This is a genomic window from Lysinibacillus sphaericus (assembly GCF_015844675.1).
GTDB classification, from domain to species: domain Bacteria; phylum Bacillota; class Bacilli; order Bacillales_A; family Planococcaceae; genus Lysinibacillus; species Lysinibacillus sphaericus_E.
This window is the reverse complement of the sequence record NZ_LDGC01000013.1, coordinates 57,672-115,342: the sequence shown is the minus strand read 5'-3', so window position 1 is coordinate 115,342 and position 57,671 is coordinate 57,672. Positions and strand designations below refer to the sequence as shown.

At 34.5% G+C, this 57,671-nt stretch carries 56 protein-coding genes, 2 pseudogenes, 1 riboswitch and 1 other annotated feature (1 of these 60 only partly in view); of the genes and pseudogenes, 11 read left to right on the top strand and 47 right to left on the bottom strand.

Annotated features, from left to right (window positions below):
• Positions 1-500 precede the first annotated feature (500 nt).
• The 3 genes and pseudogenes from ABE34_RS04865 to ABE34_RS04860 form a co-directional block, all read right to left on the bottom strand.
• The gene (locus ABE34_RS04865; RefSeq protein ID WP_197140858.1) at positions 501-1,142 is read right to left on the bottom strand and encodes a DJ-1/PfpI family protein; all 642 of its coding nucleotides are present in this window, start codon (positions 1,140-1,142) and stop codon (positions 501-503) included.
• A gap of 515 nt (positions 1,143-1,657) precedes the next feature.
• Positions 1,658-1,953 (bottom strand): annotated as a pseudogene (locus ABE34_RS24970) (DJ-1/PfpI family protein); the annotation flags it as partial.
• Between the two features lie 266 nt (positions 1,954-2,219).
• Complete coding sequence (locus tag ABE34_RS04860) at positions 2,220-2,819, bottom strand: nitroreductase family protein (protein ID WP_197140857.1); 600 nt, start codon at positions 2,817-2,819, stop codon at positions 2,220-2,222.
• 461 nt (positions 2,820-3,280) lie between these two features.
• On the opposite strand from ABE34_RS04860, the gene ABE34_RS04855 reads away from it, so the two are divergent.
• Positions 3,281-4,024: an SDR family NAD(P)-dependent oxidoreductase gene (locus ABE34_RS04855; RefSeq protein WP_197140856.1), complete on the top strand. Its 744-nt coding sequence runs from the start codon at positions 3,281-3,283 to the stop codon at positions 4,022-4,024.
• A gap of 172 nt (positions 4,025-4,196) precedes the next feature.
• Here ABE34_RS04855 and ABE34_RS04850 read toward each other — a convergent pair whose 3' ends face one another.
• The 3 genes and pseudogenes from ABE34_RS04850 to ABE34_RS25370 all read right to left on the bottom strand — a co-directional run bounded on the left by ABE34_RS04850 (position 4,197) and on the right by ABE34_RS25370 (position 7,389).
• The gene (locus ABE34_RS04850) at positions 4,197-4,952 is read right to left on the bottom strand and encodes a methyltransferase domain-containing protein (protein ID WP_197140855.1); all 756 of its coding nucleotides are present in this window, start codon (positions 4,950-4,952) and stop codon (positions 4,197-4,199) included.
• A 356-nt stretch (positions 4,953-5,308) separates the two neighbouring features.
• Positions 5,309-5,614, bottom strand: a pseudogene (locus ABE34_RS25605) (oxidoreductase); the annotation flags it as partial.
• A gap of 1,643 nt (positions 5,615-7,257) precedes the next feature.
• On the bottom strand, positions 7,258-7,389 hold the full coding sequence (locus tag ABE34_RS25370) for a hypothetical protein (RefSeq protein ID WP_276569478.1): 132 nt from the start codon (positions 7,387-7,389) through the stop codon (positions 7,258-7,260).
• Between the two features lie 238 nt (positions 7,390-7,627).
• On the opposite strand from ABE34_RS25370, the gene ABE34_RS04845 reads away from it, so the two are divergent.
• The 3 genes from ABE34_RS04845 (at position 7,628) to ABE34_RS04835 (ending at position 9,328) form a co-directional block, all read left to right on the top strand.
• The gene (locus tag ABE34_RS04845) at positions 7,628-8,137 is read left to right on the top strand and encodes a DUF3231 family protein (RefSeq protein WP_197140853.1); all 510 of its coding nucleotides are present in this window, start codon (positions 7,628-7,630) and stop codon (positions 8,135-8,137) included.
• 148 nt (positions 8,138-8,285) lie between these two features.
• Positions 8,286-8,423, top strand: coding sequence for a hypothetical protein (locus ABE34_RS04840; RefSeq protein ID WP_197140852.1), 138 nt, complete (start codon positions 8,286-8,288; stop codon positions 8,421-8,423).
• Positions 8,424-8,941: 518 nt separating this feature from the next.
• Positions 8,942-9,328, top strand: a complete 387-nt coding sequence (locus ABE34_RS04835) for a hypothetical protein (RefSeq protein ID WP_197140850.1) — start codon at positions 8,942-8,944, stop codon at positions 9,326-9,328.
• A 410-nt stretch (positions 9,329-9,738) separates the two neighbouring features.
• Here ABE34_RS04835 and ABE34_RS04830 read toward each other — a convergent pair whose 3' ends face one another.
• The 4 genes from ABE34_RS04830 to ABE34_RS04815 are packed head-to-tail and all read right to left on the bottom strand — an operon-like array spanning position 9,739 to position 13,925.
• Positions 9,739-11,190 carry a sodium:solute symporter family protein gene (locus tag ABE34_RS04830; protein ID WP_197140849.1) on the bottom strand — a complete coding sequence of 484 codons (1,452 nt, stop codon included), beginning with the start codon at positions 11,188-11,190 and terminating at the stop codon, positions 9,739-9,741.
• 1 nt (position 11,191) lies between these two features.
• The gene (locus tag ABE34_RS04825) at positions 11,192-11,398 is read right to left on the bottom strand and encodes a DUF3311 domain-containing protein (protein WP_197140848.1); all 207 of its coding nucleotides are present in this window, start codon (positions 11,396-11,398) and stop codon (positions 11,192-11,194) included.
• A gap of 17 nt (positions 11,399-11,415) precedes the next feature.
• On the bottom strand, positions 11,416-12,705 hold the full coding sequence (locus ABE34_RS04820) for an amidohydrolase (protein ID WP_197140846.1): 1,290 nt from the start codon (positions 12,703-12,705) through the stop codon (positions 11,416-11,418).
• Positions 12,705-13,925, bottom strand: coding sequence for a MalY/PatB family protein (locus ABE34_RS04815; RefSeq protein WP_197140845.1), 1,221 nt, complete (start codon positions 13,923-13,925; stop codon positions 12,705-12,707). The genes ABE34_RS04820 and ABE34_RS04815 overlap by 1 nt, the downstream gene beginning before the upstream one ends.
• Positions 13,926-14,128: 203 nt before the next feature.
• Here ABE34_RS04815 and ABE34_RS04810 point away from each other — a divergent pair, with 203 nt between their 5' ends.
• Entirely contained in the window at positions 14,129-14,605 is a 477-nt protein-coding gene (locus tag ABE34_RS04810) for a MarR family transcriptional regulator (RefSeq protein WP_197140843.1), read from the top strand.
• A 176-nt stretch (positions 14,606-14,781) separates the two neighbouring features.
• On the opposite strand, the gene ABE34_RS04805 is transcribed toward ABE34_RS04810, so the two are convergent.
• Positions 14,782-15,687 (bottom strand): cation diffusion facilitator family transporter, encoded by a 906-nt coding sequence (locus ABE34_RS04805; protein ID WP_197140842.1) that lies wholly within the window; start codon positions 15,685-15,687, stop codon positions 14,782-14,784.
• Positions 15,688-16,260: 573 nt separating this feature from the next.
• On the opposite strand from ABE34_RS04805, the gene ABE34_RS04800 reads away from it, so the two are divergent.
• Positions 16,261-16,728, top strand: coding sequence for a GNAT family N-acetyltransferase (locus tag ABE34_RS04800; RefSeq protein WP_197140841.1), 468 nt, complete (start codon positions 16,261-16,263; stop codon positions 16,726-16,728).
• Between the two features lie 134 nt (positions 16,729-16,862).
• Here the strand turns inward: ABE34_RS04800 and ABE34_RS04795 are convergent, their stop codons facing one another.
• The 7 genes from ABE34_RS04795 to ABE34_RS04765 form a co-directional block, all read right to left on the bottom strand.
• Positions 16,863-17,423, bottom strand: a complete 561-nt coding sequence (locus tag ABE34_RS04795; RefSeq protein WP_197140840.1) for a histidine phosphatase family protein — start codon at positions 17,421-17,423, stop codon at positions 16,863-16,865.
• Positions 17,424-17,649: 226 nt separating this feature from the next.
• The gene (locus tag ABE34_RS04790; protein ID WP_197140838.1) at positions 17,650-18,093 is read right to left on the bottom strand and encodes a hypothetical protein; all 444 of its coding nucleotides are present in this window, start codon (positions 18,091-18,093) and stop codon (positions 17,650-17,652) included.
• Positions 18,094-18,375: 282 nt separating this feature from the next.
• Positions 18,376-19,842 carry a thiol-activated cytolysin family protein gene (locus ABE34_RS04785; protein ID WP_197141010.1) on the bottom strand — a complete coding sequence of 489 codons (1,467 nt, stop codon included), beginning with the start codon at positions 19,840-19,842 and terminating at the stop codon, positions 18,376-18,378.
• 236 nt (positions 19,843-20,078) lie between these two features.
• Positions 20,079-21,602 (bottom strand): multicopper oxidase family protein, encoded by a 1,524-nt coding sequence (locus tag ABE34_RS04780; RefSeq protein ID WP_197140836.1) that lies wholly within the window; start codon positions 21,600-21,602, stop codon positions 20,079-20,081.
• A 185-nt stretch (positions 21,603-21,787) separates the two neighbouring features.
• Entirely contained in the window at positions 21,788-22,459 is a 672-nt protein-coding gene (locus ABE34_RS04775; protein ID WP_197140835.1) for a response regulator transcription factor, read from the bottom strand.
• An 18-nt stretch (positions 22,460-22,477) separates the two neighbouring features.
• The gene (locus ABE34_RS04770; RefSeq protein ID WP_197140833.1) at positions 22,478-23,839 is read right to left on the bottom strand and encodes an ATP-binding protein; all 1,362 of its coding nucleotides are present in this window, start codon (positions 23,837-23,839) and stop codon (positions 22,478-22,480) included.
• A gap of 39 nt (positions 23,840-23,878) precedes the next feature.
• Positions 23,879-24,595 (bottom strand): cytochrome c biogenesis CcdA family protein, encoded by a 717-nt coding sequence (locus ABE34_RS04765; protein ID WP_197140832.1) that lies wholly within the window; start codon positions 24,593-24,595, stop codon positions 23,879-23,881.
• 509 nt (positions 24,596-25,104) lie between these two features.
• On the opposite strand from ABE34_RS04765, the gene ABE34_RS04760 reads away from it, so the two are divergent.
• Positions 25,105-26,010 carry a C40 family peptidase gene (locus tag ABE34_RS04760; protein ID WP_197140831.1) on the top strand — a complete coding sequence of 302 codons (906 nt, stop codon included), beginning with the start codon at positions 25,105-25,107 and terminating at the stop codon, positions 26,008-26,010.
• A 295-nt stretch (positions 26,011-26,305) separates the two neighbouring features.
• Here the strand turns inward: ABE34_RS04760 and ABE34_RS04755 are convergent, their stop codons facing one another.
• Entirely contained in the window at positions 26,306-27,028 is a 723-nt protein-coding gene (locus ABE34_RS04755) for a copper amine oxidase N-terminal domain-containing protein (RefSeq protein WP_197140829.1), read from the bottom strand.
• 410 nt (positions 27,029-27,438) lie between these two features.
• Between ABE34_RS04755 and ABE34_RS04750 the strand changes: the two genes are divergently transcribed.
• A complete protein-coding gene (locus tag ABE34_RS04750) occupies positions 27,439-27,555 on the top strand; it encodes a YjcZ family sporulation protein (RefSeq protein ID WP_197140828.1) in 117 nt (38 codons plus the stop codon).
• A gap of 439 nt (positions 27,556-27,994) precedes the next feature.
• On the opposite strand, the gene ABE34_RS04745 is transcribed toward ABE34_RS04750, so the two are convergent.
• The 18 genes from ABE34_RS04745 to ABE34_RS04660 form a co-directional block, all read right to left on the bottom strand.
• A complete protein-coding gene (locus tag ABE34_RS04745; protein ID WP_197140826.1) occupies positions 27,995-28,681 on the bottom strand; it encodes a diphthine--ammonia ligase in 687 nt (228 codons plus the stop codon).
• A 127-nt stretch (positions 28,682-28,808) separates the two neighbouring features.
• Complete coding sequence (locus ABE34_RS04740) at positions 28,809-31,979, bottom strand: ATP-binding cassette domain-containing protein (protein ID WP_197140825.1); 3,171 nt, start codon at positions 31,977-31,979, stop codon at positions 28,809-28,811.
• 208 nt (positions 31,980-32,187) lie between these two features.
• Positions 32,188-32,604, bottom strand: a complete 417-nt coding sequence (locus tag ABE34_RS04735) for an SRPBCC family protein (protein WP_197140824.1) — start codon at positions 32,602-32,604, stop codon at positions 32,188-32,190.
• Positions 32,601-32,927 carry an ArsR/SmtB family transcription factor gene (locus ABE34_RS04730; protein WP_197140822.1) on the bottom strand — a complete coding sequence of 109 codons (327 nt, stop codon included), beginning with the start codon at positions 32,925-32,927 and terminating at the stop codon, positions 32,601-32,603. The genes ABE34_RS04735 and ABE34_RS04730 overlap by 4 nt, the downstream gene beginning before the upstream one ends.
• Before the next feature lie 204 nt (positions 32,928-33,131).
• Positions 33,132-34,583, bottom strand: a complete 1,452-nt coding sequence (locus ABE34_RS04725) for a sensor histidine kinase (protein WP_197140821.1) — start codon at positions 34,581-34,583, stop codon at positions 33,132-33,134.
• Complete coding sequence (locus ABE34_RS04720; protein ID WP_197140820.1) at positions 34,576-35,262, bottom strand: response regulator transcription factor; 687 nt, start codon at positions 35,260-35,262, stop codon at positions 34,576-34,578. The genes ABE34_RS04725 and ABE34_RS04720 overlap by 8 nt, the downstream gene beginning before the upstream one ends.
• A 755-nt stretch (positions 35,263-36,017) precedes the next feature.
• Entirely contained in the window at positions 36,018-36,287 is a 270-nt protein-coding gene (locus tag ABE34_RS04715; protein WP_197140818.1) for a hypothetical protein, read from the bottom strand.
• Positions 36,288-36,299: 12 nt separating this feature from the next.
• Positions 36,300-36,992 (bottom strand): ABC transporter ATP-binding protein, encoded by a 693-nt coding sequence (locus ABE34_RS04710; protein WP_197140817.1) that lies wholly within the window; start codon positions 36,990-36,992, stop codon positions 36,300-36,302.
• Between the two features lie 10 nt (positions 36,993-37,002).
• A complete protein-coding gene (locus ABE34_RS04705) occupies positions 37,003-38,430 on the bottom strand; it encodes an ABC transporter permease (protein WP_197140816.1) in 1,428 nt (475 codons plus the stop codon).
• Between the two features lie 178 nt (positions 38,431-38,608).
• Complete coding sequence (gene proS / locus ABE34_RS04700; RefSeq protein ID WP_197140814.1) at positions 38,609-40,045, bottom strand: proline--tRNA ligase; 1,437 nt, start codon at positions 40,043-40,045, stop codon at positions 38,609-38,611.
• A 63-nt stretch (positions 40,046-40,108) separates the two neighbouring features.
• Positions 40,109-40,327, bottom strand: a binding site (T-box leader).
• Between the two features lie 161 nt (positions 40,328-40,488).
• Positions 40,489-42,189, bottom strand: a complete 1,701-nt coding sequence (locus ABE34_RS04695) for a putative bifunctional diguanylate cyclase/phosphodiesterase (protein WP_197140813.1) — start codon at positions 42,187-42,189, stop codon at positions 40,489-40,491.
• Between the two features lie 384 nt (positions 42,190-42,573).
• The gene (locus tag ABE34_RS04690) at positions 42,574-42,744 is read right to left on the bottom strand and encodes a transcriptional regulator (protein WP_197140811.1); all 171 of its coding nucleotides are present in this window, start codon (positions 42,742-42,744) and stop codon (positions 42,574-42,576) included.
• A gap of 1 nt (position 42,745) precedes the next feature.
• Positions 42,746-42,904, bottom strand: a complete 159-nt coding sequence (locus ABE34_RS04685; protein ID WP_241747006.1) for a transcriptional regulator — start codon at positions 42,902-42,904, stop codon at positions 42,746-42,748.
• 194 nt (positions 42,905-43,098) lie between these two features.
• A complete protein-coding gene (locus ABE34_RS04680; RefSeq protein WP_004230023.1) occupies positions 43,099-43,248 on the bottom strand; it encodes a hypothetical protein in 150 nt (49 codons plus the stop codon).
• A gap of 266 nt (positions 43,249-43,514) precedes the next feature.
• Entirely contained in the window at positions 43,515-43,958 is a 444-nt protein-coding gene (locus ABE34_RS04675; protein WP_197140810.1) for a hypothetical protein, read from the bottom strand.
• 371 nt (positions 43,959-44,329) lie between these two features.
• Entirely contained in the window at positions 44,330-44,842 is a 513-nt protein-coding gene (locus ABE34_RS04670) for a DinB family protein (RefSeq protein ID WP_197140809.1), read from the bottom strand.
• Between the two features lie 105 nt (positions 44,843-44,947).
• The gene (locus ABE34_RS04665; RefSeq protein WP_197140807.1) at positions 44,948-45,910 is read right to left on the bottom strand and encodes a tyrosine recombinase XerC; all 963 of its coding nucleotides are present in this window, start codon (positions 45,908-45,910) and stop codon (positions 44,948-44,950) included.
• Between the two features lie 393 nt (positions 45,911-46,303).
• Positions 46,304-46,717 (bottom strand): hypothetical protein, encoded by a 414-nt coding sequence (locus ABE34_RS04660; RefSeq protein ID WP_197140806.1) that lies wholly within the window; start codon positions 46,715-46,717, stop codon positions 46,304-46,306.
• Positions 46,718-46,795: 78 nt separating this feature from the next.
• On the opposite strand from ABE34_RS04660, the gene ABE34_RS04655 reads away from it, so the two are divergent.
• From ABE34_RS04655 to ABE34_RS04645, 3 genes are all read left to right on the top strand, one after another.
• The gene (locus tag ABE34_RS04655) at positions 46,796-48,286 is read left to right on the top strand and encodes a circularly permuted type 2 ATP-grasp protein (protein ID WP_197140804.1); all 1,491 of its coding nucleotides are present in this window, start codon (positions 46,796-46,798) and stop codon (positions 48,284-48,286) included.
• Positions 48,240-49,205 carry an alpha-E domain-containing protein gene (locus ABE34_RS04650; RefSeq protein WP_197140803.1) on the top strand — a complete coding sequence of 322 codons (966 nt, stop codon included), beginning with the start codon at positions 48,240-48,242 and terminating at the stop codon, positions 49,203-49,205. The genes ABE34_RS04655 and ABE34_RS04650 overlap by 47 nt, the downstream gene beginning before the upstream one ends.
• A gap of 61 nt (positions 49,206-49,266) precedes the next feature.
• Positions 49,267-50,121 carry a transglutaminase family protein gene (locus ABE34_RS04645; RefSeq protein ID WP_197140802.1) on the top strand — a complete coding sequence of 285 codons (855 nt, stop codon included), beginning with the start codon at positions 49,267-49,269 and terminating at the stop codon, positions 50,119-50,121.
• 120 nt (positions 50,122-50,241) lie between these two features.
• On the opposite strand, the gene bioF is transcribed toward ABE34_RS04645, so the two are convergent.
• The 10 genes from bioF to ABE34_RS04595 all read right to left on the bottom strand — a co-directional run.
• Complete coding sequence (bioF, locus tag ABE34_RS04640; RefSeq protein WP_197140801.1) at positions 50,242-51,411, bottom strand: 8-amino-7-oxononanoate synthase; 1,170 nt, start codon at positions 51,409-51,411, stop codon at positions 50,242-50,244.
• A gap of 3 nt (positions 51,412-51,414) precedes the next feature.
• The gene (gene bioW / locus ABE34_RS04635) at positions 51,415-52,146 is read right to left on the bottom strand and encodes a 6-carboxyhexanoate--CoA ligase (RefSeq protein WP_197140799.1); all 732 of its coding nucleotides are present in this window, start codon (positions 52,144-52,146) and stop codon (positions 51,415-51,417) included.
• Complete coding sequence (locus ABE34_RS04630; protein WP_197140798.1) at positions 52,127-52,630, bottom strand: hypothetical protein; 504 nt, start codon at positions 52,628-52,630, stop codon at positions 52,127-52,129. Before ABE34_RS04630 ends, bioW begins: the two co-directional genes overlap by 20 nt.
• A 299-nt stretch (positions 52,631-52,929) precedes the next feature.
• Positions 52,930-53,478: a GNAT family N-acetyltransferase gene (locus tag ABE34_RS04625; protein WP_197140796.1), complete on the bottom strand. Its 549-nt coding sequence runs from the start codon at positions 53,476-53,478 to the stop codon at positions 52,930-52,932.
• Between the two features lie 131 nt (positions 53,479-53,609).
• A complete protein-coding gene (gene queE, locus ABE34_RS04620) occupies positions 53,610-54,338 on the bottom strand; it encodes a 7-carboxy-7-deazaguanine synthase QueE (protein WP_197140795.1) in 729 nt (242 codons plus the stop codon).
• Positions 54,331-54,804 carry a 6-carboxytetrahydropterin synthase QueD gene (queD, locus tag ABE34_RS04615; protein ID WP_197140794.1) on the bottom strand — a complete coding sequence of 158 codons (474 nt, stop codon included), beginning with the start codon at positions 54,802-54,804 and terminating at the stop codon, positions 54,331-54,333. Before queD ends, queE begins: the two co-directional genes overlap by 8 nt.
• Before the next feature lie 3 nt (positions 54,805-54,807).
• Complete coding sequence (queC, locus tag ABE34_RS04610; protein ID WP_197140793.1) at positions 54,808-55,467, bottom strand: 7-cyano-7-deazaguanine synthase QueC; 660 nt, start codon at positions 55,465-55,467, stop codon at positions 54,808-54,810.
• A 296-nt stretch (positions 55,468-55,763) separates the two neighbouring features.
• Positions 55,764-55,810, bottom strand: a riboswitch (PreQ1 riboswitch).
• Between the two features lie 345 nt (positions 55,811-56,155).
• Positions 56,156-57,010, bottom strand: coding sequence for a polyamine aminopropyltransferase (gene speE / locus ABE34_RS04605; RefSeq protein ID WP_197140792.1), 855 nt, complete (start codon positions 57,008-57,010; stop codon positions 56,156-56,158).
• Positions 57,010-57,444, bottom strand: a complete 435-nt coding sequence (speD, locus tag ABE34_RS04600; RefSeq protein WP_082172725.1) for an adenosylmethionine decarboxylase — start codon at positions 57,442-57,444, stop codon at positions 57,010-57,012. Before speD ends, speE begins: the two co-directional genes overlap by 1 nt.
• Positions 57,441-57,671, bottom strand: the 3' portion of a protein-coding gene (locus ABE34_RS04595) for an aminotransferase class I/II-fold pyridoxal phosphate-dependent enzyme (protein ID WP_197140791.1). The gene runs 1,266 nt beyond the window's last position; 231 of the gene's 1,497 nt are visible here — the last part of the coding sequence; the start codon falls outside the window, past its right edge; it ends in the stop codon at positions 57,441-57,443. Before ABE34_RS04595 ends, speD begins: the two co-directional genes overlap by 4 nt.

The following is a 57,671-nucleotide window of genomic DNA, read 5'->3' as shown; positions in this document are numbered from 1 at the left end:
TCTAAAGATTATCTTTGTTATAACTATTCTTACTTACGAATCTGCTCTGTTCAAAAAACATCAACAATCTGCTCTTGTTGTGGAATAAGAGGTTTAGTTTAATAAACTTATAAACTACTTTATTTTGAATAACTTTTTTATCACTCCACAGGAAAGAAAATAAAAAAGAGGCTGGGGCACAAGGATTTAGCCAATGAAAAACCCGAACTATATTACGAAACGCTCAGCCTGTGTTTCGTAATTGTTCGGGTTTTCTGTTTATATTCATTGCTAATTTAAAAATTATACGTTTTTCATAAAGTACATATTAGTTATGTCCCAGCCACTTTCAATTTTGTTACAGTGTTAAACGTACATCACCAATTTGACTCGATGCTACTTTTGCACAGGTACGCACCATTCGCAGGTGATTTGTTTATTTAAATATTGAAATCTTTGTAGAGGATTATATAAGTAATATTCAATCTGTTTCTGTCATTTTTAACCTTTGTAACAGAACCCTACTGGTCTTGTTTTTCTATTTCTTTAATCTTAGCGCTTACTTGTTCTAACAATTGAGGTGATGCTTTCTTAGGTGAACCACTATCGAAAGGAGGCTGTGGATCGTATTCTAAAATCAACTGAGCTGCTTTGCCGACATCTTCTCCCCATTCCCATGCAACCAAATTAAGAGCCATATCAATACCTGCCGACACACCAGCTGCTGTAATAATTTTTTCATGTCGAATAACTCTTCCCTCAGTTGGTATTGCACCTAGTGAACGGAGTGAGTCATAAGTTGCCCAATGACTAGTTGCTTCAATCCCATTTAATAAACCTGCGGCAGCTAATATCAAAGATCCTGTACATACTGATGTGGTATATTTAGTAGTTTCATGTATTTTGCGAATCCAATCCAGTGTTTCTTTGTCGTTCATAGGATTTTGTTGATAACCACCAGGAATTACAAGAATATCAGCAGAGGTAACTTCTGAAAAGCTGTAATCAGCATGTACATACCCCATTTTCGAATCTAATTGAATTAATCCTTTATTCTTTGCAACAAATTTAATTTTACTACATTCTCCTATACGAAGTACTTCATATGGTCCAAATGCATCTAGTACTGTGACTCCATCGTAAAGCATGATAACAATTTCCATTACAATCTCTCCTTAATGTTATTGAAGTTGTTGGGGTAAGAAAAATATAAAGAATTAATATTATTAACAATTATACCTTCAAGTTTGTAACGTATATTTTTACTGAGACCTCTTCTATTCGTTAGACCAGAAAGTCTAGTCTGCACCTTTAACGATCCTTCAAGTTAAAATGTTAAACTTCAGTTCCATCAGCGTTTTTACTTAGAGAAAAAGGTGTTATTCCTTCTACAAAGTAGTTTTCCATATTAATAGGACGACAGGCATAACATGTACGAATATGCGTATAATTTCCTAGGTTAATCCCTTATTTCTAAAATGCTTTATCATCATGCACAAATACTTTTTTGCGCTATACTCCATCGAACTATCTCCAATGCATTGGACTTTTTACCCCCTAAATAAATCCAATACTTTTCCATTATCTATGGAAGAATACATAAACACAAGATACATTTATCAACAATAGTATCCATTTGTTCAAAAATGATTTAAATAACAATATCGTACTCCATAATTTAAGCAGTATTTCGAGCAACTTCAGAACCTAATCTTTTCACAATATGAAATGACATATTGATACCTGCTGAAATCCCAACTGATGTAATTATATTGCCTTCATCTACAAATTTAACTTCCCGTTATACTTCGACTTGTGGAAATTCAAGACTTGCCCAATGAGTCGTTGCCTTTATATCTTTAAGTAAACCAGCCTTTGCTAATAGTAAAGCACCCGTATTTACACAGTTTTCATTGGATTTGTAATCCACTTTATTACATTATCATTATGTATTTCTCGTTCCCTAGCATCTAGGTGTGTACGTGATATATAGTAGATTCCCCTTAGCTGTTTGCTTTATTCTTTCAGGAGAATGCCTTTCCCACGAAGTCGGAATCGATTGTCGTCGTCGCACATGTGCCACATGCGGGGAAACTTGGCGTATTTGATAAAAACCAATTTTTCTGCCAACTACAATAGTTTAATGGCACGTTTTCTTCCCTTTTTCTTAGTGTAATTAAAGAAAGGCATTGAAAAAACCAGTTCCGTTAAGGTACTGGTTTGATATATATCGTATTGAATTATTTGTAGAATTTCATTCGCTCTTCAAGTGGTCGGAATTCTTTTTCACCTGGTGATGCCGTCGGATTGCCAAAGGGCATTTGCGCAATAAGCTTCCAATTATCAGGAATATTCCATTCTTTTTTCACTTCATCATCAATTAGTGGATTATAATGTTGTAAAGAAGCTCCTAATCCTTCTGCTTCCAATCCAGCCCAGACAACTAATTGGTGCATACCTGATGCTTGATTTGACCAAATTGGAAAGTTCTCAGCATATGCAGCAAATTGCTCTTGAAGTGATTTAACTACAGCATCATCCTCTAAAAATAATACTGTTCCATAACCTGCCTTAAAGGAATCCATTTTTTGTTGAGTTCCAGAAAAATCACTATCTCCAACTACTTTTCTTAATGTTTCGGTTGTAATGTCCCATAATTTATTATGTGCCTCACCTGATAATACAACAATACGTGCAGTTTGAGAGTTGAATGCTGACGGCGTATACTTCACAGCAAATTCCACAATTTCTTTAATTCTTTCATCTGATATTTTTACCTCTTTATTAATTCCATAGTAAGTGCGTCTTTCTTTAAGTGTAGTGTAGAAATCTTTAGTCATAATTTACTTCCTCCAAATTTTCTGAAATTGTCTTTTACACACATTTAATTTGTCGCATAGAGCTTTTTACTTACCAAATCTTTTTAGAATTTTTAAATTGCTGTTTTATTTACTAAGACTTCGTCGAACTACAATAGACGATTATATTCGCTGCTTGTACTAAAAGATTTGAAGGAATTGTGCTCCAGGTCATAAAAATATGCTATCCAAACAAACGATAAAGTATTCAAATATCTGAGGATTCAAACTAAAATTCAATATTTTTAGTAAAGTATGATAAAAGATCAATTCCGGCTTATGTATAGGTAACCTTTATTTGCACACATTAATATTGAGTGTATCGCACGCACTTATTTTAGTTTGTGGCGCTAGTTGACCGTCACATTCTCCCTCAATTGGTCACTTTCAACAGTGACCCTTTTTATTATTTTGAAGTCAATCAAATAAAGGGGAATATTATTATGTTGAACTTAGATGAAAAAGTAGCGGTTGTAACAGGGGCTTCATCAGGGATTGGATTAGCTACTACGAAGGCATTTGTTGCAAAAGGAGTTATGGTTGTTTTATCAGATATTAACGAAGAGGCTGGCATTGCTCATACAGAATCTTTAAAGGCAGATGGCCATGCCGTTGCATTTTTCAAAGCAAACGTTGCACATGAAGATGAAGTGAAATCACTTGTTCAATTCGCAGTAGAGACATTTGGTAAACTTGATATTATTGTAAACAATGCTGGTATTGGTGCACTTGGTTCTACACATGAATTGTCGTATGAAGATTATCATAAAGTAATTCAAGTCAACCAAGATAGCGTATTCTATGGAAGCAAATATGCCATTCAGCAATTTTTAAAGCAAGGCGGTGGCGTTATCGTAAATATCGCCTCTATTCTAGGTACAGTTGGGGAAGCAGGTGCATTTGCTTATAATGCTTCTAAAGGGGCTGTCAATATTTTAACAAAATCACTTGCTGCTGAATATTCTTCAAGAAATATTCGCACAAACGCAATATGCCCAGGATATGTAGAATCAGGTATGGTCAATAAAGAAGCTCTAGGTGATTTTTATGAAGGCTTAGTAGCACGTCATCCAATTGGTCGCCTAGGTCAGCCTGACGAAATCGCACATGCTTGTGTTTTTGTCTGTGAGAATGAATTTACGACAGGTGCTACATTGTTAGTAGATGGCGGTTACACCGCTATATAATAAGGGATAAAGAATGTAGAAAATGCTGGCGATTATCCCTATTTTCTATATCCTTTAGCATATTGATGAAAACGATTTATCTCAAAACTAGCAATGAGGTATATAAAGTTAAAGGATCAATCAAGCATAACCCCGTTCTAAATTTAGGACGGGGTTAAATAAGTTTGGATGTTTAGACATTACCTAGATAGCTCCGTGTGATGTTTTGGAGAACAATTTTTCCACCTTTACTGTATTTTTCGAATAACTCTGACAGGAGAAAAACAAAACGTTTATACTCTTCGTCCTTTTCTTTCGGAGCATAAGACGCTGACAAGTTCCTCCCCAAAAAACCGTCATAATCAAAAATCAAATCGTTTTGATACTTTTTAAACTCATACTTTCCATCTTTAAAAAAGCTGTTAAATAATTCTGGCGTTTCCTTTATTCCACCGCTAAATCCTTTGAAATTTGAACAGGTCTTTTGGCAAATTTCTTCATTCTCTTTAATAATTGGACTAGTTAAATCTCTACTATTCCAAACAAGAGCAACATTTGCCTTTTGTTTTAAAATCCGTTGACATTCTATTTTAAATGCTTTTTTATCAAACCAATGAAATGCCTGGGCAACAGTTACTAAATCCACACTATTCCCTTTTAAAGTGGTATTTTCAGCAGTTGCTTTTATTGATTTAAAACGAGAATATAGTTTTAACGATTGCTCAGCAATCTTTCTCATGTCATCATTTGGCTCAACTCCAATAACATTTAAATCTCTTTCTAGCAGCTGGTGGCTAAATATCCCCGTACCTGAACCAATATCGGCCACAATCTGATCCCCTTTTAGTTGGTTAACTGAAAACAAATAATCAATATATTTATTAGGGTAACTAGGGCGATATTTCGCATATATATCAGCCTTATCAGTAAAATTTTCTGTTGTTTTCACATTACTACCTTCTTTCCCACGAATTTAGTTTTAATAGTTTCGATTAAATTCATAAGATGCTATATCTCCTTATCTTATATATTTAAGTAGTACGAATCCATCTATATTGTGAATTAATCTAAAAATTTTATTCCTGTTAGATTTTCACTTAGTCTCCAAAGCTTTTCTGCGTTTTCTGTACTAACAGCCCACGGTCTAACACCTGATGGATCAGAACTATCGGCAGAGACAGCATCGGCAATATCCACATTTTCGCAATAAACGCCACATTTGCCATCAAGTTGACTATTTACCGCACACCATACTATGGCAGCTGCCCCTTCTGTTATGCTTTTAAATTCTTCATCATATTTTAACTAATGCTCGATTTCCATGCTCCTCCAATGCACCATTGAACGCATTTCTTCATCCGTTAAACTTCGAGACAAATTTGTGACAATCGTACCTAGATGGGCAGAGAATGTACGTACATTAAATTTCTTACCACGTTTATCTAATTCAGCTGCAAATAAAGCATTAGCCGTCTTGGATTGCCCATATGCCTGCCATTTGTCGTAATCGTGATTTTTAAAATTGGGATTGTTAAAATCGACACCACATATACGATGACCATGTGAAGTTACGGATACTACTCTTGCTCCTTTAGCTTGAACTAATGCTGGCCAAAGTCTTGCTGTTAATTGAAAATGTCCTAAATGATTTGTTGCAAATTGAGATTCATACCCTCGTACATCGCGTTACAACGGATTTTAGCCATAATCCCTGCACAGTTAACAAGAATATGCAATGGACAATTGGTTTTAAGAAATTCGTCTGCAAAAGCATCTATAGAATTAGGATCAATGAGGTCCATTTTTTATTTCTATACGTGGAATAGTTGAAAAGGCTTCTTGGGCTTGTTCAACTCTTCTTGCAGGTACTATTACTCCAGCTTCCGCAAGTTCCCGTGTAATTTCAAGCCCTAACCCTAAATATCCTCCTATTACAATGGCTATCTTTCCACTTGGATTTTTTCCTCCTAGCTGTAGTTCTTAGACCAAAGCCAGAAATTCGTGGAGCGGATTGGGAAGGACGTTGCGGCTTTTTTTATGTATAGAAAACATAAATTTGTACACATTAGTATTGAGTGTATCGCACGCACTTAGGTTGTGGCGCTAGTTGACCGTCACGACCTCCCCATTTGTGGGTCATTCCATCCAGTGGCCCTTTAAACGTTTAAATTTACTTATTACATATCGAGGTGCTTTAAATGACTAAATTCGGCAAATGTTTATACATCGCTTTTTTTGTAACACTTTTTTTATTGACAACAGTTTGGGATTTTTTCGAGAATAATAATTTGGCTTTACTTGAGAATTTTTTCTTTTCCTTTTGGGTAGCAAGTTTTTTATTCATCGCCCTACTACTTAGAAGTAAAAAAGAGGAAATGGAAAAAAGCGAAAAACCAGAGGCAGAATAGATTATTCTATTCTGCTTTTTTCAATGTATTCATAGCAGGATGAAAGAGCTATAGTCCAGTTACTTTTTTTTCATTTCTTAAGGCCATGAACTAACCAACCATAGTTATTAAATCATATAAATAATAGTGTTAAGATAAAGCAGTTCCTTATGAACGCAATAATTAACGTCGCTTTTCCTTCTTCAATTCACTTTATAATAAAAGGAGGAATCCACAGTTATGCATCTAAATTTATTGTCATTCCTACTATCATTATGCTGGCTAATAGTTTTCTTTATCACAATTAACTCTACTCAATTTACACTATTTTTTGTATCTTACTTTCACGTAGATCCCCTAATATTTTTATTAGTAGTAACAATAATAACTTTTTTCCTTGCCAACTATGGATTGAAGAATGTAAACAATTTAACGACAATTGTTAGAGGACTTCTAACAATTGTTATAACATTAATTTTATTGGTTATAATTTGCATCACAATGTTCATTAGAATTTTTTAAAATTGAAAAACTAGATGGCGAGTATTTAATTAAATTGGTCACTTTCTTTTTAGGAAGTGGCCCTTTTTAATTTTAAGAAAAAGCTCGAATTTCTTTTCTTGCATTTTCATAGTTGTAATGTTTTTAAAAACAAGTGCATACACTTGTTTTGGGATAGCAATCTGTTGCATGCATCGCCCCAAGTTGTTAATGCACTGAGCTATCCCGCAATCCTTCATAGCTAATGAATGAACTAAAATCCATACAAAATAAAATATATCGTTATTCGAGCAATACCTAAAGCTATAACGACCGTGTTATAGCTTTAGTGTGATTTATCACAAAGATTATGGTGGTATTTATTTTTTACTGCTTTTCTTTATTTTCATTTTGTTCTTTCTTTTTTTCTTTCTCTTCAGATACTTCTAATTCTTCTGGACTAAACTCCATGCCGAATTCTTCTTGCTCTATTTCTTTCTTTTGCTTTTCTTTTGCCAATGTACTCACCTCCAATAAGTATTAAATTGTCCGTTTTACGGTATTTTATACTTTTTATCGTAGGCTTAATTTCAAAATGGTGTAACTCCCCAGATTTGATAAATAATTGTGAAATGATGAGATGATTTTACTTCGAGTACATATCTTATGAAGACCTTTATAAAAAACGAATTTTATTTCTTTTTTCAGCCATACTACTCTTGTTTGATAATATTCAAATAAGAAAGGAAGTGCGAGTATGGGAATACTTAGTGGAAATCCTAAAGATGAGCCATTACACTACGGAGAAGTATTTAGTATTTGGACACATCTCACTGTAAATTATGGCTTCATAGCGGGTTATCAAACCTTTTACAATCATACAGGCGATGAAGATCTAAGAAAAATAATCGAAGATATCATCGATGTTTTAAGAGAAGAAGGAAAACAGTTAGAAAAAGTATTAAAAACTAACGGTATTGCTCTACCGCCTGCACCACCAGAAAGACCAGTTGCAAGAATTGAGGATATCCCTCCTGGTGCGAAATTTAATGATCCAGAAATAAGTGCTGCTCTAGCCGGTGACCTTTCTGCTGGGTTGGTTACATGTAGTCAAGTTATAGGTATGTCCATTAGAGAAGATATTGGACTAATGTATGGTCAATTCCATACAGCAAAAGCTCAACTTGGAGTTAAACTTTTACGTCTTAGTAAAACTAAAGGTTGGCTAGTTCCACCGCCATTACATGTGGATTATCCTGAGAAGTAAAAATATTTTTTCTGACAAACCGTCTCCCCAGTATTAAACTGGGGTTTTTTGTACCTATGTTTATTGTACGATTGATTTGAAAAGGTTTGAGGACAAGGTAATGCATACAGTAGAATTAGCAAATTTTTATATTGCAGGTTGAGTCCTTATGACACTACTAAGTGAACAAAAAGAGGCTACAAATTTAGTAGCCTCTCCAAACAAGCTTCTAGTATCTGATCAATTAACTTTAAGATCATATCAAGTTCAGATCCATCCGAACAAGTCTAAAGAACAAAAACACTAGATACGCCCTACCCGCTTCATCACTTACAGCATTTATTAATTACGTTAAATAATTTACAAATTTAATATTCGTGTTTTAATATAAGTAGTATCTAGCCGATGGACGAATAGCACTTCTATGGCAAAAACGTGAATGTTAATGAATTTTTAATGCGAAAAAAGTTCGCTTTTATGATCTTTCTTGATTTGTGCAAAAAGTATTCTCTAACTACGTATTTTCATACAGATAAAACATTAAGCAATTAAGCAAACGACTACTGTCCTACATCGTAGACGAAAGCAAAAAATATTGAAAAGATTATTCTGAATGAAGTATTCGATAAAGAAACTAAATAAAATCAAGAAGAACTATTTAATAGCCATTTTAATATAGGTAGTTGCTCCTTAATTTTAGTTAAGTAGAATTTCAAATTGTTGGATAAAGTAGGTATTTTCTTACGATGAGAAGAAGTACTTATAAGGAAATAAATTAATTCAACGATTTTGGCGAAGGAATAGTATATAAGAGGAGAAGATAAAGTGAAAATAAAAACAATATTGTTTCTCATTATTTGTACTATGTGGTTAGCTGCTTGTAACGGTAATGAAGAAGCAACAAAAACGATAGAAATTCAAGAATTAATTAATTTCGAAGAAGAAAAACCCGACACATTACAGTTAATATCCGATGCGAAGGATATTAAGATTATAGAGAAAACGTTTAAAAAAGCTAGAGAATTTGGTGAAGTAGATAACAATGTAGTTCCGCAATATAAGATCAAACTCAACGATGATGAATACTATTTATGGATAGACAATACATATACAGGGACAATAGCAAACGTAAATAGTAGAAATATGTTTTATAATATCTACACAAACGAAGAATTTAAAGAAGCCATTCATTATCATGAACAACAAAAATAACTTACTTCTAAAAAACTTGATCAAGGCTATATGGATATCTTGAAATTATCTTATTTAATAGCAACAATCCATACGAATTAGCATTTCTCAAAGATTGTTGCTATTTTTACAGTGCCTTTTCGAATCATTTTAGCGATAGATATCCGTTAACAAAGAGAGAGCATCAAAATGATTGAACTGTTACAGCCTTATGGTTCGCACCCTTCCTGCGGGGAGATAAAAGTGCCATTTATATTGGCTCCACGCTGTATGAAAGCAGATTTTCAAAAAGGCTACTGAATGCTTCTTACTTACTGAAACATCGCAATAACTTCATACCCTTAATTTTATGTGATGTTGAAATAATCTAGTATTGAAAAGCCCCCGATTTTCATGGTAGACCATTGATTTTGTAGTTTACTTATGTGTAGTTACACATTTTGAACAGTTACTTTCCTTGTAAATGCGCTAACAATTACACTTACTAAAATATTAACACTGAGTGCAAGGAAACCAATGTTGATATCTTGTATATAGGATGGCCAACTTGGAAACAGCGTACTTAGATGAGCACCTGTAGCTGCTTGCCAACCTACAATCGTGACACCTACAATAATCCCAGCAAAGACACCTTGTAAAGTTAATGGATTTTTCTTCAAAAGGCTACATACAACCCCTGGTACAAATTGAGTAACTAGTCCATACCCCATTAAGAATAATAACGTAATTGCTCCTCCTCTACTAAAAGTGAAGTATAGTGCAACAAGTGCAATAACTGGAACGGAATAACGAGCAATGATACCAATTTGTTGATCGGTAGTTTGAGGTCGAATAGGTTTTACGACATTTTTCGCAAGCAATGTAGCTGCAGACATCAAAATCAATGAACCTGGTACAATGGCAGTTAATAACCCTGCTGCTCCAATAAAGCCAACGATGACGGGATTAAATGTTTGCGTGGAAATTTTAAATAAAGCTAAATCCACAGCGCCTCCTTCTAGCCCTGGTACTTGTAAAATTGCTGCTGCTCCAACAAATAAGATAAATAATAAAAATAATGCATAGATAGGAAGCATAATCGCATTATTTCTTAAGGCATTTCCACTTTTCGCTGAAAAAGTAGCAACAAATGTATGCGGCCACATATAAAACCCTAACGATGTTAACATTATCGTTGAAATATACCATGAGGCACTAAAACCTGAGTCTGGAAGTGTTAAAAACCCTGGTTTAACGGCTTCGATTGCTTCCCACATTGGTTGAATCCCACCATAATAATGTATAGGTAAGTAGATACCTAGGAATATCACAACACCAAGAATAAGAAAATCTTTTATTACAGCTGTCCAAGCCGAGCCATGAATTCCTGAAACCATAACATATGCAATCATTGCAATTGTGCCAATCCAAATTGTTATTTTCGGATCAATCGCTCCATAGGAAGCTTCGGAAACAATTATGCCAAGGCCTTTTAATTGAATGATTAAATAAGGAATTAGTGCTACTAACCCTACAATGGCTACGAGCGTGCCGAGAATTCTACTATTATATGCCTTTTCAAAAAAGTCAGATTGAGATAATAAATTATGTTTCTTTCCATAACCCCATATTTTAGGTGTTAACCAGTAAGCAATTACATAATTCAGCATCGCGATATTGTAAAATGCTACGCCACCTTTTCCATACATCCAACCACTTACTCCTAAAAATGCATTTGTTGTATAAATTTCTCCAGCCATTAATAAGAAAATGAAGATAGATCCAAATCCACGGCCTCCAACACTCCATTGTTCAAGGCTCATATCTTTGCCTCTACTTGCCGCAATACCTAAAAATAAAGCAATCACTAAGAAGATTGCAATGATTCCAACTGAAATGATCATATTATTCCACCTCCTCTTTTGCATCAGGATTTATACGATGAACTAAAATCATTAAACCAGTTCCTAAAAAGATCCATAAAACCATCCAAAATAATAAAAATGGGAGACCCAAAATATATGGTTCGGCACTTTTAATAAAGGGAATTCCTAAAGGCATCCCAAAATATGCAATGAACGTGAGCAAATAACAGAGCTTTTTTCGTGTCATTATTCCTATCTCCTTTTTTATTCATTTATTAATTGTTGGAATCCTTTATCAATAAATAGACTCTTTATATCTCTTTTATCAGGAGTAAATTCAAATTGGTTTTCGTAATTTAGAAAATCGATTGTATATTGTACTGTTGCCGCCACACCTAGTTTTAAAGCATCTTCATCTAAGTCAAAGAAACCATTATGGTGTTCAGCCCCAATCCCTTCTTCAAGGTTTTGTATTCCAACGAATGCAAACACACCTGGGAAGTACTTTTCATAAAACGCAAATGATTCTGATGCCATCCAAGCGGGAATTGAATGTAATGCATCTGGACCAATTGCCTTTTTCACTGCATCGATCGCAATCTGTGCACATTCTTTTTGATTGTAGACGACTAAGTCCGATTCTTTAGGCTCTAAAATAAATTCATAGGTGCAATTATGCAGGTCACATACTTTTTCTAGAATTCTCTTAAATTCTTTTGCTGCATGGGCACCTTGATCAACATCTAAATACCTGACTGTTCCTGAAAACTGTAAACTTTCTGGAATAATATTTGCTGTGGAACCTGAAATAATCGTTCCAATTGAATAGGTAATGGTTTTAAAAGGATCTAAAGTATTTAACCGCATCGCTTTTAAATTGTTATAAAAATCGGTAAAGCAATCTAATGGAGCAACTGATAAATCTGGTCTTGAACCATGTCCGCTTTTTCCTTTTATTAAGACATTGAAAACAAAAGAAGCGGCCATTCTTGGGCCTGGGTCAACAGATATTTTCCCAGTCGGAAGGTCAGATTTTAAATGGATACCCCAAATTCCGTCTCCTCCGATTTCGTGTAATCGTTTACAGAGATTATAAATTCCTCCGCCCATTTCTTCGCCTTGTTCAAAAGCGAGAAGTACTCTTCCTTTGATTTTATCTTTGTGTTGCGTTAAGATTTTTGCTGCGCCTAAAAGCATTGCTGTATGTCCATCATGGCCACAAGTATGAGCAGCTTGATCAGTCTCAGAAAATACTACTTTTTTCTTTTTTAAATTATATACCTCTTCCTTCATCGGCAAGGCATCTAGATCTGCTCTAAGAATTAACGATTTTCCCGGTTGATTCCCTTCGATATAACCAATAATCCCTCCATCAGAAACAATTTCGTAATCGATGCCCAATTTAATTAATTCGTCTGTCACCACTTTCATTGTCCGTACTTCATGTAATCCAATTTCTGGGTGTCTATGGAGATCTCTTCTTATCTCGATTACATAACCTTCTATTGCTTTTGCAGCTTTACATGCATCAAGCTCAAATTCGATCGTTTTCATTATTTATACACCTCTTCCACATGATTTTTAGTTTCGAAATCTTGAAATTCTATAGCGATTCTTTCGAGAGCTTCTTGTATAAGTGATCTTGGTGAAGGGATACAAATTCTTTGGAAGTCTTCACCTTCAATTCCAAAGAAGTGGCCATCTTCAAGGATGACATTGGCTTTGTTATAAATACGATCATGAATTTCTTGAGCTGAAAGACCATATCCACTAAAATCTATCCACATAACATATGTACCTTCAGGGATCCTCACTTTGACTGTAGGCATTTTTTTAGCTAAGAAATTTTTCACATATATAATTGTTTCGTCAATATAATCTATTAGTTGCTCTAACCATTCTTCTCCTTCGTTGTAAACAGCTATAAGCGCTGCAATTGTAAACGGTGAGGGTAACTGCGTCCCCATTGTGTCGCTAAATTTTTTTCTAATGTCAGGGTTTGAAATAATAACATTTGTACAGTGCAGACCTGCAACATTAAATGTTTTGTTAATGGCTGTACACGTGATGATATGGTCCGTACTGTTTGCAACTTTTGCGATTGGTATAAATGTTTTGTTTTTTCTAATGAGATCCCCATGAATTTCATCAGCTATAATAATTACATTATTTTCCGCACAAATAGTTGAAAGCCTGTTTAGTTCCTCATATGTTAAAATCCTTCCAGTAGGGTTGTGTGGACTACACAGAATAAACATTGTAGTATTTTCTTCTTTTGCCTTTGCTTCAAAATCTTCAAAATCAATGGTGTAATAACCTTCAGCGTCACATTTTAACGAATTATTTCGAACAACTCTTCCATTTTCTTCGATCGTAGTAGTAAACGGCGGATAAACAGGTCGTTGTATAATAATCCCATCACCAGGCTTAGTTAACGCTTTTACAGCGATATTCAAAGCATGTACGGTTCCGGGACTATATACAATCTCTTCTCTTTTGATAGTCCAATCATGTCTCTTAATAAACCAATGTTGAATTGATTCGTAGTACGCCTCTGGAAAAGTAGAATATCCAAAAATACGATGATCCACTGTTTTATGAAGTGCATCTATCAATGGTTGCGGTACAGGTAAATCCATATCAGCTGTAAATAGTGGAATGGTCTTATAGTCATATCTTTCTGTATACCCCATTGTTTTAATGAAATCTTCGCCATCCCATTTTAAAGAATACGTATTTCGACGATTTACCACTTCATCAAAATTATATTTCAAAGCTTCCCCTCCTCGTGATTGTGTTCGAATTTTCTATTTAATCCCGGTTTTGAAATCGGTTTGATAAAATTTTTCTCAGTTTAACACCTTAACTGTAAAATGGTCAATAATAGATTTCAGAATTTTTTAAAAATTATATAGATTCGAAACAGATGGTAAAATGAAATTATATTTGCCTCTAATTATGGAGAGGAGGATACATTGTGGATAAAGAAGAGATTTTTTATGAGCTAATGGAAACGATTTATGAGACATCTAGGGTAATTAATTCATATGAAAGTATTCCAAGGAAATATGGAACAGAAGATGAATTGTATATGATTGAGGTTCATACACTCAACGTAATTGGGGATCAAGTAAAAACTACTACTTCCGAAATTGCGGAAATTAAAAATTGTACGAAAAGTGCCGTTTCTCAAATGGTTGATAAATTAATTAAAAAGGATCTAGTCGTTAAATATAGAAACCCGGACAATTATCGAGAATTGAATATTGAATTAACACCAAAAGGCAAATTAGTTTATGACTATCATAAGAAGCTAGATCTAGAGGAGTATCGAAATTATCTGAAGAACCTCGAGCAGTTTACATCTGAAGATTTCGAAAAGTATATTACACTCTTAAATGTTATCAATCGTAGGACACAAAGCGTGCTTAATGACAAAAAATCAACGGTGTAATGCTTCCCTTTCCACATTACATTGAATATCGCAAAAAAGAGTGGTTCAAAGTTGAACTTTGAAGACACTCTTTTCTTGTTTTTATCCTATGAACGCAACAATTATTTAAGCTATAAAACAAGCAATAGCTACATAGATAGTAGCGCCACCAGTTCAAGCTGTGCAACTCGGTCGTACTACTCTTGATTAGGTTCTATATAGTAAGGATTTACATGGATAAGGACTTCCCCTACATCAGGGTATTTTTTTAATATCGCATTTTTTATGTCACGAGCAATATCATGACCTTGTTTAATTGTTAAATCATGATTAAGGGATAGACGAATATCGAGAAGCTTATAGTGACCATGTTCTCTTGCACGAATTTTGTCTATTCGTTGCACTTGCTTAAATTCATGAATAGTAGCTTCATAATCGTCTAAAAGTTCCTGTTCCACACTTTTTTCCATTAACACATCAACAGAAGGTTTAACTAATTCCATTGCGATTCTAAAAATAAAATAAGCTACTAATGCACTGGCGATAGCGTCAGCGTATAATAAAAATGTCCATCCAATGGCATTTCCTATTATCGCTAAGAGGACACCAATAGATGCAGCAAGTGATGCAACAATATCACCTTTATGATCTAATGCAATCGCTATAATCGCCTTACTATTCCACTTTTTCCCCTGTTTTATGGAGTATCTATATAGTATTTCTTTCGCTATGTAAGAAATAATAGCTGCAATCAATGCACTGTATTGTGGTACGCTAGGTTTTTCAAAAAATGCTAAAATTGCTTCTACTAAAATATATAGTGCAACTAATATTAAAATAATTCCAACGATCGCTTCACTAATAACCTCCGCCTTACCATGCCCAAAGGGATGATCCTTATCAGGTGGTTTATTAGAAATACCAACTACTGCTAGCACAGCAATCGAAGCTACTACATCTGCTCCAGAGTGAATCCCATCTGCAAAAACGGCCTCACTTCCCCCAAAAAGACCAAAGAAGATTTTACCAACCATAAGAATTACGTTGGATATAAGTGCAATCCATGCAACCTTTTTGCTAATTTGTTCTCTCTCACTAACCATTTATATCTCCTCCGAGTAAGAGTTTTATCCATAAAAAATGCGGAAGAATCTTCTTCCTACAATTAATACTCAACTATGATATCAGACGAATATCGAGTGGGTCTACAGCAATCTTTTTCACCATTACTAAATAAAATTCGAGCGTAAAAATAAGTTGCCTTAGACCAAGATTAATCTTCGAGAAAATAGACATTTCACTCCAGCTAGATGAACCTTATAAAGTCCTTCACTTTTTGCAAGGCTCTTTGCATTCGAAAAAAGTATCCATTCCAATTTAGTGCCCAATATGCTAATTTATTACATATAAATATGTAACATATTTTGTAAAATCATTTTAAGTATTAAGAAAAGGTGGATTGATTATGAATTCAATGTACAAGCCTTTAATTTTTGCGTTGGTGGTAGGGCTATACGTTTATATAGCGAGCAAAAGTGAAAATAGTGTAATTCTTAATTTTGTCATACTTTATTTTGTACTAACGATGATTTCTTGGGTATTTCAAAAAATCGAACAGAAAATAAAAGCGGTTCAAAAGCTATAGTTACTCTGAGAATAAGGAAGCGAAAGTAACAATGAACTACATAATAAGATTAGCGAATGAGAACGACTTATCGGGTTTATGTGATATTAGAAATAATAGAGATTTATTCACGAAGTATTTAGCGCAATTTGCAAAAAGGGAAGTATATTTGGCTATAGCTGAACAAGACTCACTTATATTTGGTTTTGGAGTTCTTAAAATAAATGGCACTTTGATTCCTAAATTAAGTGACTTATATGTAAAAGAGGATTATCGGGGTTATGGTATAGGTTCAGATTTAATTAGGGATAGAGAAAATATTGCAAAGAGTTTAGGTTATTCTGAGATATTTGTGAGTGTCGACCCGATAGAAAATCCCAAAATGATAAAGTTAATTAGCAAACACGGTTACAAACCTATCTCCAACCCATATTTGAAAAAAGCAATATTTTATAATGATGATGGTACGACTTATAATAAAACGTATACAAGAATTGATTTAAAGAAAGTGTTGAACTAGCGGGTGGATTAGTAGAAGATTTGAGAAAACAGTCTATCCCAAAGATCGTTGCTGTTAAAACTAAAAGGCAGATTTACTCTACAAAACGGGTAGAATAAATCTGCTTTTTTGTTTTAAACTTTTAAGAAATATTACTATTTTTCTACTAGTTCTACTTGCCATAAGCGTTTCATATTTACTTCATTGTTTGTGTAATATAATACAAACACATCAGGGTTACTAAGACTCTTCCAGCAATCAAAATCAAAGCTGTTATCATAATGCTTTAGCAGTAGAGACATTAAATTTCCATGAGTAACGATTATTGTGTTTTCAGATTCACTATTAAAAACTTCATCTATAACTGTTACGATTCGGTTCATAGCTTCTTTACTTGACTCCCCGCCTTGAAATTTCAGCTCCAAATCATTAAATGTTGCTTTAAGTTTTTCAAGCCAATCAGGTAAATCCGTAGTACTTAGTGTACGTTCTGATAAACGTTCATCAATCTCTATGTCTACGTTTGTTTCCTCACTAATCGGTTCTACTGACTGAATTGCACGTAAAAAAGGACTTGAAATAATTCGATCAATTTCATTATTGGAGAAAAATCCAGATAAATAGTTTGCTTGTATCAATCCTTTTTCCGTAAGTTGTGACTCTGGAGATTGCCCCTGTGCTTCACAATGTCTTACAATATATATCCTTTTTTTCATACAAAGCCCTCCATTTATGTATAACTACTTTACTTCTATGATACATGTAAAGCAGTGATGACAAATGAATTTGAATCAACGCCTACGCATGTTTAATGCTTTCCTTTAAATGGGGGTGGCTTAATAGTCCTTCAGTAATTTAAGCATCATACCGCTTCGAGATCATCGCTTCCCCCATTCATATTCACAACTTTTTCACCTGTAGTTGATCTATATCATGTAATAGCTATTCTACTTCTAAAACAAAGGCATAGAAAGCGTCGCCATTAGATACATTCGCTTCCTTTTCATCAATCCACCAAACGCCGTAAGAATAATAATAAACGCCACGTTGTGTAGGTGCAGTAAAACGATTGTCTTTGACCACGACTTCAGTTTCCTTGTTACCACTTATTTGTGCAACATGAAATTTATTCGGTTTTGTTTCATAGTCCAATCCAAGCGTTATGTTTTCACCTGATTTAACTTTTATAGGCGTTTGGCCTTCTAAAAGTTCAACTGGTCCAGCAGTATCAACGCATCGATTTTGCCAACAATAAGTACCGAGTGTAGTTTCAAATTTTTTATTTTCAATCTCTATAAATGCTTTAGGCGGCTCTTCAGTATTTGAACACCCCGATATAATCGTAAGTCCTAAAAGAGCTACTACATATAAAAAATATTTCTTCATGCACATCCCCCTTTACCATTCGACGAATACGTTTATACTTAGTTACAAAATGATTTCCATATTATGTAGTGAAAGTAGAATTTCTTCCTCCAACATTTGGTGCAGCCTTTGGGGGTGTTCTTCTTATTCGAAAGAGATGTTTGTGAATTAGAAACGGCTGAGTTCTTGTTTAACAAGAGTCTCAGCCGTTTGTTTGTCCAGGATGGATGATCGTATTTTTAATACTTAGTTAGACGATTCACCCGCTTCAAGCCCTAGTTTAGATTGGATCATGAAAGGTACCTAATTAATAGTACCTGTTGGGTGTAATGTTGTTCCTCCAATTGAAACTTTTATTTCTTTAGATAATGGAACATTGTATTCATCAATAATTGTTCTCCACCAATCCCATGCGAGACCTGTACATTCTCTCGCATAAATTCTTATATTTTTCGAATTAGGCGGAAGTGGTATTACAGTAGAGAAATGTGCCGTTTTGTCTTTCCAGTTTCCATTCCAAGTTTTATGGGATAGCACTTCTTTGCCATTTTCATCATATGAAAATTCATCCCATGCTACTTCAAATTGTGCAACATATGCTCCATAATGATCAAGGATGATGCTGCCTTTAGAGTATTCTGTAGAAGTTGTCTCGATATAGTCTGTATTGTTATGAACAGCAGCAATTGAATTGTCCTTTAGGAAAACACTTGTATATGATATTGGGTATGCTGGATTTTTAAGACTAAATTCTGCATTATCTTTAATTATTTTTCTAATATCATTAAAGTCTTTTGAGACAACCTGATTATGCTGTTGTGAATCTCCGCCTAATACTACAGCAGTAAAAGAACTCTCTTCAAAAATATCTTTATATTGTCCACTAGTTTCTACATTCGTATTCACATTATTCAGTAAAGCTTTAAATGCAGCTTGTACATCTTTGCTCTTAGAGCTTGTTTCTAATTTCACATAAATTGTTCTGCCATAAGCTACATTTGACACCATAACGGGAGGAGCGTCATTACTTACCCCTTTACGCGTTAACTCTTCAAAGGACACACTGTCATCAAAAAGGTCAGATGGATTGTTAGGTAGTTCTGCACTTACCGTATAAAATATTTGTTTATATGCCGCAACCATCACTTTTTTCTCTCCATTAGCAATTGCATTAAAGTCAATTCCTAGTGAATTATCAAGAACTTTGGCGTTCACATTTAGCGTACTTGCTATTTGAGATTTGCTATAAACCATTGACTCTGAATATTGTAGTCTTGCAGGTAAAGTATGAGTTGTTGAATATTTTTCACTCCAAGTAGATACTAGCTCATCTACTGCACCCGAAACATTACCATATGTAGGATTATCCACGGTCGTAGTATTTTCTCTTTTCATGCCAGGTAAATCTATGCTTATATTTAGCGGCTTTCTTTTCGCCACTAATAAACTAGGTTGATTGTCTACAAAAGCTTGATTTGCAAGTTGTAATGCACCTGGATAAGTACGATTCGCCATAGAATCGATAATTGAAATATCCACTGGTGAGGTTGTAAGTGATTTTTTGTTACGTTCCACCACTATAAATTTATCATTTGAGTTAATACCTTCTCTTGGAACGAAACTATCAATCTTCTCTCCTTTCGCTGCTAAAACTTCGTTATTATTGTAGTTCAAGTTTGCTATACCCGAATCAATGTCATTCGATTTGCTTTTTTCACTAGGATGGGTATCAAGTGTTTCAGCAAAGGAAATAACCGGATAACTTATCATGCATAAAATAACAGATAAGCTTACTAGAAATTTTATTACGGTAAAATGATTTCGATTTCCCAAAATTATCACTCCTTTTTAGGGATATTATACCACAAAAGAGTTTTGTTAAAATATAGTAAATTGGTCTTATGTTAGCATTTTTATTATTTTTCAATAAAAAAAGCCCTCTACAAATCATCACTTTGTAAAGGGCTTTAAATCGTAAGACATTTCGTTACATACTTTATTTAGTACTATTCCACTTTAACTTGCCCCATCATACCATTTTCTTCATGCTCAAGAATATGACAGTGGAACATGTAAATGCCTTTGTTATTAAATTTCACAGCTAACCGTACTGTTTCTCCAGCATCTATTGCGACAGTATCTTTCCAACCATATTCGTTTGTCGGTGGTTCTTTCCCATCGATGGAGAGAATTTTAAACTGAGTACCATGTATATGGAATGGATGTGTCATGCCACCCATCATATCTGGTTTATTATAAATTTCCCATATTTCAGTCTCTCCTTGTTTTTGCGTAAAGTCGATTCGATTCATATCGAATTGTTTATTATTAATTGTGACCATCTTTCCCATTCCGAAAAGTTCCAGCTTTTTAGAAACTGGCAATTTTAATTCTTCATCGGTTATTACATAATTATTTAAGTTTTTGAGAGAATCACTAGATGTTTCTGATTTTTTATCGACGATATTAAATGATAATAATTTAGTGTCTTCTTCATTCATTAATGCTATATCCGTTGACACATTGTATGTTGAAAAATCAACTATAATTTCTGCACGTTCGCCCGGCGTTAATGATAGTTCATTCATCGAAATTGGTTTATTTACAAAGCCACCATCAGTAGCTATTTGTTGAAATGAATCTCCGGTATTTAATTTAAATGTATAGTTACGGGCATTTGAACCGTTTAATAAACGTAAACGGACCTTTTCTTTGCCAACTGTTAGCTTAGGATTAACTGTGCCATTTATTAACAAAGTATCACCTATAGTACCATCCTCATTCATTGCAGCTTTAAAATTTAATTGTTTAGTATCGTCAAATTTTCTATCTTGGAATATTAAAGGGAAATCATTCACACCATATTCACTTGGTAAGCCTAGTTTTTTAGAATGTTCATCTTCCACGTATATTAATCCTGCTAACCCTTTATATACTTGTTCCGCTGTCGCTCCTACAGGGTGAGGATGGAACCATAACGTGGATGCTCCTTGTTTTACAGTAAACGTCACATTTTTCGTATCTCCAGGCTGTAATAGATGATGTGGACCTCCGTCTGCTTCTCCTGGTAGATCTAAACCATGCCAATGAAATGTCGTTGGCTCTGATAGTTGATTATTTGTTTTAAATGTTACTTTTTGGCCTTCATTCACTTTAATGACTGGACCTAAATACGAGCTATTATAGCCATACGTTTCGGTATTAATGCCTTTGAAAATTTCACTTGTTCCTTGTTGTGCAGTAATAGAAAAAATGCCATCTTTTGCTTCTAGCAAAGGTGGAAGAGCCAGTTCATTTTCTCCAGTCGAATGATTTAATGCTAATGGATTCGTATGGCTCTCATGTCCATTCATTGTTGCCATATCGTTTCCCGACATATTGGAATGATCCATCCCCTCCATATTCGACATTTCTTCTTTTATCATCTTGGACTGGTCCATCGTGTCATCAGATTTTGAACTACTAGCACTACATCCCCCAATGATTAAACTACTCACTAGTAGAGAAGTAATCAAAAATTTAGGCTTCATAATGTTTCCTCCTTGCATTTCAATACAAACTAACTGTAGCAAATAAATATGAAAAAATTATGGAGTTACAAGATCATACTTGAAAAACATCACGATAGCGCTTTGGACAATAAAAAAAGATATCCATGTCAAAATTGACTAATGGACATCTAAATCACATTATTTTAATGCTACTTTGCGCTTCATTAACCCCATTTATATCCGATTCCCCAAACGGTATTAATAAAATTGTTACTTGGAAAACCAGCATTCACTAATTTTTCTCTTAAATTTCGAATATGAGAGTCTATTGTTCGTGTATCGATTTCTGTATCATATTCCCATGCAGAACGTAATAATTCTTCTCTAGTATACGTTTTAGATGGTCGGGAAATTAATGTTTTTATAATATTAAATTCTTTTAACGTCAGCTGGACAGTTAAATCATGATAGTGTAAGGAGTATGTTTCTTTATCCAGCGTAAAATCATTGTAACGAATCATTTTATTCTCATCACGATAAGTTCGACGTAGTATCGCATTTACTCTTGCAACTAATTCTCGTTCGTCAAAAGGCTTCGAAATATAATCATCCGCTCCTGTATTTAGACCTTTTGCTAAATCTACTTTATCGGATCGTGCTGTTAGCATAATGATTGGAACATTTGAGAATTCGCGGATTGCTTCACAAACTTCCCATCCATTCATTTCGGGCATCATAACATCTAAGATGATAAGAGCTATGTCTTCTTTCTTTACGTGCTCAATTGCGTTTATGCCACTTGTTTCCTTTATGCAATTAAAACCATATGGCAATAGAAATAATTCTACTAAATCCAACATTCTTAGTTCATCATCAACTAATAAAATTGTTTTCATGTATATTCCTATCCCCTTCTATATTGTAATTGTAAATGTACTGCCTTCGCCTAAATTGCTTTTCACGTTAATTGTACCGCCATGGGCCTCGACTAGTTCTTTAACTACAGCAAGTCCTATCCCTGAACCCCCAAAAGTTCGCGAACGTGATTTCTCCACTCTGTATAATTTTTCGAAAATCGATGTCAGTTCGTCTGAAGGAATACCAATCCCTTCATCAATTACGTTTATTACGGTTCTTTCATCTTGCTTAATTGCTTCCACTATAACCTTCGTGTTTTTATCTGAATACTTCAAAGCATTATCTAATAAATTTAGCATAATTTGCTCCAGTCGAATGGAATCTGCGTATATTTCAAAATCCTCTTCACAAACAAACATTATCTTTATGTTATTCATGTCAAAAGAAGGTGCAACTCGTTTACATATATTATTTAGAAATAGACTTGCAGAAAAATATTCCTTTGATACATTAAAAGAGTTTTGATCCATTTTTGCTAATTCTAATAAGTTTTTTACAAGTTCTTTCATTCGATCAGCTTCTTCTGTAATAATTTCAAGATAGTGATTTCGATTATTTTCGTTCAAATTTTCTCTCATGGCTACTTTTGAATATCCGATTAAATATGTTAGGGGTGTGCTTAATTCGTGCGCTATTGAGGCCAGAAATTCATTTCTTTCTTTTTGTAATCTTTCTAAATCATCGGCTAACTTCTGAATCGAACTTGCTAACTCACCAAGTTCGTCTTTTCCTACATCAGCTAGACTTACATTAAAGTCGCCATGACTTAATTTTTCAGTAGCCGCTTTCATACGGATTAAAGGTCTCGTTAAGACTTTCGATAATAATGCGTATATAGCAAGAAGAACGACAATGCTAGTAATACCAGATATGAAAAAGTGCTTATTCAAATTATGAACCATTTCTTTGATAGCACTTGTACTTTGAAACATGACCACATAACCTGATTGATCTTTATTTATTTTATAAGGGTGCGCGCTGACTATATATGGAGAGTTTCGCCAGTCTGCTACTACTATTTGATCCTTTGTTTTACTTAGATTTTTTACTAAAGGCATGTATTCTTCTACTTTTGTGTTATTTAAAGTGGAACGACCTATAATACGCCCATTTTTATCTGTGATTATGACTTCTCGATCTTTATTCTTTTCCATTAACACGATATGCTTTATCGTCATATCTGAATAATTCTCGAGTAATACATCTCTATGATTTTCTCCATTGGCTAATAAACTGGCTAGTTCCTCTTCAACTTTCGACTTAATAATATTTCGATGTAGGTAAAACATGAGAAATAATTCCATTATTAGCACGACAACAAAAAAACTAGCTGCTAATTTAGTAGAGATTTTATTCACCTTATTGCATGCTCCTCCTTACCTGGCGTTTTATATCGTCTAAAATCCTGTAAATCCTCCTAAAAACGGTGTTAAAAATGCGATCATTTTTGTCATCATATCAAAATATAACATAATCCCCATAATAACCATTAACACACCACCTATTTTCATAAAAAGAGCACTTCGTTTTTGAAACATTTTCATTTTCCCAATAAATAAAGACATAACTAAAAATGGAATAGAGAAACCAAGTACATAAAATAGCATATATAGTATTCCTCTACTAGGATCGGATATGCCTAATGCAATAACGCCGGCAAGAATTGGACCGGTACACGGAGTCCATCCAGCAGCAAAGCCCACGCCGATAAGAATAGAACCAAAATAGCCTTTAGGTCTTTTCGTAAACTGTATTCTTTTATCTGAAAGTAAAAAATCGAACTTAAAAACACCTAGAATAATCAAACCAAATATTACGATAATAATAGCGCCAATTTGTCTCAGCAAATCTTTATGCATAATAAAAAGAGAGCCGATAAAAGATGTAGAGAGACCTAAAGCCAAAAATATAATAGAGAAACCAAATAAAAATAAAAGTGTATGTATCAATGCTTTACGATGAAATACTCCTTTGTCATCCTTTAGTTCATTAAAGGACATCCCCGTAACATACGAGAGAAATGCTGGGTAAAGTGGTAATGAACAAGGGGAAATAAACGATAATAACCCTGCTGCAAAGGAAAGAAATAAATTCAATTCTCCTGCCAAAGCCATTCACCAATCCTTCCTTATTTAATTAAACACATCAATTATTTAGTATAAATAAAAAATATGAAAAATTTATGGAGAATGTCCAATTGTGTTTATGAAAATACAATTGGGATGAAAGGTGCTATTTCCCCTTTTGTGAATTACCTCGTAAAGAAAGTTTTCGTTGTTAAGTATAAAAAGCGAGCTAATAATTGAGAAGTTAAGCCGAAGAGGACCAACAGTGCCATAAAGCAATAAATAGGATTAGATGTGGAAAAACAATGCCTCACGTAAATTTTTTACATTGGATGAAACCACTAAATAAACCCTTTAAACCCTCTATAACCATTTATTTAAATTATTTTTAGTAAAATTGCCCATGATTGTTGCAGAAGTTTTACACAGTTAAAATTAAGGTTTCAATTTTGCTGTTTAACGGTAATCGGTAATATGATTGAAAAATAACTCATGGCTGTTTCATGCTATTCTTACTTTATTAAAAACTGAAAGCTTTTTGAAAGGAGTAAGTTTACATGAAGAAAAAATGGTTACTTCCCATTTTTGCATCGTTTATGTTTTTCACAGGCATGGGTATTCATGATGCGAAAGCAGCAACAGTAGCAGATTTAACTAATACAGCAAAATCATATATAGGTGTACCTTATCAATATGGAGGAACGGACATTAAGACAGGTATAGATTGCTCAGCATATACACAAATCGTTTTTTCTAAGTTGGGTATTTCACTACAACGTACATCGAGTTCTCAATATCAGCAAGGTACTTCGATTGCGAAAGCTCAGTTGAAGTCTGGAGATCTTGTATTTTTTAATACTTCGGGAAGCGGCGTTTCCCATGTTGGCATATACATAGGTGACAGCAATTTTATTTCAGCTACTACAAGTTCTGGCGTAAAAATCGACAAACTTAATGATCCTTATTACTGGGGATCTCGTTACGTAGGTGCGAAACGCGTAGCAGACTTCTCTGAAGGAGAAGTAAAAGATGCTGAAATCGACTTTAGCGTTTATGCATCGCGTGGAGAGGTAGCTCTTAAACTAGCTAAGCAGTTAAAGTTAGATACTAGTAACACCAATTCAAGTTTTCCAGATATAACACCATCGTCTAAATATGCGGGTGCTGCAGAAGCACTTAAAAAACTCGGCGTTTTTACGGGTGATCAAAACGGAAAATTCAATCCAGGTTCTCCGATGACACGTGGTCAATTATCAAAAGTTTTAGTGGAAGCATTCCGTTTAAAACAACAAGGAACAGCCGTACAATTCGTTGATGTTCCAAGTTCGCATTGGGCTTACAATTATGTATCTATTCTTGCTTCCAATAAAATTACGGTTGGAAAAGGTGACAATACTTTTGGGGTAAATGACAATGTCACATTAGTACAATTAGACGCCTTTTTACAACGAGCAGCTCAATAACTTCAATAAAAGGTGTTTCATCTATGGATGAGATGCCTTTTTTTGTTTTTTACTTCTAATACCATTCCAATGCTTCCCTCTTATCATTATACGTATTATAAAAGCCAGTACTAATTGTACTGGCTTACAAATGATTCAGTTTGGTACCAAAATAATTCTTTTGCTATATGTGATAAGTAGATTATGTCTTTTCTAAGCATAAAATTATACTCTTTAGCCCACTCTTCATCAGGATAAATATTGCCCATCTTCAGTTTTTTACAGATAAAACCTAGACTCATAACTCAAGATGTTCTTATTTATAGAACTTAGCATTAAATAGTCCTATTTCTGCATCTTTACCAGATTTATCACGAGATAATTTAAAACCTATTTTTACTGCTTTTTTTAAATTGATATTAATTTCAGTAGGCATGTCACCTGCTTTAATCGAATAACTTTCAGCAAGGTTTTCGTCTAAATAAACATCTAAAGTTAAATTAGCATCTGTACTCTTTGATTTTTCAGTTAGCGCCAGAGTGGTTTCAAATTTATTGTATTGCCCATTTAACGGAAATTCTAATAATACATTTGAATCAGAATACCAACCACTAACACCTAATGTGATATAGTTACTATATTTATTTCCAATATTATCAGAAAGACGTTCATCATTAAATGCATATGAGAAAGTATTCCCGCTCACTCCTGACGATTCTTGGTAATTCATATGTTTAAAGTCACGTTGAGGATAATAGGCATTTTCATCTGCTGTTTTACCAATATGTATCGTTTGCTTAGCACCATCCCATTTAACAGGATAGCCTAACTCTTCACTGATAAAGCGTAATGGGACATATGTAGTACCTTGGTATGTGAAAGGTTTGTCCTTAGGCATGCTTGATACTTGATCAATTTTAATATCCTTGACATTAAAAAACACTTCCAATGTTTTGCTATTCGTAGCTGCAAATGCTCCTAGAGTACCACCCAATAAAAGAGCACCAGCAATTGACGAACTAATTAATAATTTCTTCATTTCTTTTCGTTTCTCCTTTGTACCTAATTTATTATACGAAACAATAGATATATTATCCTTGAGTTTTGAATAAAAGTAAATACTTTTTAGGTATTTAAAATCATTCAATTGATTAGAATTGATATAAAAAGATACAATTCACACATCCACTTCCAACACCCTACTATACAAAATTCGTATCCCGACCTCTATCTAAAGCACTATCTTGATGCAAATACTATAGTAATGATCCAGTTAATCTTCGTAACAAGCGTCTTGTATTAATCGAATAACTACCTATCACACCTTTTTATAAATCACTTACCCCTTTTTTAAAATCTCTGGATATTTATTTTTTTATACTAGATAAATATCGCTAATCATTTTAACAACGATTCATATTATAGAGTATTGAAAGGAGGGAAATTACTATGTCTGAATATTGCGGTAGCGGTTCTGGTTCTGGTTACGGTTCATCATTTGCGCTAATCGTTGTTCTATTCATTCTATTGATTATTGTTGGTACTAGCTTCATAGGTTATTACTAATACCTAAAACCACCTTTCAGGCTCATAATGTAAAGGATTATACAAACTAATCCTATATACCTTCCATTCTCAAGGGTCACTTTCCGCCAGTGACCCTTTTAATAGTTTAATTACTCAAAGTGTATTCATTATTTTTAGTACTTAAATATTCAGCTATTTGAAGTTTTTTTTCAGTAGCTATATAAATCAAATCAATCCCAATACTTAGAATAGGACTGGATTAAATCGATCATACTCCCCATTGTTATAAATTAAAAATTAAGATGATTTTTTAAAATAGTTTTTTAACTAATCTGTTGTGTAAATTAATATGGATTAACTACACGAAAGAGCCTTTCTACAATAACATGTAGTAAGGCTCTTATATTTTAGATTTCTCTGCAGTCCATAATCCAACATTATTAGTCTTTTAATTTATTAAATAATTTTTTCTTACATTTTAATTAAGTTCCAAAGGCAAAAAAGCATATTCTCCGCTTCTAATAACATCACATTTACGAACAGGAATAGGCTGTTTGAAAATTGGTCCGTCTAATACTGTAGTATGGAATTCTCCACCTTCTCCGCAAGGGTCAATACCGCGCGCTTCAAGCTCTTTTACGTATTCATGAGTTAATATTCGCCCTAAATCGTCTTCTCGCATGCCTAATGATAAATTCACAGTGACAATGATTGTAATAAATCCTAAGTTTATAAATTCATCGACAGCTTCACGATGATCCATTTCCCATAATGGCATGCCTAGCTTTAAACCAGCATTCTTTGTAACTTTGTCATGCCAGCAACCATGTTCAGGCATATCTAAGTCACCTGTGACTAAAACTTCTGCACCTTCATTTTTAGCTTTTTCTAAAAGGTTCATAAATACTTTTTCATAATCTGTCCAGCTTGCAGCTGCAGTATAAACCGGTAAACCTATAGAATTAGCTTGGGCACGTATGAGTTCCGGAGGCATGCCATGGGATCTGGAACGATTTCCTTCTTCCTCCATCATGACGATTAGTCCAACTGCTTCTCCAACCTTCATTGCTTTATATAAAGCTAGGACACTATCCTTTCCTCCGCTAAATGAGGCTATAAAACGATGCTCTTGAGCATTATTTTTCCAGTTCATCAATTCTGTCATTCCTATCTTTCCCCTTTTATTCTACTAACTTTTTTACAAGCTCTTTCTCAGGATAACATAAAACCCATTTGCATTTATTATTGCAAATGAGTTTTTGAAATAGCTTTCTTTTAAAATATAGCTTGCTTTAATTATTTTGCTCAAGGCATTGATAAACCGCCATCAGCTCTCGTTTATTTAACTCTCGAATACGATTGAAGATAGGGATATTAGCAACAGCCTCCGTTCGTAAGTTTTCAGCAACAACATCACTTACTTTGCCAGTTAGCCATGTTTGCACGTCTACGCCATCGACAATTTCCTTACGCCCTTTGTCATTGATACCACTTTCATAGCAACGAATACATGGTACTGATAATTTATAAACACCATCATGGAGATTATCTTCAGAAATGACCTTCTTCCCATTACAGAATGGACATTTATGACTTGCTTTTATTTTATTAATTTGTGTAACAATTTTTTTGTAGCCAAATGCTTCATAAACATATGTTAATTTTTTGTATTTTCCATTCGTAAAATACTGATCAATAATAGCTTCTCTCGTTTCGTCAATATGGGCGAAATCACAGATTGTAATTTGATTTTTGCTGCTTATTGCTTGGATATTATTTTGTATTTTGTCCCAAAATGGTAAAACATTTTGTAGGACTATTTCATATCCAGCAAAGCTTGCGAGTTCTAATTCTAGCATTTTTAACGACACTTGTGTTTCTCTCGGAAGTAAGGAGACATCTTCAGTAAGTGTCATCTCGCCACCAACAATTGATTTTAGTTTTTCAAGCTCTGGTAAATTACCTATCGTTTTTATAACCTGATCAATCGGTTGATGAATAAGCTCACGAATATCAGTGTCCCCAAATGTTAGTGGTTTCTTATGGTTTAGCACCGATCCTTGACAGATTGGACAGGCAATCATCTCTTTTGATGCTTTCATTTGCTCTTTAATAATTGATTTCGAAATCACCATATAACGTCCAAGGATCAAATTAAAACCTTCCCATTTTTTCGAAGACTTCGTTGCTTTATCATAAAATGATTTTTCCCAATAACCATAAAGGAATGTATGTCTTTCTTCTGCTGTCATGTCATTGTAGCTTTTACTAATATCTTGACCCAGTTCATTTTTAATCTCATCAAACAGGAATTGCAATTTAGGATATTGATAATAGTTTAATACTTCCATCACGTCTTGATGTAATAAGCCATCCCAAAATGACACTGTTTTATCTTGAATGACCAAATCAACATCAAACTTTTCAATTTGCAGGCGGCCAGAACAGCTCGGGCAATAATTTTCCTGACTAAAGAAATCGAAACATCTTGTATCTTTATTGGTCGGATGTGCCGCCACTATATGGTTGATGAGGCAACCAATTTCATATAAAAAACTATACTGACTATATAAGTGTCTTTCTAGATCAATGGCGACGACAGGAGCAATAGTTGCAGATTCGTATTCACCATAAATTAATCGGGCCATCGATGATAAGCTTTTTAAAATACCACCTTTATAAATGTTTTCGGCATTTTTAAAATAGCTAATATGATTCTCTTCTAAGTAATGAATGCCATTTTTAGAATTTAGTGTTGAAGATATATGCAATGGAGCTACACTATTTGGTTTGTTATGTTGATTAAAATAATCATCATGACTGACAACATCAAGATGTCGAACAGGTTCCGGTTGTCTTTTACCAAAATCGACGATGAAATCAGAGCTTTCCATCATATAGGCATTATGTTCAATCATCATAATAGAGACAGATTCATCTCGCAGAATATCCCTAACACTATCAATGAATTGGTTTAAAATATTTTGTGATAAACCTTTTGAAGGCTCATCAAAAATAAATAATGTATGGGGGTTTCTTGCGTTAGAAAACAACTCAGATACTAAATGAACGCATTGAAATTCACCTGTTGATAAGGATTGCGTTTTTCTTTCTAACGTCAAATAACCAAGTCCAAGCTTAATTAATAAACTTAAACGTTTATGAGCGATATCTTCATTTGGAAGCTCCTCGATAATGTCCTCAATGGAACGTTGGAAAATATCATCGATGTCGTCACTATATTTTGTCATTTTCTTTTTAATATCAAGAAACGTTGCAACCGTTGATCGGCTAGTAATCGATTGGTTGCGGTCTTGTCCTACCATAACTAATTTATCTTTCGGATATCGTTTTGGGAAATCCTTTGCGATACACTCATTGACAAGGGTTGATTTCCCACAGCCGGACTCACCAGTAACGGTTACGAGTCTATTTTTAGGAATCTGTATGTTAGCCATTTCAATGTTACGACAGTAAAGATCATGGAATTGATAATAGTCTGTAGGCATTGCCTGATTTCGTTCCCAATAGACTGGTTCTGGGCGTGGTGATACTTCGACAATTTTACCGCCGTATTTCCCGCTGCCTGGTCCAAAGAACAGTTGCATATCTGCTGTATCTAGCACTGTATCAGAATGATCAATAAGCCAAATTTGGTTTTTATAGCCCAATTGTTTAATTTGCTCTAAAATTTTCAACAGTGTTTGATGATCAAGACCAACAGAAATTTCATCTATAATAATGACTGTATTTTCACTAGCTGCCATAAATTCTGCCAAGTACAGTCGTGTTAATTCCCCACCAGATAAAGTCCCCATAATTCGATTTAACGTTAAGTAACCAATATTCATTTGGATTATATTTGTGAGAATACGTTGTCTTTCTTCGCTAATCGCTAATTCCTCTGAAAGGGAATAAATCGCTTCTATACTTAAATTGTTAATATCGGAAATACTATGTGGTTGATTCCATAATTCAAACTTATATTGCTCAACTTCTGGATTATAGCGCTTACCTTCACACTTTTTACATTCGACATTTTTAGTCGTACCACGTCCTTTACAAGCAGGACACCAACCTAATACATTATTAAAAGAAAAAACTTCTGGCGAAAGATCAAACTTATTTGCCAGCTTTTCACGAATCTCTTTAAAAATGCCTGTATGAGTACCAACCGTTGAACGTGGATTTGCTGAAATGGATGATTTACCGAGAAAAAGGACTAAAGGCATTTCTTCCATTTTAATGGCACTAAAATTCGTTTCCATAATATTCGGGAATAAATACTGATATTCAGCCTTTGGTAATAAAGAAACGAGACGCTTCTTGGATTCTTCACCAATTGCTTGGCAAAATGTAGTTTTTCCAGATCCGGACAATCCAGCAATTCCTAATGATTGATCTTCCGGCAAGTCGACATTTAATCGGTTAATATTGTTAGCAATTAATTGATTTATTTTCATCGGATACTCTCCATTCAATCTAGTATTGTCATGTTAGCACAACATCAAATATATGTGTTGGGATTTTGAATAGACATGCCAATCAATTATACTGAGGCATAATTGCGTCTCAACCTCTACTGAAAGAAGTTAAAAATGACGCTTCCCGTGTTCGGAAAAGCGTCGAATTGTTGAAGAATGCTTTAATTATAAAAACGATTCATATCGATTATAGTTCTGCTAACACTTTTTCAAGCTGATTACCATTGTTAATCCATGCATATTTAGCTCCCTCGATTGCTCCTTGACGAGCTTTCGTTGCTTCACTAAATCCGGATTGATCAAGATGTAGGTGAGTAATACCATCTTCACCTTGTGTCAACGTCCACGTAACCGTAGTGATTTCTCCGGCACTTGCCCAAGTGTAAGATAATGTATGAGGTTCATCCACTATAAGCACCTCACAATTGACAATTCCATCCCACCATTCGTTTGGCTCAGCTCGGAATTGAAATTTATGTCCTACGATTGGTTTAAAATCATTTTTCCATATCCATTTTTCAAGAGTGTCTGAATCCGTTAATGCGTTCCAAACTTTCTCGATTGAACTTGTAAATTGGTAATCTAAAGATACATCTGCTTTCATTTTTTTTCCTCCAATATAAGATTTAATTTAGCCATTCTTTCTTTCCAGAATCCTTCGTAATAAGATATCCAATCTTGAATTTCCTTCAACGGATTGGCGTTCAACCGATATCTCGTTTCTCTACCAACCCTTCGAGCAATGACAAGATCAGCATCTTTCAGGATAGCTAAATGCTTAGAAACTGCTGTACGCCCCATTTGAAAATGAGCCGTTAATTCGTGAAGAGGTAATTCTTCTGCATCAGCCAACAAGCGTATTAATTGACGTCTTGTTGGATCAGCAATCGCAGCATAAACATCACGCTCTAGATTTTTCTCGCTCAAAATCTCCTCTCCCTTATGAATAGGACACTAAATGGTGTCTTAATTATATGACACCATTTAGTGTCCAGTCAATTTTTATTTTTGCCAAAATGACATTCGTTTTATTCTTTTTCAATAAAAAAGAGTGTCAAATACCTTTCAATTTGACACTCTTTTGACTGATATTTTTTTAAATAGATGGTGTTGTTTAAGTCCAAATATATATTATGATCTTCCTTTAGGAATAGTAGCTATAAATTGAACACCATTTTCGGTATTATTCATTAAATAGGTAATAGAAAGAGATTCAAATATTTGTTTTACTATATAAAGACCTAGTCCGCTTCCACCAGTATTTCGATTTCTCGATTTTTCAATTCTATAAAATGGCTCAAATAATTGTTGTATTTCCTCTTCTTTAATTTTGACACCTGTATTCATCACTTTTATTTGAATCTGATTTTCTTTTTGGAGATCAGTTTCGTCTATACATACTGTTTCTCCGTGCGGTGAATACGTAATCGCATTATGAATGATGTTTTTGAAAGCTTTTTCTAATAAAACTCGATCTGTGCGTACATTCATGTTAGGAGAAATTTGTTTTATAATTTGAATGTCTTTTTGAGAAGCAAAAAAACCGAGATCTTTCGTTATTGAATCTACTAATTCTAAAAGGTTGACTTCCTCCAATTGCAATTTAAAAGTATCTTGTTCTAATTTAGACATGCTTAAAATCTCTCGAACTAATTGTTCCATTCCTTCGATAATGTTGTGGTTTTTCTCTAAATAGAGGTCACGATTTTGATAAGGGCCGATATTGTAAATCATCCCTTCTATATATCCTTTCATAACAGTGAGCGGAGTTTTTAATTCATGTGCAACTGTTGCGAAAAATTCTCTGCGTTTTGTTTCGATTTTTCGCTCTCTTTCAATATCATCTTTTAATTGCTCATTTGCTTTTTGTAAATCGAGCATAGTTCGTTGCAAGTTACTCGACATCTCATTCAAGCTATTGGAGAGTTCCTCTAATTCATCATTTGAACGAACTACGATGTTTTCGGAAAAGTCCAAGTTGGCCATCTTTTGAGCACCTTCATTCATATAGATAAGCGGTTTTGTAATGAACCTTGAATATAAAAAGGCACTTCCTAACCCGATACATACTACAATGATACTTATATAAGGGAGAAAACGGACTAAGACGTGTGTCGCTTCATCAATAGGTTGGAATGTCGCAAATACAGTAACCATTAAATTATCTTCATCTAGGAATTGAATGGGCAAAGTAATATTAAATGCATTATTAAGGCTTTCTGGATTTTGTAATGGCGCTGCTTTTGCAGTAAGTTTTGGTGGTTGCGTACTCCCCTGAATAAAAAATGAAGGCGAATATATAATAGTTCCTTCATGTTGTAAGTAAACGATAGCATTGTTTTCTTTTGTGTACTCATCCAAAAGTGGTATCGCATTTTGTAATGTTAACTTTTTAGATTCACCAATTATTTCCTCTATTCCAGTTTGGAGTTGATTCGTTTTATATTGTTCATAAAATGTTGGAAGGAAGAAGTATAACGTTAAATAAATCAAGACTGCAAAAGATAACAATATGAGAGAGGTGATCATAAAGAGCTTATACGTTATTCGTTTCATCTTCATGATGTTTACAATCCTATTCATCGATTTTGTATCCAATACCCTTTACTGTTTTTATATAGGGTATATTTAATTTTTTTCTTAAATTTTTTATATGTGTATCAATCATCCTTGTTTCTCCTGCATATTCATATCCCCAAATTTTTTCTACAATAATTTCTCTAGTAAGCACCTTTTTTTCATTATGAAGTAGTAGTTGTAAAATTTCGAACTCTTTAGTTGTTAACGGTATTTCAACTTTATTTACATAAGCCTTATATCCGTCACAATCGACATTCAGTTCATTAAAATTTAAATGATTATCGCTATTTTGATTACAACTTCTTCTTAGAACCGCTTGTACTCGTCTGATCAACACATGAAATGAAAAGGGTTTTGTTATATAATCATCAATCCCTATATCAAAGCCTTTCATTTGATCTTGTTCTTCTTCTAAAGCCGTCAACATAATAATGGGTATGTTTGACTGACTTCGGATCATTTTGGCAACTTCAAATCCATTAAAGTTTGGCATCATGACATCAAGAAGTATTAAATCAAAGGATTGTCCATTAAATCGTTTCATTCCCTCTAGCCCATCTGAAGCAACCTCTATTGTATAATTTTGTGTCATTAAAAACTGTTTAATTAATTCTTGAATTTCTAAATCGTCTTCTACTACAAGAATATGATAGTTCATCGATATATCCCCCTCGAAGCACATTATAACCTTACAATCTGTAGTTTATGTGAAGATACCCCATATTCCCTTTGAAAGCTCTACTATCCTCTCCAATATTCATTCTGACATGGAATCGATATAACTATATGTTCTTTTTTGAAAATGAACAAAATAATAAATGTCTCTGACGCTAATTTTTATCTTCTCTACATAAACTCCTCTATATCTCCATACCAATACCAGATTGGCCATATACACTATTTGTTAGGAAGAAAAGTAATTCTTTTATGTGTACTTTCAATAGAATGAAGCGTCTAGAGATGTAAATGTCTAACTAAGGAGAATGTTTTATGTATAAAATTAATCTACGTCCATTATTGTTATTGGTCGTATTTATGTTGTTATTGTGTTCGTGTTTGACATACGTATCCCTTAAAGCTTTAGGAGCAGAGGAAATCTTCTTTAAGTGTACGAAGTCATTTGTTAATATGATAATGATTAAAATAGCTTAAAAGTTTTTTATATGATAATAATTAAGAATCCATTTAGAAAAAGTTGGATTCTTTTTTTGTCGTTTAAGATTTATTTATCATATTTTCGATTTTAAAAATTTTTACTGATGGATTTTTACATAAAATATTGATAAAGACACAAAGTTCCCCCTAAGATAAACATGTTTAAATTTTCACCTGTTTATCCTAGGGGGAACTTATGCTATTCATAACTGTTCATTTATGCCTGGTTGTAAATCTGTCGAGCTATAGTATCATAGAATTTATTTAATGCATGAAAGAATTTCAATTAGGAGATGTAGAACCTTGTATCATATCTTCTCCTGAATTAGATGAGTAAGGATCCCACTGTTCTGGTGTCATTTCTCCTCTTGGATTTGGAGATTCCCACTGTCGCGGATCGGGAATATTTTCTTCTGAATACGTGTTATGATCTTGGTCCATATTCGTTTCACTTTGATCCAGGTTTCCACCAAAATTAATCAAATTCGCAAATAAACCCATTGCTATTCCGATTGATACTATGCCAATGGATGCTGCTATTTTCGTCCACATTTTTTTCAAATTTTATTCCCGTTTCTTCTCCAAACTTTTACAAACCAAATTTTGTTTTTCAAGATACACTACCTTATCAGATTGTTTAGCTACTTCTTGGGAATGAGTGACAACGATAATACATTTGTTTTCTTTATGAGCTAGTTCTTTAAACAATTTTACAATTTCATCCGAAGTATTCTCATCTAAATTACCGGTCGGCTCATCCGCAATTAATAAATCTACTTCACAAGACAATGCACGAGCAATGGCTACACGCTGTTGTTGACCTCCGCTAAGCTGTAAAACCTTTCTTTTTGCTTCGATTTCCGACAAGCCAACCATTTCTAATAACTCAAGCGCTCTTCTCTTTTTATCATTTATGTTAACTCCTGTAATTTCCATTGCCGTGACGACATTTTGCAGAGCCGTCATATACGTAATGAGATTATATGATTGGAAGATGATCGAAACATATTTATTTCTATATTTATCTAAACCAATTTTCCGTATATCTTTTCCTTTGTAAAGTACATGTCCTTCTTTTGGGTTATCTAATCCACTTGCTAAACTAAGTGCGGTTGTTTTTCCTGAACCTGATGGACCTAAAATGCTATAGAAACATCCTGTTTCAAAGGTGAAATTTACGTTCTCTAATAAAGTATTCTTCTTATTATTACTTTGATAATAGTAATATAGATTTTTAAATTGTAATATAGTGTCCATGTGACTCCTCCTACTCATCTTTTAATAGTATTTCTTTTGGATTTAAACGAAGAATTGACAACGCTGGAAGAAGTGTTGATAAAATCGCAATTAATAACCCTAACCCACCTAAATTCAACACATCTTGTGATGATATACTGACATCAATATTGTCGATCGGTTCAGCATCTTTTTCTTGTTTATTCATCATGCCAAACGAGAATCCTAAAGTATTTGATTCTTGTTGTTGATCTTCAGCAGCAATTACTTCTTGCTGTAATAAACTATCGCCCATTTTTTGAGACACTGTTTTACCTGTAATGATAGAAATGCCAAATGCTAGTACAGCTATACATAGTACTTCTACTAACAGTTGTCCTATTAATTTCCTCTTTTTTTCACCGATTGCCAATAGAATACCTAATTCCTTACGTCGCTCTTTTATGGTCAACATAATAATAAGACCTAATATAATGGATCCTGCTATGGATACTAAATAAACAATCATTTTAGACGTAGCGGCAATATTCTCGATTGGGCCTACCATTTTTTGATATAATGCATCGTGCGCATCTAGCTTAAATAAATCGAAATCAATAGTTGATTTCTTTGCCTCTGCTTTAAAATCCTCAATATTTTCTGGATCATTTAAGTAGTAAATTGCTTCGTTAATCGATACACCCTTTTTATCACTTTCTTCATACATTTCTTTCGTCGCGTCATAATTAGTGTATATTTTGTTAGATGGATGCATCATAGCAGGTAAATTTTCCTCAAAGTCAGTTATCCCGGAATTTTTATATATCCCTATAATTTCTAACTCTACTTCCGATGTTTCATCAGTTGATTTAATCTTTACCTTATCACCAACTTGAAGCTCGTTTTGTTCGGCTAACCGTTTTTCAATCAAAGCGACTTTCTTATTCGTATCCTCTGAAACAATTGAACGACCGTCAATTATTTCATTCGTTCCATCTGTAAACTCTTGTAATAGTTCAGAGCTTTTTACACCTTGGATAAATGTATTAGGCATTTTCATATTTCCAGAGTTACTGCCAACTACTGCTCCAACTACTCCATCCTCATCTTTGTCACCATTAATAGGCGTGTAATTATCTGCAACAAGCATGTCATTTTTTAGATAGTTGTAGTCTATTACATAGGGTGACTTAGCTAACTGATCTGCTTCATCAGCAAAAAGTTCAGGATGTTGTATTTTTCCATTTGGATTCTCTTGTCGCTGTTTTGCCACATTTTCCATAAGCTTCTCTTCGTCCATTCTAAGACTCACGTCAACACCTAATGTTTGTCTAGCGTGATCATTCGCCTTTTGTGAGACATTTTGAATAGCGAAACCCGCTAATACTAAATTGGAAACTACTAAAAATACAGTAAATAATATTAGCGATTTCCCTTTCCTTGCTTTAACACTTAAAAATGCTCGTTTGATAAAATTCATTTTTATTACCTCCTTGATAGCTATACTATAAATGGGTAACGTGTAGTTTATATGGAGATACTGCGGAGTTTATCTAGAGATTTAAATAGTAAAGGAACAAAAAATAAGCTTGTTTCTCAAAATGTGAGAAGCAAGCTTATTATAATCGGTAATATTTTCTTTTTTATCTTTTCAATAATTAATATGCTTGTGCAAACCAAACTGTATGCTTTGCTTTATTGCCGCAGCAAATACAAGTAGTCTTCGTAGTTGGTGGGTTAAACGGAATATTACGAGAAGTATATTTTGTCTCTTCCTTCACTTTTTCCTCACATGCATCATCTCCACACCATCCAGCAAGAATCCAGCCTGGTATAGATCCGTTTTCCTTGGACGAGTTAATATGCTGCTGTAATTCCTGCAGTGTATCAATCGTTGTATGAGCATTTTCATCGCGGAATGTGCGTGCTTTTTCAAATAAACGTGATTGCATCGTTGTTAGTTCTACCTCAATGGCTGAAACAATGTCATTCAGGTCAATAGATTGCTTCTCATCTTCATCTCGTGCTTTTAACAATACTTGGTTTTTCTCTAAATCACGAGGTCCTAATTCAATACGAATCGGTACACCTTTTAATTCCCATTCGTTAAATTTGAAGCCCGGTGATTGGTCCGAATCATCTAAACGAACTCGAATTCCCTTCTTCTTAAGGGCTGCGAAGATGTAATCTAGTTTCTCTATAATTTCAGGGTTCTTTTTCCATGGACCTACAGGTATTAAGACAACTTGGGTTGGTGCAATTCGTGGCGGTAAAATAAGCCCCTGTTCATCACCGTGAACCATAATGACAGAACCGATTAAGCGTGTGGAAGTCCCCCAAGATGTTGTGTGTACATGCTCATGCTGATTAGCTTTGTTTAAATACTTAATATCAAAGGCTTCAGCGAATTTTGTCCCTAAATAGTGAGAGGTACCAGCTTGTACTGCCTTGCCATTTTTCATCATTGCTTCGATTGAAAATGTATCAACCGCTCCTGCAAAACGTTCAGAAGGTGTTTTTTGTCCATCATAAACAGGGATTGCAAGTAATTCCTCAACTACCTCTTTATAGATCGTTAACATTTGCATTGTTTCTTTACGTGCATCTTCTTCATCAATATGTGCTGTATGGCCCTCTTGCCACAAAAATTCAGATGTTCGAATGAACGGAAGTGTTTTTTTCTCCCAACGAAAAACATTTGCCCATTGATTAATGAGGACCGGTAAATCACGATAACTTTTGATCCAATTTGAATATAAGTGTCCTATCATCGTTTCAGATGTCGGGCGAAGTGCTAAACGCTCTTCTAATTTCTCACCTGCTGCCTCCGTTACCCAAGGAAGCTCTGGTGAGAAGCCTTCGATATGATCTTTTTCTTTTTGGAAAAAGGATTCCGGGATTAGCATAGGGAAATAAGCGTTGCGATGGCCTGTTTCTTTAAAACGGCGGTCCATTTCTTCCTGAATGTGTTCCCAAATCTCATAGCCATCCGGTTTAAATGCGATACAGCCTCGGACCGGTGTGTAATCCATTAAGTCTGCCTTTTGAATTGTCTCAATGTACCATTTTGAAAAATCATTTTGTTGTGTCGTCATGTTCTTTCCTCCATTTCGAAAAGGTTTTTGAATAAAAACAAAAAAGCACAAAGCTGTCCTTAAAATAAGGACGTCTTTGTGCCGAATTAACGTGGTACCACCTTGAATTTAGTTTTAAGAACATCTTAAAACCCTCAAACGTTTTGTAACGAAAACGACTCGGTTATGTTTGCATAACATCTCCGTGGTAGGTTTCAGATAGAAGCGGTGATATAGCTCTCAACATTTGCTATATTTTCTGTTTCACAATTCTACCTTACTTGGCCACATCATCAATTTATATTGTATCTAACTTTAGCAAAACAGTTAAATAATTTCAAATATTAATAATTATTTTTCGGGAAATATCAGAAAATTAACATTACTCCTGGTGCAAAATATCAATTTGAATAACAAAGGATTTTTCACCTCACCAGTTGATTTTTTATAAAGACTAACTATAATTATTTACTCTCAACTATCAACTGCGTAAAGTCATCTACCGATAGTGGCTTACTGAAATAATAGCCTTGTACATACTCGCACCCATGTTCACGCAGCACTTTTAATTCGGCTTCTTCCTCGACACCTTCAGCTACTACTTGAAGATTTAGGGCATGTGCTAGAGAAATCATAGCTGATATCATGGCAATGCCTGATTTTTCAGGTAAAATATCACGGACGAATGCACGATCTATTTTTAAAACATCTACAGGGAATGTTTTTAAGTAATTGAGCGACGAGTAACCCGTTCCGAAGTCATCTAAGGAAATTGTAATACCGAGTGCTCTTAATTGGTTAATAGTATTGATCAAGTCTTCGGTATAATCCAACATACTCATCTCAGTAATCTCTATTTCTAATAAGTGTGGATCGATTTTAGTTTCTGTCATAATTTCGCGTACCATTTCGACAAAGCCTGTCGTACTAATATGAATCGGAGAAATGTTTACGGCAACACGTAAGTTTAAATTATGTACATCGTTCCAAGCGCGTGCCTGGGCGGATGCTTTTCTTAACACCCATACCCCTATATCATTTATAAGCCCACATTCCTCAGCAAATGGAATAAAGTGATCCGGAGGTATATGACCAAGTAGAGGATCATGCCAACGAAGTAAAGCCTCCATGCCGATGATTGTATTCGTTTTTAAATTAATCTTTGGTTGATAATGTAATTCTAAAATATCCTTCTTTAACGCTTGATGTAATTTTGTTTCAAGTAATAGCCATTTATCATTGACTTCATCCATATTTGGACGATATAAGCGATATTGATTACCACGGGAAGATTTCGCAGCATACATAGCGATATCTGCATTTTTCAATAATTCCTCCGCAGAGTTTGCATGATCTGGAAAAATACTAATTCCAACACTAATACTTGCGTAAAATTCATACGTATTCACAATAAAACTCTCATTAAAGACGCTAATTATTTCCTCAGCCTTCTCCTCAATACGGTCAACATCGTTTAGTATAATCACAAATTCATCACTATTATGACGGTAAATTGAATTCGATGTGTAATCAACGTTGCGCAGACGTTGCGCCATTTCCACTAAGAACAAATCCCCGATGATGTGACCCAATCCATCATTAATGTTTTTAAAACGATTTACATCAATGAAAAATAACGCAAACTTCTCATCTGTGCGTCGTGATTGATGGAATTCGTTTTCTAAACGTTGCTCTAACTTACGACGATTTGGTAGCCCTGTTAATTCATCGTGATAGGCAATATGGGTAATCTTTTTTATATCTTTTTGTGCAGTTATGTCGACTCGAATAGCAATATATTGATAGGGTTTACCATTGTCATCAAGAAAAGGAAAAATCGTCGTCTTCACCCAGTATAGACTACCGTCCTTTGCGCGATTACATACCTCGCCATTCCACATGTCACCCTTACCTATCGTTTTCCACATCTCTCTAAAGAAAGATCGTGGATGGTAGCCTGAATTCAGTAAACGGTGATCTTGCCCTAATAATTCTTCACGTGTATATTTAGAAATTTTGCAAAAATGATCATTAACAAACGTAATTTTCCCAGTTCGGTCTGTAATTGCTACAATGATGGAACTATTCATTGCTGAAAAAATATCTTGTAATTCTTTCAGACTATAGTTAACTTGATTAATACTACTAGGCGTGATATTCATCATTTACATTCTCCGTTCATTAGAAGGGTTTGGTACTTTTGCTTTATAAAAAGCGGGGTATAAAGTTATGGGATATCGCCCTTTATTATGTAATTATATTATAGTATTAGAAAAGCAGTTAATTCAACCCAAATATTAAAACGATCAAGTCTATATTTAAATGATTTTTGTTAGAATAGACTCAAAAAACAAGGTCTTTTAACTCATTTAATACGCTTGTTTTGGAATACTTTAAGTACCTTAGTCTATTTATATGTTATGTTTAGCCTATTTATCTCTCAACTGAATGATTGTTCTGTAATTTTAGATACTTGAATAATTACTTCATTTATGATATTTACCAAAAATACCTTACTGTCATAACTAGGCAGTAAGGTATTTTATAAGCTAACAGACTTCATATTCTATTGGACCTCCCAATGTTTTGGCTCGTTCATTGTAGGCATCAAGTTGCTCCTGAGATAAGTTCAACATATAATAGTGAAAATTGATGGGCTCTAAACCGTGTTTCTCACATACTTGTCGATAAAAATCATAACCTTCGCGGTATTTTGTCATCCTAATAATTTCCTTTCATTTGTGCAACCTCATTATAATATTCTAATTGTTCTTGTGATAATTGATTAACATAATAATAGAAATTGATGGGTTCTAAATCGAATTGTTCACATTTTTTTACGTAAAATTCATAACCAGCTTTATAATGAGACATGCGCATTTCTTCTCCCTTGTTATATAACAGTTTAATTATTTTTTAATAATATATAACAGATTGGTTGGTATGTCAATTAATTATCTGATATTTCTTTCAAATAGTTGAAAGCCCAGTCCATTATAGTTAGTATGGCTGGGCTTTTCATAAAATATTCACGTCGGCGTCCGTTATAATCACATCCTTTAATCTGAAACCTTTTAAATACCTAGTTGTTTTGCTTGCATATTATAAGCTGAAAGTTGCTGCTGTGATAACTGTAGCACATAATAGCGGAAAGAAATGGGCTCTAAACCATAACGCTCACACATCTCACAATAAAACTCATAACCATCACGATACTTTGACATTTGAATTCCTCCTAAAATCAAACTGTTTTATAACAGTTGTTATTATTTTTTATTAATATATAACAGACGATTCAATTCGTCAAGCTTTACTATTCAAAAATATCCTTGAAGTATTACTTTAATGAAATAATAAAAGCCATTGTTTTGAAAAAGATCGATCAAAACAATGGCTCTATTTAATGTTGAATATTTAATTCAATCAAGTAACTCTACCTTAACTTTTAGCTTTATATCTACTGGATGCTCTTCCTCTATTACTCGGTAAGTTATGACATAAGCTCCTTTGGGAAATCCTTTAAAGACCTTTTTAAACTTTCGTTACCGTTTAAAATATCATTTGCAATTTTTGCTTCTTTATCTACACTTTGAATTTTGTAGTAAAATCTTTTTGTTCCAGTATTGGTTACGGATATTTTAAATGGAGAATCCCAATCATAAGTAAAATATGATTTACTTTCACCTATAGGAGACGATACCTCTTCATTAATCACAATACCTATTGATTCATAGCCTTTCTCTGTATTAGTGATATCTACGACAACAGGTTCCTCTTCATTCTCCTTAAGTGTGCTATCCAAAACAACAGGTTCATTTTTTACAGCCTCTGAAGTTACATTTTTAGACGGTACTTCTGTTTTAGATGAAAATGTAGTACACCCTGCCAAGAGGATAATAGAAGTGCATATAATAATTAACTTATAAATTCTCATAACTTCTCCTAACTAAAAATAGTAAATAATGATAATTACACCATTAATAAAAAGAAGGGTAGGCTCTATGTCCTTACTTTCTTTTTTGACTTGTTTCCTTCTTTAGAACTTCAAAAAAGCCCAATTTCTCAATATTACTATCGAGAAATTGGACCATTCATCATAAATTTTTCAATAATCGGAAGATCATTTTAGGGATAAATATTAAAATGTTCCAAATTATTTCTGATACGATTGAATTTTTAATGGCTATAATAAATTCTTTAATATAATATCGAGTTTTGCTTTTTTTCATTCTTTGTATTAATTCTTTAATATAAGATCGTGCTTTGCTTTTTTTCATTCTTTGTATTTAGTCTCCAGGAATTACATTAGTGCTCAACTTTGATGAATGCTTTGATTTCTTTTATTTGTTCAATATGTCGTTGTTCATGAATAGAAACTAGTTCTACCCATTGATCGAGGGGTAAATCGCCAAGAAAAGGATGTTTAAAGGATTTTTCTGCTAACAAAGATGGATCTTCAATCGTATCAAGGAAAGTTGTAAATTTCTTTCTCGATTCTTCAAGTAACTCAATAATTTGTTGAACTGTAAAAAAGTCTTCAGCTGGAACAACAAATTCTGGTGCTGGGATTTTTTTTGTCCTATCTGCGACAAGTTGAATATTTTTACGTTCCACTTGCTTACTATCTTCTTGTTTTAATGCCCACGCAATCAATCTTACAAAAGATGCATCCGTTAAAATTAAGTGATGGCAAACCTGTGCGATACTCCAACTGTTTGCATCAGGCTTAGTGTTGAATTGAATATCACTTAATAATTTGATCTCCTCTACTAAGTTATTTCTTGTTTCACATAGTTGGTCGTTAATTAATTGACTCATAAGCTACTCCCCTTATCAAACGATTTTTGTTTCCTATTTTGTATATGTTCCATACAATGTAAAGTATTCTATAGATGAAGCGATTTCCCTTTAATATTTTGAAAATTACCTAGCACGAACAATATTGAACGGATTATTTTCGAGTACATGTTGCAGCTCTTCATTTTCTATATGTGTATAGATTTGTGTTGTTGCCACACTTGAGTGACCCAGTATGTGCTGAAGACTTCGAATATCCGCTCCTGATTTATACATCATTGTTGCGGATGTATGACGTAGCTTATGTGGTGTTAGTCGTTCTTTTTGGAGTCCAGATTGTTGATTAATTCGTTTAACGATTTTTGCGACGGTTTGACGTGTAAATCGTGTTCCTTTTTGTGAGATGAAAAGGGGCTCCTCTCCCTCACCTTTAAATGTTGTCTTCCCACTATTTTCATAGTCTGCAAGTGCCTGTACACAGCTATCATTCAAATAAACAGTCCGTTCTTTATTCCCTTTCCCAACAACTGTTAAGTAGCGCCCTTGTATGGATGACTTATTTAACTGACAAAGCTCTGTCACACGAATTCCTAAATTTAAGAAAAATATCATCATACAGTAGTTTCTCGGTGAAGCACGATTTGGCTGGATCCCATCCATAAATTGCGTCGCTTCCTCGATATTCATATAGATTGGTCTTTTCCGTCCTATTTTTGGTGTTTCTAATTCATCTGCCGGATTTTCTTCTATAAGACGACGTTTCCCTCTTAAGTATTTAAAAAATGACTTCAACGTTGCTACTTTACGCGCTCTTGCTGATGCAGAATTTCCACGCTGCACCTCGCAATATTCCATAAATAAATATAGATCTTCTAAAGTCATTTCACGAATTTCTTCTATTGAAATAGTAGAAATATCTATTTTCGTTAAATCTGATAGTTCATGATCATTTTGAATGGCTATGTAAAAACGGAAGAATAATGTCAAATCATATTCATATTCTTTTCTAGTACGTTGAGACTTCCCTTTAATCGTCGTTAAATATACTAGGAAATCTCTCATTATTTTTGGTAGCTTAGGCTTTTCCATAAAATCACCTCTATTTGCTCTATTTTACCACGAAATAAAGTTCCCAAATATAAATTTGGGAACTTTATGGTGAAATATATGATCTTTTTTACCAAACGAAACATACGTTCTTCTTTTAGGCGACAAAAAAAGATGATTCTCTTTATAGAAAGAAAATCACCTTTTTAAAAGTTTTTTTGAAAATTTCACTTTTTAGGTATAAATCTCAAAAAAAATGAATATTTAAATCTAGTGGACCAAATGTGCTCTGAGACGATTCGAAAAAAGAAAAGATGGGTTACTGTACGTGTCGATTCTTCTCACAACGTGCGTGGAATTATTTGGTTTTCCGTCTATTCCAGACGCATATATTAGCTGTAGCGACAGCTAATATTACGTTAAGGCGAAATCTGTTTACTTAACAAAAATACTATACGTCCCATCTACTTGTTTTGCTAAAGACCAATTTGTAGATAGCATACGTTGAAGCTTCTCAATTGTTTCCTCATTACAAGTTAAATATTGGATTCCTGTTTCTAATAATTGATAATCCTTACCTTCTTCTAATTGGAAACGAAGATACAGTAAACGTTGAATGCCTGGCAAAGTTACATATTTGATACGGTAGTTACCATGCAAAGCATCCAAAAATAATTGTTCCCCTTCTTGAAAAAGTGCCATTGTTTCGGAAAATTCATAGTTTGGTACTTTTTCCTGCCAAACTGATAAATCCCCTGTTTGCAATGTACGCACAATCTCCTCATTAGTAAAATCTAATTTCGAAAGCTTGTCTAGCTCATAAGCTTGCATTAAATTAATGATTGTCATTTTTATTTCTCCTTTATATGTATTCATTTTTAGTGTAACACGTTTTCTCTACTACTTAAATTCGAAAGGGCGATCCATATGATGAAGTTTTACGAATCTGGTTTGTTTTTTGATGAAATGTTAGATGGCAATCAACCGAAGCCTCATTATCGGTCTTTCCACCATAAGCTCAATGCATTCACAAAGGACCAATTAGAGGAAAAATATCAGCAAGCTCAGTCTAGATTCCTTAAACAAGGCATTACATTTACCGTATATGGAGCACAAGGTGGAACAGAACGGACAATGCCCTTTGATTTTATACCTATTATTATTCCACATGAACAGTGGCAAGAAATAGAAGCTGGGATGAAGCAACGTGTAAAAGCGTTAAATTGTTTTCTACATGATGTTTACCATGAACAATCAATTTTTGAGGATGGGCTTATTCCGAAAGAGCTCATTGAAAATAATCCGTATTATTATAAAGAAATGCTTGGTGTAAAAGTACCTATCGATAATCATATTTTTTTAGCTGGTATCGATTTGATTCGTGATGAAAATGGTGTTTATTACGTGTTAGAAGATAATTTACGCAATCCTTCAGGTATTTCCTATGTTTTTCAAAATCGATCTGTGATGAAGGAAGTGTATCCTGAATTTTTCTCTAAACATACGATCCAGTCTCTCGACAAACAAATGGCTTTTATGAAAAAGGCACTTCTTGCGCACAGACCGCCTTGTATGGAACCAAATAGAGAACCTAAAGCTGCCCTCTTAACAGCTGGCATGTATAATTCGGCCTATTACGATCATGTTTTTCTAGCACAGCAGCTCAATATTCATCTTGTCGAAGGTCGTGATTTAGTGGTTCGAGATGATAAGGTGTACATGAAGACTATCTACGGTCTTGAACAAATCGATATTATTTATCGTCGAATTGACGATGATTTCCTAGATCCTGTTGTTTTTTGCGAGGATTCTTTACTCGGAGTTCCACATATTATGGAGGCTTATAAAGCTGGAAATATTGCTATTTTAAATGCAGTTGGTAACGGTGTTGCTGATGATAAGGCGATGTATGCCTATGTACCGGATATGATTCGTTACTATTTGAATGAGGAACCTATTTTACGTAATGTAAAAACTTATCATCTAACTGATCATCGTCAGTTAGCTTGGGTTCTTGAGCATATAACAGAGCTTGTTATAAAAAATGTTAGTGCCTCTGGAGGCTATGATATGCTTATTGGTCCGCATGCGAGTGATGAGGAAATCGCTATTTATAAAGAAAAAATTATGGAAAACCCACATCAATACATTGCACAGCCAACGATTAGTCTATCTAGAGCACCAGCTTTCCAGGATGGAAGATTTTATCCTTGTCATGTCGATTTGCGTGTTTATGTGATGAAGGGTGAGGATATTTATGTGCTTCCTGGCGGTTTATCACGTGTAGCATTAAAAGAAGGATCTTTAGTCGTGAATTCTTCACAAGGTGGAGGAGCAAAAGATACGTGGATATTAAAGGAGGAATTGCAATATGCTAAGTCGAGTAGCCGATGCACTATACTGGATGGCACGATATAGTGAACGATCACAATCGAATGCACATATATTACAAATACAGCTGTTGAATATGTTGGAGCAATCTGGCAAAGAAAATGAATACATCGATCATTGGGAAGCGGTGTTGAATATTTGCGCCTCGAAGGAAGAGTATTTGACCCTATATGAGTCGATTCGAGTTAATCCACTTATTGAATATTTACTTTTTTCTACTAATAACTGTAACGCTCTTCATGTTACTTTATGTGCCGTTAGAGAAAATGCGCGTGTAACTCGAGATAGCATTCCCATTGAGCTTTGGGAATTGCAAAATGACTTTTATTTATCCTTACAGCAAGAACTATTGGAACGTGAAAGACCAATTCCACTTATCGTTCTTAACTCTTTTTTACAAAATGTTCGTAAAACTTCATTAACCGTGACAGGGCTTATCGAAGGCTCAATGGATCGAGATGTACCCTTTTATTTCATGCAAGTTGGGAAATGGTTAGAGCGTGCAGAAAAAACGATTCGTATGGCTTTAATTATGCTGGAGCAACATAAGGAAATAGCTATCTCCTTAGTAGAAGCGGACGGTTCGTTTTTACTCGATTTGTCGGAGGCGACGGAGTCTTATTTACAAAAGCATCGCCAAACTAACTTACTATGTGTACTTCAATATTTATTACAAGATAAGCATTTCCCACGTTCAGTGATATTTTGCTTACAAAAATTAGAGGAAGCTTTTATATGTTTAGAAAACAATCCTCTTTCAGCTAGATTTTTAGAGCTTCATGCTCCAATAGAAAATTTATTGTTTGCTATCATGAATGTAGATGTTTGGAATAGTACTTTAGAAGAAACTATTTTATTAATGGAGGAAAAATTGTGTCAATGTATTGATTTAGGCAATACATTTTCAACAATTTATCATTTATATGAACCCAGCGTACAACCTTGAAAGGAATCAACGACAGCTCCCTATCAACAAGCAAGTCAGTAATTCAAAGGAAGCGGACACTATGAAATTTGAAATTCAACATACTAATATTTTTCAATATGAGTCTGAAGTCGATCAAAGCTTAAATACAATCCGCTTAAAGCCAAGAGGCGATGAGCGTCAACGCTTATTATCCTATCGCATTTCCATTACACCTTCATCTTTAACACGTGAGCATACAGATATATGGGGCAATACGGTTGGCACTTTTTATATACCAGAGCAGCATCAAGAACTAGAAATTCAAACGACCTCTATTGTCAGCATTCAACGTGCACCATTTATTCATCGTATTCAATATTCACCAGAGATGCAGACGATTTTTCACTCGCAATTGTTTTATGAGCATTATTTGCCCTATTTAAAGTTTACACAATTTACGTATATGACAGAAAATCAGTTAGTGGAAGTTTATCATGCCATTGGTCATGCTGAAAATCCTGTACTATTTTCATTAAATTTAATGCAATATTTATACTCGACTTTTGAATATGATCCGGGTGCAACCGATGTGACGACGACGGCAAGTGAAGCCTTCGCCCTGAAGCGAGGTGTTTGTCAGGATTTCACGCATGTCATGCTGGCGGTGCTAAGAGCTAAAGGAATTCCAGCGCGCTATGTGAGCGGTTATTTATATGTGGACGAAAACTCCGCCTTAATCGGAGATATTGCAACCCATGCTTGGGTAGAAGTCATGATACCAGGAATCGGTTGGATTGGTTTAGATCCAACTAATAATGTAGAAGTATTAGAACATCACATTATTTTATGCATTGGCCGTGATTATTCCGATATAAGCCCTGTTGAAGGTGTTTATTCAGGTGGAAAGCATAATTTAACTGTTAAAGTGAGTGTCAAAGCATTGAATCATTTGTAATAAGAATGGGTAATGGTTTAAATTAGAACCCCTGATTTTTCTATGCTAAATAGAAGAATCAGGGGTTTTGTTAGGAACTATCTAATATTTTTTCAATAATATTAAGTACTATAAGACTTTTTATACAATACCCATTTCTTTTCCTATTTTTTTCATTTTATTGATAACTGTATCGAGCTGCTCCATTGTATGTGTAGCCATCACTGTAATCCGCAATCGGCTTGACCCTTTTGGCACAGTTGGTGGTCGAATCGCTGGAATAAAGACACCTTCATCCATCAGTTTCTCAGAAAATTGCACAGCTTCATGGGAATCACCAATAAGAAGCGTTATAATTGGCGTTTCCCCCTCATTAACTACAAAACCGGATTCCTCCAATTTTAAACGTAAATACTTAGCGTTATTCAACAATTTTTTCCTTCGTTCGGGCTCATTTTGAATAATGGATATCCCTTCTCGCGCGGCTTCAATCGCACTTGGAGATAAACTTGTTTGGAAAATAAATGATCTAGCTTTATTTAGTAAATAGTTCTTTGCAATTGCCGACGTCGCCACAAAACCACCCTCTGCACCAATCGCTTTACTCAACGTGCCCACTGTAAAATCAATCTCATCTTTCAATCCAAAATAATCAGCAGTACCACGACCATCAGTTCCTAAGACACCTGTCACATGCGCATCATCAATCATTATGTAAGCGTTGTATTCCTTTGCTAACGCAACTATTTCGGGAAGCGGAGCAATATCACCATCCATACTAAAGACGCCATCCGTCACGATTAACTTCTTTCCATCTCCATGTGATTGCTTCAATTTATGTTCTAAATCCACCATATCCGCATGTTCATAAACAATTGTTTTTGCTTGACTAAGACGACAACCATCAATGATACTCGCATGATTCCAGGCATCAGAAAATATAATATCCCCTGCCTTCATCACACTTGAAATCACGCCAATGTTAGCTAAATAACCACTGCTGAAAACAATGGCAGCTTCAGTTTTTTTTAAGACCGCAATTTCAGATTCAAGCTGTTCATGAATATCGAAATTTCCAGTTGTTAATCTCGAACCACCAGCTCCTGTCCCGTATTTACTAATACCTTCAGATGCTTTCTTTTTCAACCGAAAATCTGTTGCGAGACCTAAATAGTTATTAGATGAAAAGAGTAAGAAATTTTTACCATTTATAATTACCTCGCTCTCATTGCCATTTGAAAACGAACGTAACTTCCTTGTCAATCCTTTCTCTTCTATTAATTGTAGTTCCTGTTGAAACCAATGATCCATCTATTAATCCCTCCTAATGAGAACCGGTACGCTTTCTAAATAGTTTATAAAAGATTCTAGTTCTACTTCATCAGACACAAAATAAACACGACCTCCGCTTTCACAGCCCTCCCTTTTTAACGGTGTAATTCTGACATAACCAATGACATGATTACTTACATAGCCAGTCACGTAATCTGGATCATCAGACCAACATAATTCTGCAATTGTAAACGGTGAATTTGCTACTTTCGACGCCAGAGCTAACGCTTCACGTACACGCTCATTAAGGTCCCCAGTAGCACCTTGCCAATCGATTCGTGATACACGTACACCCTTTTGTCCTCGATCGTCAAGCCGTAAGCCAGTTTTACTATTTAGGATGATTGCCCCACGGAGATTTTGGTTATTACTCAGTTGATGAAAGGCAACATCCAGTGCATGCTCCGAAACACCTAATGACGTTAGTATCTTTCTTGCCTCACTACGGGCCTTTTCGATTGAAGCCACTTCAACTGTTGTAATTTCTAATGGTGATATATACTGAATCTGATCAGGTTCAATTTTTTCAACGGTAATTTGAATAAAGTCAGCATCGCCACGTGAATGATTACTTGCTTTCTTCAATAACTGTCTTACAATTGGCTCTATCTGAGATTCACTACTTATCCGTTCACCACCAGATATATGCTTTTCCCCTAGTTCAGTACTTCTTTCAGCCGCACGCATTCGAATGCTATAACACGCTTTTAACATGATGATTACCTGCTACTTTCTTAATAATTGTATGTAACATTTTCGTTATGGGATAAACACTAACAGCTGTGATTACCATACCTGGAATAGCCAAAACTAATAATGGTAAAAATGGAGTCCCTAACGTATAAGCCAAACCAAATCTAGCAATTGTTGTTCCAATTGGGCCTGCCAAAACAAGTACCGGAATTGAAGTCCCAAATAATACAATGACTAGGCCTACAGTCAATCGAAAAATGAATGCGATCTCCACATTTAAGATCGAGTGTATACCTAGTAAAAATAAGATGAAACTTGCAATGATCCCTGCTAGAAAATATCGCTTAAACCCAAACACCGCTGCAATCGCAACTGCTATGGGGGCTGATAATTGAAATTCAGACCCAGGAATACCTGTTGGAATTTTAAACATGCCTGTAATGATAATAAGACATGCTAGCAATGAAATCTGAGCAAGATCATAAGTAGAAAACTTTCGGTACATTTTTTCCTCCATCTTACTTTTTAAATTAACATGTAATAACTTTATGTTATTTCCTCCTATCTCTGATTTACGTTAACTTATTTTTATATTAAGTTAACACAAATCAAGGTTGAAAAGTAGATAAAATGGTAGGATTTTTTTATTATTTGTGAAAATATATTTTGTTACTTATCAAAGGTTTAAATAAAAACCCCTGATTTTTCTACACTAAGCAGAAGAATCAGGGGTTTAATTAAAATCTATTACTTTTTAATCTTCATAAGAGAATGTTTAAAAAAACATCTTCGTTCTTGTCTAACTTATTTTGCGTTTATAAAATAAACTAGATGATCAGTCCATATGTCGTCCTCGAATATGAATCCTTTCCTCGTGCATTCATACATCATTCCAACACTTTCTGCTAACTTTATAGATGCTATATTATCAAGGTTTATATGAGCTTCTATTCGATGATAATTTAATTTTTTAAACGCTAAATCTAAGGCAGCTTTTACAGCCTCTTTCCCATAACCTTTTCTCCAAAAGTGGTTATGAATTGTATATCCGAACCTAGCCCATTGAATTTCTTCCCTCATAATTGTCGAAAAGTCTATAAAGCCAATATGAGTATTATCTTCTTTTCTAAACACTCCAAATACATATACCTTGTCATCTTCAGCCATTTGATAATGTTTAGTAACTAAATCACGATACCATTCTTTCGTACAGATGCTCATATCTAATTTACCTTGATCGTATTTATGTTGAGAAGGTAAACGATTTTCATACTGGGTAAGCCAAGAAGAATAATCACCTTCTTCAAGAAATCGAATAACTAATCTTACTGTTTCAACTCTTATTTTCTTCAATCGAACACCTCATCTAGAATACTTTCTATTCTTATATAGATCATTCGACATAAGGTAATTATTTCCTTCTTTTTAAAATAGTATTTTCTACTTCAAATACCATTTGTCTTAAAGCCATTTTTGTAAGTGCACTATACCCCTCTTTTATTCCCCCAAACAAGGGCATGCAACTGTGGCAGTACTTTGACATCTGTTAATTCCTCATCCTTCATCACTTTATCAATCAGTGCATGATATTTATCTAATAAATGTAGTATTAATCGTGAATTATCAGTCGTCGTGAGATCATCATTACCGACTTGAAGATAAAAAGGAATATTTGGATATCGATGATGAACTTGTTTAGCATACTCGTAATCCTCTTGATTAAAAACGACTATTTTAAGAGATACATGATGATTACTGTTTCGATTTTCAAGTTTTTCGAAGATTTCAGAGAGCATCGAATAGTTTGTCGTCATACCAGAGCTAGGTGGCTTTGGGGAAATTGTCAACTCATCAATCTCATTCATCCATTTTTGCCACCTACTACCTTGTGTTTCTACTCCGACCTTTATGTCATTTTCTTTTAAAATGGCAATGAGCTTCCCCAAATTTTGAATGAGTGCAGGGTTGCCGCCTGAAATCGTGACAAATGAAAAACCGCTGCCTCCGAGACGTTTCAAGTCAGACCAAATCTCTTCAGCTGTCATTTGGACAATAAGATGCTTTCCGCTGCCATCCCACGTAAACGATGAATCACACCAAGAACAGGAATAATCACAGCCGGCCGTTCTCACAAACATTGTCTTTTGGCCAACTACCATTCCCTCACCTTGAATCGTCGGTCCAAAAATCTCGATAACAGGTATCTTACTCAACTTCCATCCACTCCCGTCTCGCTTCTGCATAGCTAGTCGGAGTTTCATACAACCGGATAAACTCAACACGTGCACCGTTATATCTTTGTTCATCAAGCAAGGCCGCAGCCAACTTTTCGTAAATCCAAACAACAATATTTTCTGCCGTCGTATTCATTGGTGGAAGCGTTTCATTTAAATAACGGTGATCCAAATGAATCTCTATCTTTTCTTTCCATATTGCTTTTATTTCACCAAAATCAATCATCAAACCCCGTTCATCAGTGTAACCACTCACTCCTAATATTACGCGATACGTATGACCGTGCAGGTTTTTACATTTCCCCTCATAGTTATGTAAATGATGAGCAGCATCGAAGGTAAATTCTTTACTAACGAGAACGCGCTTTGCATGATAGTTCAATTGATTTCTTTGAATATCTACATCTAGTTTTTGGAGCTTATCGACGATTCTAAAATCTGACATGCCTTATGACTCCTTCCTGTAACTTAAATACTCATCAAGCCCTTTTTTTCGCAGTTTACATGCTGGGCATTCACCACAGCCATCTGCTATTACACCGTTATAGCAAGTTAACGTTCTTTCGCGAACAAATTCAAGTGCTCCAAACTGATCAGCAAGCTCCCATGTTTGTGCCTTATTCAGCCACATCAACGGTGTATCAATGACAAAGGAATCATCCATCGATAAATTTAACGTGACATTCAAGGATTTAATAAACACATCTCGGCAATCCGGATATCCGCTAAAATCCGTTTCACAAACGCCAGTTACAATATGCTTAGCTCCTACTTGGCTCGCTAAAACACCCGCAAATGAAAGGAAGAGAAGATTTCGACCAGGTACAAAAGTCGATGGAAGCTCACCATTTTCTCCGTCTTCTACCTTTATGTCTTGTCGTGTCAATGCATTCGGAGCAAGCTGATTCAGGAGTGACATATCAAGAATGTGATGCTTGACACCGAGCTCTTCTGCTATCGCCCTCGCACATTCAATTTCAAAATGATGCCTTTGACCATAATCAAAAGTAACTGCCTCAACCTCTTGAAAACGTTCTTTTGCCCAGAACAAACAAGTTGTACTGTCCTGACCTCCACTAAATACAACAATTGCTTTTTCCTGTTTCATGTATAAAATCTCCCTTGTTTTAAAAAAACAGCACTATAAGAAAAAGTACTGCTTCTTCTTAGTTTTTTTTAGAGGGTAGCTAAATACCTCTTTTTTGATTGAACTATTCAATTCCGCATGTATCGATAATCAAATCTGACAGTCCTTCTTCATGGCTTCAGCCAGAAATAAAAAAAACCTCCTTGTAAAATGTTTCCCAACACTTTTCAAGAGAGGTATCACCAATCGTTCTATTAAAACATAAGTACAAACATAAAAAAAAGCCACGTCCGATATGGACATGGCATAATTATCATGTTTCCATAGTTTTTTATAGAGGGTATCAGCTATGAACCTCTCCCGTTCTAGTCCGGGCATTCTTTTCTCCAATATAATACAAAAAATAAAACGAAACGTCAAATGTCTTTACTTAAATACTTCTCAGGAAAAACCACTGTTATACTGCCCAAATCCAGACGAAAACTAGTTATACCGTCGAAAGGAATACCGAATATAATACGATTTCTAAATTTAAAAAATCACTTTCATGAGCTAGTACAAAAGTATGTTAACCAACAAAAAAACCGAACTATCCAATAAAACGCTCATGAAGTTTTTCGGAATCGTTCGGTTTTTCTGTTTAAACTATTTAGTTAGACTAGAGATTTTTCGGCTTTATGAAGGAGCCATTTAGTTATGTCCCAGACTCTTATTCATCACGATCAAGTGACTCTTTCACAAATGTAGGAAGTGCGAATGCACCAACATGTAAATCTGTATTGTAATATTTCGTTTTTAGACCAAATTTATCCCAAGCATCAACTTGAATATCTTTAATTGGATGTAATGCTTTTGAAGCAAATCCGAATAGCCAATGTCCAGATGGGTATGTTGGCATATGGAATTGATATACGCTCGCGATTGGGAAAATACCTTTAATTTTTTTATGTGCTTTGCGCATGTTTTCTGCATACTCGGTAAAGTATGGAGATTCATGTTGGTTAATTAAAATTCCTTTTTCATTTAATACACGGTAGCATTCTTTATAAAAAGCTGTTGTAAATAAGCCTTCACCGACTGAAATTGGATCAGTAGAATCTACTAATATTAAATCAAATGACTGATCAGCTGCGTTTTGAACATAAGCTAAACCATCATCGAAAATCATTTCCATACGTGGATCTTCTTCGACACCAGCAGCTGTAATTGGAAGGTATTTTTGGCTCAAACGGAATACTAACTCATCGATTTCTACCATTACTACTTTTTCTACTGATTTGTAACGTAGTACTTCACGAGCAGTACCACCATCACCACCACCGATAATTAAAACCTTTTTTATATCTGGGTTTGTAGCGAATGCTGGGTGCGTAATCATATCGTGATAAACGAACTCATCTTTTTCATTAACCATCATCAAACCGTCTAACGTGAAGAAAGTACCAAACTCTTCACTTTTATAAAAATCGATTTTTTGGAACGGAGATTGTTCACTATGAATCTCTTCGTTGTATCCGATTGAAAATTTACAATTATCGCTCCATTGTTCTGTATACCATTTCATTAAATCACGTCCTCTAATACTTCTTGTTTCACTAGAATTGTATCAATTTCTTGTTCTGCAAATTGGCGAATTTTATCTGCCATTCCACGTGGTACTTCAAATGATTCTGTCTTTTTTGCTTGCAGTTTTTGTTCTAAATATTCTGCTGCCTTCCAAGGACTTACAGAGTCACCACATGTGTAAACATCTACAGAAGCAAATCCGTATTCTGGCCAAGTATGAATCGTTAAATGTGATTCAGCAATAATTACTGCACCCGAAACACCATATGGGTTGAAATGATGGAAGCAAGATTCTACAATTGTTGCCCCAGAATAGTCAGCAGCTTCATTCATAAACTGCTCGATTAATGCGTTTTGCTCAATAATTTCACTTGGGCAACCATAAAATTCAATTAATACGTGTCTTCCTAATGTTGATAATTCAATGCTCATTTAATTGTCTCCCTTACGACTGTAATATAATTTTCTTCTTTCGTTTCGAACAGAACATTCCCAAAATTAAGAAAATAGAAGTTAAATAATTCTACTACTTCCTCTGAAATAACTTCACCAGGGATAATTAGTGGTATTCCTGGTGGATAAATCATTAATGAGTCTGCACTAATTCGACCTACCGCTTCATAGATTAAAATTGTTTCTGTTTCAGCATTACACGCCTG

Coding starts and splice junctions, on each gene's coding strand:
- proS (WP_197140814.1), bottom strand. CDS start 40,045: ATGACGACACAACAAAATGATTTTTCAAAATGGTACATTGAGACAATT.
- speE (WP_197140792.1), bottom strand. CDS start 57,010: ATGAAATGGTATACAGAACAATGGAGCGATAATTGTAAATTTTCAATC.
- ABE34_RS04840 (WP_197140852.1), top strand. CDS start 8,286: ATGACACTACTAAGTGAACAAAAAGAGGCTACAAATTTAGTAGCCTCT.
- speD (WP_082172725.1), bottom strand. CDS start 57,444: ATGAGCATTGAATTATCAACATTAGGAAGACACGTATTAATTGAATTT.
- ABE34_RS04655 (WP_197140804.1), top strand. CDS start 46,796: ATGATGAAGTTTTACGAATCTGGTTTGTTTTTTGATGAAATGTTAGAT.
- bioF (WP_197140801.1), bottom strand. CDS start 51,411: ATGGATCATTGGTTTCAACAGGAACTACAATTAATAGAAGAGAAAGGA.
- ABE34_RS04685 (WP_241747006.1), bottom strand. CDS start 42,904: ATGCGCATGTCTCATTATAAAGCTGGTTATGAATTTTACGTAAAAAAA.
- ABE34_RS04670 (WP_197140809.1), bottom strand. CDS start 44,842: ATGAGTCAATTAATTAACGACCAACTATGTGAAACAAGAAATAACTTA.
- ABE34_RS04665 (WP_197140807.1), bottom strand. CDS start 45,910: ATGGAAAAGCCTAAGCTACCAAAAATAATGAGAGATTTCCTAGTATAT.
- ABE34_RS04785 (WP_197141010.1), bottom strand. CDS start 19,842: ATGATAAGTTATCCGGTTATTTCCTTTGCTGAAACACTTGATACCCAT.
- ABE34_RS04745 (WP_197140826.1), bottom strand. CDS start 28,681: ATGACAGAATTGATGAACTGGAAAAATAATGCTCAAGAGCATCGTTTT.
- ABE34_RS04660 (WP_197140806.1), bottom strand. CDS start 46,717: ATGACAATCATTAATTTAATGCAAGCTTATGAGCTAGACAAGCTTTCG.
- ABE34_RS04865 (WP_197140858.1), bottom strand. CDS start 1,142: ATGGAAATTGTTATCATGCTTTACGATGGAGTCACAGTACTAGATGCA.
- ABE34_RS04790 (WP_197140838.1), bottom strand. CDS start 18,093: ATGAAGAAATATTTTTTATATGTAGTAGCTCTTTTAGGACTTACGATT.
- ABE34_RS04695 (WP_197140813.1), bottom strand. CDS start 42,189: ATGATGAATATCACGCCTAGTAGTATTAATCAAGTTAACTATAGTCTG.
- ABE34_RS04725 (WP_197140821.1), bottom strand. CDS start 34,583: ATGAATAGGATTGTAAACATCATGAAGATGAAACGAATAACGTATAAG.
- ABE34_RS04705 (WP_197140816.1), bottom strand. CDS start 38,430: ATGAATTTTATCAAACGAGCATTTTTAAGTGTTAAAGCAAGGAAAGGG.
- queC (WP_197140793.1), bottom strand. CDS start 55,467: ATGAAACAGGAAAAAGCAATTGTTGTATTTAGTGGAGGTCAGGACAGT.
- ABE34_RS04755 (WP_197140829.1), bottom strand. CDS start 27,028: ATGAAGAAATTATTAATTAGTTCGTCAATTGCTGGTGCTCTTTTATTG.
- ABE34_RS04765 (WP_197140832.1), bottom strand. CDS start 24,595: ATGGCTTTGGCAGGAGAATTGAATTTATTTCTTTCCTTTGCAGCAGGG.
- ABE34_RS04740 (WP_197140825.1), bottom strand. CDS start 31,979: ATGAAAATAAATCAATTAATTGCTAACAATATTAACCGATTAAATGTC.
- ABE34_RS04720 (WP_197140820.1), bottom strand. CDS start 35,262: ATGTGCTTCGAGGGGGATATATCGATGAACTATCATATTCTTGTAGTA.
- ABE34_RS04805 (WP_197140842.1), bottom strand. CDS start 15,687: ATGGTTAGTGAGAGAGAACAAATTAGCAAAAAGGTTGCATGGATTGCA.
- ABE34_RS04630 (WP_197140798.1), bottom strand. CDS start 52,630: ATGTACCGAAAGTTTTCTACTTATGATCTTGCTCAGATTTCATTGCTA.
- ABE34_RS04820 (WP_197140846.1), bottom strand. CDS start 12,705: ATGAAAACGATCGAATTTGAGCTTGATGCATGTAAAGCTGCAAAAGCA.
- ABE34_RS04800 (WP_197140841.1), top strand. CDS start 16,261: ATGAACTACATAATAAGATTAGCGAATGAGAACGACTTATCGGGTTTA.
- bioW (WP_197140799.1), bottom strand. CDS start 52,146: ATGTTAAAAGCGTGTTATAGCATTCGAATGCGTGCGGCTGAAAGAAGT.
- ABE34_RS04680 (WP_004230023.1), bottom strand. CDS start 43,248: ATGTCAAAGTATCGTGATGGTTATGAGTTTTATTGTGAGATGTGTGAG.
- queD (WP_197140794.1), bottom strand. CDS start 54,804: ATGTCAGATTTTAGAATCGTCGATAAGCTCCAAAAACTAGATGTAGAT.
- ABE34_RS04710 (WP_197140817.1), bottom strand. CDS start 36,992: ATGGACACTATATTACAATTTAAAAATCTATATTACTATTATCAAAGT.
- ABE34_RS04645 (WP_197140802.1), top strand. CDS start 49,267: ATGAAATTTGAAATTCAACATACTAATATTTTTCAATATGAGTCTGAA.
- ABE34_RS04690 (WP_197140811.1), bottom strand. CDS start 42,744: ATGACAAAATACCGCGAAGGTTATGATTTTTATCGACAAGTATGTGAG.
- ABE34_RS04845 (WP_197140853.1), top strand. CDS start 7,628: ATGGGAATACTTAGTGGAAATCCTAAAGATGAGCCATTACACTACGGA.
- ABE34_RS04650 (WP_197140803.1), top strand. CDS start 48,240: ATGCTAAGTCGAGTAGCCGATGCACTATACTGGATGGCACGATATAGT.
- ABE34_RS04780 (WP_197140836.1), bottom strand. CDS start 21,602: ATGAAGCCTAAATTTTTGATTACTTCTCTACTAGTGAGTAGTTTAATC.
- ABE34_RS04795 (WP_197140840.1), bottom strand. CDS start 17,423: ATGAAAAAAAGGATATATATTGTAAGACATTGTGAAGCACAGGGGCAA.
- ABE34_RS04775 (WP_197140835.1), bottom strand. CDS start 22,459: ATGAAAACAATTTTATTAGTTGATGATGAACTAAGAATGTTGGATTTA.
- ABE34_RS04855 (WP_197140856.1), top strand. CDS start 3,281: ATGTTGAACTTAGATGAAAAAGTAGCGGTTGTAACAGGGGCTTCATCA.
- ABE34_RS04825 (WP_197140848.1), bottom strand. CDS start 11,398: ATGACACGAAAAAAGCTCTGTTATTTGCTCACGTTCATTGCATATTTT.
- ABE34_RS04675 (WP_197140810.1), bottom strand. CDS start 43,958: ATGAGAATTTATAAGTTAATTATTATATGCACTTCTATTATCCTCTTG.
- ABE34_RS04760 (WP_197140831.1), top strand. CDS start 25,105: ATGAAGAAAAAATGGTTACTTCCCATTTTTGCATCGTTTATGTTTTTC.
- ABE34_RS04830 (WP_197140849.1), bottom strand. CDS start 11,190: ATGATCATTTCAGTTGGAATCATTGCAATCTTCTTAGTGATTGCTTTA.
- ABE34_RS04860 (WP_197140857.1), bottom strand. CDS start 2,819: ATGACTAAAGATTTCTACACTACACTTAAAGAAAGACGCACTTACTAT.
- ABE34_RS04715 (WP_197140818.1), bottom strand. CDS start 36,287: ATGTGGACGAAAATAGCAGCATCCATTGGCATAGTATCAATCGGAATA.
- ABE34_RS04735 (WP_197140824.1), bottom strand. CDS start 32,604: ATGAAAGCAGATGTATCTTTAGATTACCAATTTACAAGTTCAATCGAG.
- ABE34_RS04750 (WP_197140828.1), top strand. CDS start 27,439: ATGTCTGAATATTGCGGTAGCGGTTCTGGTTCTGGTTACGGTTCATCA.